This window comes from Algoriphagus sp. Y33 (assembly GCF_014838715.1).
GTDB lineage: Bacteria > Bacteroidota > Bacteroidia > Cytophagales > Cyclobacteriaceae > Algoriphagus.
In genome coordinates this window covers 57,672-115,342 of the sequence record NZ_CP061947.1, presented here as the reverse complement: position 1 = coordinate 115,342, position 57,671 = coordinate 57,672, and the positions used below count along the sequence as shown (strand labels likewise).

50 protein-coding genes (2 of these 50 cut by a window edge) are annotated in these 57,671 nt (G+C 42.3%); 17 read left to right on the top strand and 33 right to left on the bottom strand.

The window, feature by feature from the left end; translation table 11 throughout:
- The 11 genes from ID165_RS00500 to ID165_RS00450 all read right to left on the bottom strand — a co-directional run.
- On the bottom strand, positions 1 to 658 hold the 5' end (the start) of the coding sequence (locus ID165_RS00500) for a TonB-dependent receptor (RefSeq protein ID WP_192348463.1). 2,405 nt of this gene lie to the left of the window's left edge; only the first 658 of its 3,063 coding nucleotides appear in the window; its start codon is at positions 656 to 658; its stop codon lies beyond the left edge, outside the window.
- Positions 659 to 899: 241 nt separating this feature from the next.
- Positions 900 to 4,601 (bottom strand): two-component regulator propeller domain-containing protein, encoded by a 3,702-nt coding sequence (locus ID165_RS00495; RefSeq protein ID WP_192348462.1) that lies wholly within the window; start codon positions 4,599 to 4,601, stop codon positions 900 to 902.
- Positions 4,602 to 4,721: 120 nt separating this feature from the next.
- Positions 4,722 to 5,258: a hypothetical protein gene (locus tag ID165_RS00490; protein ID WP_225586917.1), complete on the bottom strand. Its 537-nt coding sequence runs from the start codon at positions 5,256 to 5,258 to the stop codon at positions 4,722 to 4,724.
- Positions 5,259 to 5,385: 127 nt separating this feature from the next.
- A complete protein-coding gene (gene ppk1, locus ID165_RS00485; protein WP_192348461.1) occupies positions 5,386 to 7,455 on the bottom strand; it encodes a polyphosphate kinase 1 in 2,070 nt (689 codons plus the stop codon).
- A gap of 186 nt (positions 7,456 to 7,641) precedes the next feature.
- On the bottom strand, positions 7,642 to 8,070 hold the full coding sequence (locus ID165_RS00480; RefSeq protein ID WP_192348460.1) for a DUF1801 domain-containing protein: 429 nt from the start codon (positions 8,068 to 8,070) through the stop codon (positions 7,642 to 7,644).
- A gap of 3 nt (positions 8,071 to 8,073) precedes the next feature.
- Positions 8,074 to 8,535 carry a GyrI-like domain-containing protein gene (locus ID165_RS00475; RefSeq protein ID WP_192348459.1) on the bottom strand — a complete coding sequence of 154 codons (462 nt, stop codon included), beginning with the start codon at positions 8,533 to 8,535 and terminating at the stop codon, positions 8,074 to 8,076.
- 11 nt (positions 8,536 to 8,546) lie between these two features.
- A complete protein-coding gene (locus ID165_RS00470; protein WP_192348458.1) occupies positions 8,547 to 9,296 on the bottom strand; it encodes a YafY family protein in 750 nt (249 codons plus the stop codon).
- A gap of 5 nt (positions 9,297 to 9,301) precedes the next feature.
- On the bottom strand, positions 9,302 to 10,141 hold the full coding sequence (locus tag ID165_RS00465) for a class I SAM-dependent methyltransferase (protein ID WP_192348457.1): 840 nt from the start codon (positions 10,139 to 10,141) through the stop codon (positions 9,302 to 9,304).
- 330 nt (positions 10,142 to 10,471) lie between these two features.
- Positions 10,472 to 11,335, bottom strand: a complete 864-nt coding sequence (locus tag ID165_RS00460; RefSeq protein WP_192348456.1) for a sugar phosphate isomerase/epimerase — start codon at positions 11,333 to 11,335, stop codon at positions 10,472 to 10,474.
- Positions 11,336 to 11,410: 75 nt separating this feature from the next.
- Positions 11,411 to 13,105, bottom strand: a complete 1,695-nt coding sequence (locus ID165_RS00455; RefSeq protein WP_192348455.1) for a GMC oxidoreductase — start codon at positions 13,103 to 13,105, stop codon at positions 11,411 to 11,413.
- Between the two features lie 6 nt (positions 13,106 to 13,111).
- Entirely contained in the window at positions 13,112 to 13,669 is a 558-nt protein-coding gene (locus tag ID165_RS00450; protein WP_192348454.1) for a gluconate 2-dehydrogenase subunit 3 family protein, read from the bottom strand.
- 199 nt (positions 13,670 to 13,868) lie between these two features.
- Here ID165_RS00450 and ID165_RS00445 point away from each other — a divergent pair, with 199 nt between their 5' ends.
- Positions 13,869 to 14,969: a glycoside hydrolase family 43 protein gene (locus ID165_RS00445; RefSeq protein WP_192348453.1), complete on the top strand. Its 1,101-nt coding sequence runs from the start codon at positions 13,869 to 13,871 to the stop codon at positions 14,967 to 14,969.
- A gap of 119 nt (positions 14,970 to 15,088) precedes the next feature.
- Here the strand turns inward: ID165_RS00445 and ID165_RS00440 are convergent, their stop codons facing one another.
- Positions 15,089 to 17,431 (bottom strand): patatin-like phospholipase family protein, encoded by a 2,343-nt coding sequence (locus ID165_RS00440; RefSeq protein WP_192348452.1) that lies wholly within the window; start codon positions 17,429 to 17,431, stop codon positions 15,089 to 15,091.
- 388 nt (positions 17,432 to 17,819) lie between these two features.
- A complete protein-coding gene (locus ID165_RS00435) occupies positions 17,820 to 19,241 on the bottom strand; it encodes an amidohydrolase (protein WP_192348451.1) in 1,422 nt (473 codons plus the stop codon).
- A gap of 341 nt (positions 19,242 to 19,582) precedes the next feature.
- On the opposite strand from ID165_RS00435, the gene ID165_RS00430 reads away from it, so the two are divergent.
- The 3 genes from ID165_RS00430 (at position 19,583) to ID165_RS00420 (ending at position 22,702) form a co-directional block, all read left to right on the top strand.
- Entirely contained in the window at positions 19,583 to 19,966 is a 384-nt protein-coding gene (locus tag ID165_RS00430) for a hypothetical protein (RefSeq protein WP_192348450.1), read from the top strand.
- A 157-nt stretch (positions 19,967 to 20,123) separates the two neighbouring features.
- Positions 20,124 to 22,337, top strand: a complete 2,214-nt coding sequence (locus tag ID165_RS00425) for a TonB-dependent siderophore receptor (RefSeq protein ID WP_192348449.1) — start codon at positions 20,124 to 20,126, stop codon at positions 22,335 to 22,337.
- An 8-nt stretch (positions 22,338 to 22,345) separates the two neighbouring features.
- Complete coding sequence (locus tag ID165_RS00420) at positions 22,346 to 22,702, top strand: heavy-metal-associated domain-containing protein (RefSeq protein WP_192348448.1); 357 nt, start codon at positions 22,346 to 22,348, stop codon at positions 22,700 to 22,702.
- A gap of 331 nt (positions 22,703 to 23,033) precedes the next feature.
- On the opposite strand, the gene ID165_RS00415 is transcribed toward ID165_RS00420, so the two are convergent.
- Positions 23,034 to 23,783, bottom strand: a complete 750-nt coding sequence (locus ID165_RS00415) for a DeoR/GlpR family DNA-binding transcription regulator (RefSeq protein ID WP_192348447.1) — start codon at positions 23,781 to 23,783, stop codon at positions 23,034 to 23,036.
- 297 nt (positions 23,784 to 24,080) lie between these two features.
- On the opposite strand from ID165_RS00415, the gene ID165_RS00410 reads away from it, so the two are divergent.
- The 6 genes from ID165_RS00410 to ID165_RS00385 all read left to right on the top strand — a co-directional run bounded on the left by ID165_RS00410 (position 24,081) and on the right by ID165_RS00385 (position 31,172).
- Positions 24,081 to 24,650, top strand: coding sequence for an N-acetylmuramoyl-L-alanine amidase (locus ID165_RS00410; protein ID WP_225586916.1), 570 nt, complete (start codon positions 24,081 to 24,083; stop codon positions 24,648 to 24,650).
- 10 nt (positions 24,651 to 24,660) lie between these two features.
- Positions 24,661 to 26,292, top strand: coding sequence for a glycoside hydrolase family 10 protein (locus ID165_RS00405; RefSeq protein WP_225586915.1), 1,632 nt, complete (start codon positions 24,661 to 24,663; stop codon positions 26,290 to 26,292).
- On the top strand, positions 26,252 to 27,685 hold the full coding sequence (locus ID165_RS00400; RefSeq protein ID WP_192348445.1) for an IS110 family transposase: 1,434 nt from the start codon (positions 26,252 to 26,254) through the stop codon (positions 27,683 to 27,685). The genes ID165_RS00405 and ID165_RS00400 overlap by 41 nt, the downstream gene beginning before the upstream one ends.
- 119 nt (positions 27,686 to 27,804) lie before the next feature.
- On the top strand, positions 27,805 to 28,281 hold the full coding sequence (locus ID165_RS00395) for a GNAT family N-acetyltransferase (protein WP_192348444.1): 477 nt from the start codon (positions 27,805 to 27,807) through the stop codon (positions 28,279 to 28,281).
- Positions 28,278 to 29,543, top strand: coding sequence for an MFS transporter (locus ID165_RS00390; protein WP_225586914.1), 1,266 nt, complete (start codon positions 28,278 to 28,280; stop codon positions 29,541 to 29,543). Before ID165_RS00395 ends, ID165_RS00390 begins: the two co-directional genes overlap by 4 nt.
- A gap of 99 nt (positions 29,544 to 29,642) precedes the next feature.
- On the top strand, positions 29,643 to 31,172 hold the full coding sequence (locus ID165_RS00385) for a glycoside hydrolase family 3 protein (protein WP_192348443.1): 1,530 nt from the start codon (positions 29,643 to 29,645) through the stop codon (positions 31,170 to 31,172).
- 210 nt (positions 31,173 to 31,382) lie between these two features.
- Here ID165_RS00385 and ID165_RS00380 read toward each other — a convergent pair whose 3' ends face one another.
- The 4 genes from ID165_RS00380 to ID165_RS00365 all read right to left on the bottom strand — a co-directional run bounded on the left by ID165_RS00380 (position 31,383) and on the right by ID165_RS00365 (position 35,604).
- Positions 31,383 to 31,970, bottom strand: coding sequence for a DUF4142 domain-containing protein (locus ID165_RS00380; RefSeq protein WP_192348442.1), 588 nt, complete (start codon positions 31,968 to 31,970; stop codon positions 31,383 to 31,385).
- 408 nt (positions 31,971 to 32,378) lie between these two features.
- Positions 32,379 to 33,437: an aldose epimerase family protein gene (locus tag ID165_RS00375; RefSeq protein WP_192348441.1), complete on the bottom strand. Its 1,059-nt coding sequence runs from the start codon at positions 33,435 to 33,437 to the stop codon at positions 32,379 to 32,381.
- A 183-nt stretch (positions 33,438 to 33,620) separates the two neighbouring features.
- A complete protein-coding gene (locus ID165_RS00370; protein WP_192348440.1) occupies positions 33,621 to 34,994 on the bottom strand; it encodes an amidohydrolase family protein in 1,374 nt (457 codons plus the stop codon).
- 121 nt (positions 34,995 to 35,115) lie between these two features.
- Complete coding sequence (locus ID165_RS00365) at positions 35,116 to 35,604, bottom strand: gluconokinase (protein ID WP_192348439.1); 489 nt, start codon at positions 35,602 to 35,604, stop codon at positions 35,116 to 35,118.
- Positions 35,605 to 35,968: 364 nt separating this feature from the next.
- Between ID165_RS00365 and ID165_RS00360 the strand changes: the two genes are divergently transcribed.
- Together ID165_RS00360 and ID165_RS00355 are read left to right on the top strand one after the other, a co-directional pair.
- The gene (locus tag ID165_RS00360) at positions 35,969 to 38,296 is read left to right on the top strand and encodes a PIG-L family deacetylase (protein ID WP_192348438.1); all 2,328 of its coding nucleotides are present in this window, start codon (positions 35,969 to 35,971) and stop codon (positions 38,294 to 38,296) included.
- Positions 38,297 to 38,384: 88 nt separating this feature from the next.
- Positions 38,385 to 39,245, top strand: coding sequence for an ROK family protein (locus ID165_RS00355; RefSeq protein ID WP_192348437.1), 861 nt, complete (start codon positions 38,385 to 38,387; stop codon positions 39,243 to 39,245).
- Positions 39,246 to 39,481: 236 nt separating this feature from the next.
- Here the strand turns inward: ID165_RS00355 and ID165_RS00350 are convergent, their stop codons facing one another.
- The 6 genes from ID165_RS00350 to lpdA all read right to left on the bottom strand — a co-directional run bounded on the left by ID165_RS00350 (position 39,482) and on the right by lpdA (position 44,850).
- Positions 39,482 to 40,495 (bottom strand): low specificity L-threonine aldolase, encoded by a 1,014-nt coding sequence (locus tag ID165_RS00350; RefSeq protein ID WP_192348436.1) that lies wholly within the window; start codon positions 40,493 to 40,495, stop codon positions 39,482 to 39,484.
- Positions 40,492 to 41,454 carry a glycerophosphodiester phosphodiesterase family protein gene (locus ID165_RS00345; protein ID WP_192348435.1) on the bottom strand — a complete coding sequence of 321 codons (963 nt, stop codon included), beginning with the start codon at positions 41,452 to 41,454 and terminating at the stop codon, positions 40,492 to 40,494. The genes ID165_RS00350 and ID165_RS00345 overlap by 4 nt, the downstream gene beginning before the upstream one ends.
- A complete protein-coding gene (locus ID165_RS00340; RefSeq protein WP_192348434.1) occupies positions 41,444 to 41,902 on the bottom strand; it encodes a DUF2721 domain-containing protein in 459 nt (152 codons plus the stop codon). The genes ID165_RS00345 and ID165_RS00340 overlap by 11 nt, the downstream gene beginning before the upstream one ends.
- Before the next feature lie 101 nt (positions 41,903 to 42,003).
- Positions 42,004 to 42,828 (bottom strand): anti-sigma factor domain-containing protein, encoded by an 825-nt coding sequence (locus ID165_RS00335; protein WP_192348433.1) that lies wholly within the window; start codon positions 42,826 to 42,828, stop codon positions 42,004 to 42,006.
- Positions 42,828 to 43,361, bottom strand: a complete 534-nt coding sequence (locus ID165_RS00330; protein ID WP_192348432.1) for an RNA polymerase sigma factor — start codon at positions 43,359 to 43,361, stop codon at positions 42,828 to 42,830. Before ID165_RS00330 ends, ID165_RS00335 begins: the two co-directional genes overlap by 1 nt.
- 91 nt (positions 43,362 to 43,452) lie before the next feature.
- Entirely contained in the window at positions 43,453 to 44,850 is a 1,398-nt protein-coding gene (lpdA, locus tag ID165_RS00325) for a dihydrolipoyl dehydrogenase (protein WP_192348431.1), read from the bottom strand.
- 297 nt (positions 44,851 to 45,147) lie between these two features.
- Here lpdA and fabG point away from each other — a divergent pair, with 297 nt between their 5' ends.
- Positions 45,148 to 45,894 (top strand): 3-oxoacyl-[acyl-carrier-protein] reductase, encoded by a 747-nt coding sequence (gene fabG / locus ID165_RS00320; protein ID WP_192348430.1) that lies wholly within the window; start codon positions 45,148 to 45,150, stop codon positions 45,892 to 45,894.
- Positions 45,895 to 46,000: 106 nt separating this feature from the next.
- Here the strand turns inward: fabG and ID165_RS00315 are convergent, their stop codons facing one another.
- The 5 genes from ID165_RS00315 to ID165_RS00295 all read right to left on the bottom strand — a co-directional run bounded on the left by ID165_RS00315 (position 46,001) and on the right by ID165_RS00295 (position 50,162).
- Positions 46,001 to 46,738, bottom strand: coding sequence for a DUF4221 family protein (locus ID165_RS00315; RefSeq protein ID WP_192348429.1), 738 nt, complete (start codon positions 46,736 to 46,738; stop codon positions 46,001 to 46,003).
- A gap of 213 nt (positions 46,739 to 46,951) precedes the next feature.
- A complete protein-coding gene (locus ID165_RS00310; protein ID WP_192348428.1) occupies positions 46,952 to 47,155 on the bottom strand; it encodes a hypothetical protein in 204 nt (67 codons plus the stop codon).
- A 201-nt stretch (positions 47,156 to 47,356) separates the two neighbouring features.
- Positions 47,357 to 48,994 (bottom strand): L-glutamate gamma-semialdehyde dehydrogenase, encoded by a 1,638-nt coding sequence (gene pruA / locus ID165_RS00305; RefSeq protein WP_192348427.1) that lies wholly within the window; start codon positions 48,992 to 48,994, stop codon positions 47,357 to 47,359.
- An 81-nt stretch (positions 48,995 to 49,075) separates the two neighbouring features.
- Positions 49,076 to 49,771 (bottom strand): YjjG family noncanonical pyrimidine nucleotidase, encoded by a 696-nt coding sequence (locus ID165_RS00300; protein WP_192348426.1) that lies wholly within the window; start codon positions 49,769 to 49,771, stop codon positions 49,076 to 49,078.
- 7 nt (positions 49,772 to 49,778) lie between these two features.
- A complete protein-coding gene (locus ID165_RS00295) occupies positions 49,779 to 50,162 on the bottom strand; it encodes a helix-turn-helix transcriptional regulator (protein WP_192348425.1) in 384 nt (127 codons plus the stop codon).
- A 108-nt stretch (positions 50,163 to 50,270) separates the two neighbouring features.
- Between ID165_RS00295 and ID165_RS00290 the strand changes: the two genes are divergently transcribed.
- A complete protein-coding gene (locus ID165_RS00290) occupies positions 50,271 to 50,921 on the top strand; it encodes a carboxypeptidase-like regulatory domain-containing protein (RefSeq protein WP_192348424.1) in 651 nt (216 codons plus the stop codon).
- Positions 50,922 to 51,080: 159 nt separating this feature from the next.
- On the opposite strand, the gene ID165_RS00285 is transcribed toward ID165_RS00290, so the two are convergent.
- Positions 51,081 to 51,467: a GxxExxY protein gene (locus ID165_RS00285; protein ID WP_192348423.1), complete on the bottom strand. Its 387-nt coding sequence runs from the start codon at positions 51,465 to 51,467 to the stop codon at positions 51,081 to 51,083.
- Between the two features lie 131 nt (positions 51,468 to 51,598).
- A complete protein-coding gene (locus tag ID165_RS00280; protein WP_192348422.1) occupies positions 51,599 to 53,197 on the bottom strand; it encodes an aminopeptidase P family protein in 1,599 nt (532 codons plus the stop codon).
- A 112-nt stretch (positions 53,198 to 53,309) separates the two neighbouring features.
- Here ID165_RS00280 and pafA point away from each other — a divergent pair, with 112 nt between their 5' ends.
- Positions 53,310 to 54,944: an alkaline phosphatase PafA gene (gene pafA / locus ID165_RS00275; protein WP_192348421.1), complete on the top strand. Its 1,635-nt coding sequence runs from the start codon at positions 53,310 to 53,312 to the stop codon at positions 54,942 to 54,944.
- An 81-nt stretch (positions 54,945 to 55,025) separates the two neighbouring features.
- Here the strand turns inward: pafA and ID165_RS00270 are convergent, their stop codons facing one another.
- Positions 55,026 to 56,189 carry a homogentisate 1,2-dioxygenase gene (locus ID165_RS00270; protein WP_192348420.1) on the bottom strand — a complete coding sequence of 388 codons (1,164 nt, stop codon included), beginning with the start codon at positions 56,187 to 56,189 and terminating at the stop codon, positions 55,026 to 55,028.
- A 139-nt stretch (positions 56,190 to 56,328) separates the two neighbouring features.
- Positions 56,329 to 56,520, bottom strand: a complete 192-nt coding sequence (locus ID165_RS00265) for a CsbD family protein (protein ID WP_192348419.1) — start codon at positions 56,518 to 56,520, stop codon at positions 56,329 to 56,331.
- Between the two features lie 71 nt (positions 56,521 to 56,591).
- Between ID165_RS00265 and ID165_RS00260 the strand changes: the two genes are divergently transcribed.
- Together ID165_RS00260 and ID165_RS00255 are read left to right on the top strand one after the other, a co-directional pair.
- Complete coding sequence (locus ID165_RS00260) at positions 56,592 to 57,386, top strand: family 16 glycosylhydrolase (protein WP_192348418.1); 795 nt, start codon at positions 56,592 to 56,594, stop codon at positions 57,384 to 57,386.
- A gap of 126 nt (positions 57,387 to 57,512) precedes the next feature.
- Positions 57,513 to 57,671, top strand: the beginning of a protein-coding gene (locus ID165_RS00255; protein ID WP_192348417.1) for an MCP four helix bundle domain-containing protein. It continues 483 nt past the right edge of the window; only the first 159 of its 642 coding nucleotides appear in the window; the start codon lies at positions 57,513 to 57,515; its stop codon lies beyond the right edge, outside the window.

Here is a 57,671-nt window from a genome sequence, read left to right as displayed (position 1 = left end):
CGGAAGCTGCTTGGGCTCCATAGATAGCTGCCGCTGCAGCGTCCTTCAGCACCACCATGCTTTCGATGTCGTTGGGATTTATTCTGGAACCGTAATAAGGCATTCCATCCACTACATATAGTGGCTCTTCATTGTTGAATGTCCCTCTGCCGCGGATTATCACACTGGGAGTGGACCCCGGGTCTCCAGAATTGGATACTACACTCACACCTGCCACCTGTCCCTGAAGCATGTCCTGAGGACTGGAAATAGGCCTGTCCACAGTTCTGGAGACATTTTCCAGCGAAGCTACAGAAGTAGTCAAATTACTTCGTTTAGCAGTACCATAACCAATAACCACTACCTCATCCAGAGAGTTAGTCTCTTCTGCCATCTCTACTCTCAAAACGACAGAGGCCTGATAAGGCACTGTTATAGTTTCCATTCCTATAAAAGATATGGTAACTACTCCGCTTTCCTGAGCAAGATTGAGCGAGAATTCACCATTGGTATCCGTGACAGTGCCTTTGTAGGTATCGCCATTGGCAATCACCGTAGCTCCGGGAAAAGGGACCTTGTCCGCCTTCCCGACTACCACCCCCTTCAAAACATGTTGCGCATAAAGCCCGCCTCCTGACAGAATGTACAAAAGGAATAAGCAGTAAAGTTTTGATTTCATAGAATGATTAAAATTTTTGGTTCAAACAAATTTGAAGAACCCTAGGGGAGTTTTGGAGTGGTTTTGTTTCAATAAAGAGGTGAAATGTTACAGAAACTAGTACTGGTAAGACCTTATTTATCTACTTTTATTTCAACAACAATGCCTTAATGAAGGCTTAAATCAAGATTAATCCTGAGGCTACCCGAGGATCTAATCAGTAGATTGAAAAAAGTATAAAAAGTAAGTTTGAATGAATTTGTTATTCTACACCTGACTGATTCACTGTCTCGTCCATTTTTTGAAACCTCTTTGGACTGTAGCCATAGTGTTTCTTAAAAACCTTACTGAAGTGTTTGGGGTCATTGAAACCGCAGGCAAAACTTACTTCGCCCACATTCATCTGGCTTTTTTGAAGAAGTGTATTCGCCTTTTCCATCCGAAGTTGCTGGATGACATCAGAGGGAGCCAGATGAAGAATATCCTTAAAAATCCTATAGAGTTTGATTTTAGAAACACCCAAATGCCCATACAGAGTTTCTACCTTGAAAGAGGGCTTATCAAAATTCAGTTTGATATGGTGGATGGCCTCCCTGACTAGTTTTTCATTTGGGCTCAGATCTACTTTTGGCTCATCCTGCGACAATATGCTTTCCAGTTTCAAGGGTTGATCCTTATCGATACTTTCCGCAAGCAAACTTTTGATTTTTCTGCTTAGCAGGGATTTTCCTGTAGGCAATTGGATGAAATCTTTGATCCCCATATCCAGTAATCTTTCCTGCTGCCCGTAGGAGAGGATTTCATACATGAACAAAATCGGAAGTGTAGGGAATAGATTCGCCGCACTGATGATCTTAGCCACATTCTCTGTGACCTTTTCATTATACAGGATCAGCAGGTCAACTCTTATGGTATTCAGCGCTGAAGACACCATATCCGGGTCATCCTCTTGTATAAAAAACAAGGAATCCTCTTCCATTACCTTGACCAAACCATCGGCCTCAAAACGCTTACCAAAGATCAGAACAACCTTTTTCCCTTCCGGAATTTCATCAGCCAGAGCCATATGCTTCCAATTCTTGACCGATGTATTTAGGTTTTTTGTCTCAATTTCCTGAATTGGAATTTGAACCCGAATCGCTACTGATACTTCATTCGGCAAAATTTGCATTTCCCCTGACAACTCTGTCAACAGGTTTTTGGCGGATTGTATATATATACTGTATTGGCTGAATGTTTCTATCGCATCCATTAAGGTAGAACTACTGGTATCCACCAGAATAAGTAAGTTGCCCTCCGATGTTTTCACCTGAACATCCAACACGGCATCTTCATCCTGAAACTTGAGGATTTCCTTAAAAAGGTTTTGAAGAAAAAGTTTGAGCCTCATCACATCCAGCGAAACCCAACCTCTTGATAGATTCTCGCTGTATTTGTATTGGATACTGTTCTCCTTCAATGCTCCCGACATTTCTTGGTTCAGATGCAGAAACAGATCCGGAAGAATGGTCAATGAAGGAGTTACCTCCCCAAGCTCCATTAATTTGCGTGACCCATTTAGCTCACTGAACAATTCCATTACGCTATCCAGTTGAAGCCTGATACCATTTTTAAGCTTTTGATCTCTGAATGTGGCGCTTTCTATACTTAATTTCAGATCGGATAACGGTTTCCTGATTTGATCCACCACATAGCCGGTAAACTTCTCCATTTCAAAACCGGCATTCTGATGCTTACTGTGAAGAATCTGCAATCGGGCTTTCTGCTCTTCTATTTCCCTGTTTTTTGCTTCAAGCACCTTATTTGCATTTTCGAGATCAGACTTCTGTCTGGAAATCACCTTGGTTCTATCCTGAATCTTAAGTTCCAGTGTTCTTTGGATTTTTTTCACTGTTCTGAATCTCCACCAGCCAGACACTCCCAAGACAAAAATGATCGCAAAAAAATAAAACAACGGCTTCTTCCACAAGGGGATCAAAACAGTGAATTCTGTGGACAAAACTTCCCCGGGTCTCCCAAGGGAATTTTTCACTTCCAATTTGTGTACCCCCTCAGATAGCCCAGACAACTGCAAGAAACCGTTCTGATCCAATTCGCTCCACTCTGTGTCTCCCGGCAAAACCCGGTAAAGTATCCGGTTATTGGGATCTATTCCAAATCCAATCACCGAAATAGAAAAAGAGGCCGAATTGACAGAACTGCTTTCAATATCCTGCTGAGAAATCAGGATTCTGGGGACAGCAATCTCCGAGCGCAAATCATTCGGATGAAAACTATTAAGTCCATTCACTCCGCCAAAATACATCAGCCCTCTTCCATTCTTAAAATAAGCTCCCTCAGAGAATTCCGAGGACTGCCATCCTTCTTCCGGATCCAATGCCCAAACTTCCAGTGTTTCCTTGTTGATTCTCGCTATTCCTTTGGCGGTGCTCACCCAAATGCTGTTGGCATGAGACAGCATTCCGTAAATAAAATTGCTCATCAAGCCTTCCTGCTCGGTGATGTAGGAGATCTTGTCCGTCTTGGGATCCCATAGTGTCAGTCCACTATGTGTGCCTATCCATAGCCTGTCGGTCTCCTCTTCCTTCAAAATCGTATAGACACTGTTATCCAATAGCCCTTTTGACCGATCAAAGAATGTGATCTCTCCATCTTTAAATAGCACTACACCATGCTTTTCTGTGCATATGTACAAGGTGCTATCCGTATAAAACAATGTCCTTATATTCAATCCTTCCAACTGATCCTGACCTCTAAAACTCTCAAAGCTTTGCTTCTCCTGATTATATAGCGACACGCCATTCCAGGAACCCAGCCATAGCTTTTTGGACTGCTTGTCTTCCGCAAATCCATATATGCGCCTGTAGAAGAATTTCGTATTATCCTCTTCCACCAATTCTGCTACCTTCTTATTCCTGATCCTAATCACTCCTGCATAGGTGCCAACCCATACCATCCCAGTCTGATCCACATAGAGACTTCTGATTCTGTTCCAGTCAGAACCGGAATGGGAAGAAGGAATTTCCAGCTTTTCAAAACTATTCTCTCCGAGTCTTCTGAAATAAATTCCAGAATTATAATAGCCAATCCATAATGTGCCATCAGACTCTTCCGCCACAGCCCTTACAGCTTCACTAGGTAAGTTGGGGTGGGTTTTGGGATGCGTGTAGACATGGCTGACCACATCGGTATGCCTCAATGCTCTGGCTACTCCTCCGTCCTTCAGGCCTAGCCAAACGTTCCCGAAATGATCTTCCAATATAGCGGTGACCTCATTGCTTCTAAGTCCATAAGGGTGGAAGGCGTCTGATATGTAATGTTCAAGGTAAGGCTCACCTGACTTCACATGATAGGGCTGGAAGAACAGCCCTTGATCCTTGCTTCCATACCAGATATTCCCCCTTTTATCTTTTTTTGAATCCCATAAGCTCAGTTGGGAGATAGCTGCCGGAATAGGGATATCGGGAAATATCTCCTTGGGAGCACAGGACAAACACACCTGGAATCTATCGCTATCATCATCATAAACGAAAAGGGAATCAACCACCTGAACCGCCAATTGGTTTTGACTAGTAAGGAAAATCCCATCAATTCTATTCTCAAATTTGTAATGGGAAAAAGTGCTGTCAGAATGGAATAAACTGAGGATTTTCGGGTCTGACCATACCCAGACCCTTTCATCTTTATCTATCTCCACTCCATAGATATAATTGCCGGGGAGGCTTTTCGGATCACTGGGGTGGTGGCGAAAAACCAGAAACGTCTTGCCGTCATATAGATTCAACCCATTCCAGGTGCCAATCCAAATTGCACCGGAAGGATCATTGGCCAGAAGGTTTACAGAATTATTTGAGAGCCCATCTTCTACTAGATACGTTCTGAATTTAAGTTTTTGGGCTTGGGAGATCGAAAAGGGTAAAGCGGATAAAAAAAGGGTGAAAAAAATAAAGCATCTTGGACTCATGGTCAAAATTAGACATGATTAACCCTACAAGTCAAATTCATTCATTAAGAAATGGTTAAATAAAGGTGCTATGGAATAAAAAAAGCAGTTCTTCTCATCCATTTAGGGTGAAAACAGAAGTTATAATGTGCTTCTTCTATGATTCTCAAAGACTTCAATTGCTGCCTTTAAAAACCCAACTAAACCAATCCCCAGCACAATTATACCAAACGACAACTCTTTTAGATTTTCACTCGGTGAAAAGAAGTAACCAAATACCCCAAAAGCAAGAACTGTAAACGTAAGACATGTGATAAGAATTATCGCAAGTCTTCCCTTTTTAGGGTTTTCCCATATTCTCTTTGAAAAATTATTCTGTGTTTTACTTGTGTCTTGAAGGGTAGAAAGACTAATCCCAAACCCCATGAAAATCAACACGTTATTATAATCCATTAACAATAAGTCAAAATGGTCTTTCAAATATTCAAAGCCATAGAAATATGGCTTACACGCATAAAACAAAGCAAGCAGCATCAAAGGATATTGCAGATAGCTGATAATTTGAAAAAAATCCCTGATTTTCATTTTTCTTATTCCGTTTAAAACTCCTATTTCCCCAACTGATGTGAAAGCATTCAAATTGAAGAGAAAACCAACCCGGGATACTTCCTTGCTCATAAGCCTTTGTTCAGCGTGTTGTTTTCAAGTAATTCCGATAGCTTATAGCCCGTTAAGTAGGGGTATATCAATACCAAAATAATCAAATCATTACATCTAAAAACATTCAACCGGCGTATGCATTAAATCACTTCACCTCCTTGCGTCTAATCCGGGTTTCAAAACGCTCGCTATTCGCTAAAACGTGAGAATTCTCTAGCAAGAAGGAACAGATTTCGGCCTGAGAGCGAAGCGGATTTAATGGAAGAACTTGATTCGTGATGGGGAATGTATGGGCTTTTCTGTTGTCATTCCATTGCAATTCGAGCATGGTGGAGATCTCAGACTTAAGACGCTCATCCCGGATGGGAAAACACACTTCTATTCTACGGTTAAGATTTCGGTCCATCCAATCAGCCGACCCGATGTATACCACATGCTTTCCTTTGGAAAAAAAAGAAAAGATTCTTCCGTGCTCTAGGTAATGATCCACAATACGCTTCACCGTGATCCCCTCGCTTTGTCCCTTTATCCCGGGAATCAACCTGCAGATCCCCCGAATTAAAAGTCTAATCTTCACGCCACTTTGGGAAGCTTGATACAACGCCCCGATGACATCCTCTTCTTCCAAGTTATTCATTTTAAGAAAAATCTCAGCTTTTCCTCCCAACAGTGCTTCTTGGGTTTCACTTTGAATCATTTTCAGAAGTTGTTCCTTGAGATTGAATTTGCCTACCCAGAGTATGGAAAAATCCATTTCCTCTTTTTTGGGCTTTTTTGGGCTTTTGGCAAGTATCTTAAATACGTCCTCCAGCTCTCTGCAGATCAGGGGATCGCCGGTAAACAAGAAATGGTCAGTATAGACTTTTGCAGTGGATTCGTTGAAGTTTCCTGTTCCCAGAAGTGCGATTTTTTGAATTTTCCCTGCCTTCTTGAGTTTAATAAGTGCTGCCTTCGCATGAACTTTGAGTTTGGGTATGCTGTATTTGATCCGAACACCTACAGCCTTCATTTTTTCGGCCCAATTCAGATTATTTTCCTCATCAAATCTAGCCTTGAGCTCTACAAAAACAGTCACTTTTTTTCCATTTTGAGCAGCGGTAATCAGGGCTTGCAGGATTTTGGAATCTTTGGCTACCCTATAGATGGTCAGATTGATTTCATACACCTCCGGATGGATGGCTGCCTCATTAAACAAGCGCAAAACCGGCGAAAAAGAATGGTAAGGAGGATGGATCAGAATATCTCTTTTAAAAATCTCATCCAAAAAGTAAACCCCACTTCCCATCTCCGGCTCAATTATCCTCCAGTGATCCGAAGGATTGGCATCAAGCGGAAACCCAAAAAGATCCTGTAACTGATGATACGCACCTCCCTCCACCATATTCACCGTCTCCAGACGAAACAACTGCTGAATTTCATCTAACAGGAACTCAGGCATGCCTTTTTGGTAAAGCAATCTAGTAGGACTGCCGAATTCTCTGCGCTTGATTTCTTTCTTCAACCGTTTGGAAAGTCCGGTAGCCACTTCTTCCTCCAAATTCATTTCAGCATTTCGGTTGACTTTAAATGTATAGGCTTGGCAACCTTCCAGCTCAGGACGATATTTTATCAATTCGTGCTTTATCAAATCCTCCAAGAAAACCACATACTTTTTTTCACCTTTCTTAAAAGTCAAAAACCTGGGAATAACAGGAGTGGGAAGCGGAATAAATAGCGTTTTCTGTTTCTTGTCAGGATGACTAAATACCATGAACACTTTGCTATTGGGAGCAAATACTTCTATAGAAGTGGAGGACAGTCCTTCAATAATATGAAGCTTCCCCATTACTTCATGTGTAAAGAAATCGGCCAGTTCCCTTTTGAGCATATCGGGGATCTTCTTATCATAGATCCATTCAATACCTTCCTTTTTAATTGCAGCCCTAATTTTTCGGAGGATTTTTCCCATCAAAGCTTGATGGTCGGCAATCTCACGGTCTACCTTCTCCTTGATCTCACAGGGGTTAAATTCCTCGTTGGATCCTGTCGGAGATTGGGCTAAAAACTGGACCACGGGGTATCGCACTCTGTAAAACTCATCTAAATTGGATGAAAAAATTGCCAAAAAATTAATTCTCTCTCTTAGCGGAATCTCTTCTGCCAACGCTTCGCAGAGTACTTGCTTGTTGAAAGACAACCAACTGAGATCACGGTTGGCGTAGGTGAAATTTGTCATAGTGTTAGTGTGTTGGTACCGGTTGGAAAATGCAGGCAGACATCTTATTTCAACGGAACTATTGGCAAAGATTTACAAAAGGGAAGATTTTTTTGGCAAAATATTTCTTCTCATTGATTCAGTGTCCTCTCTATAAAATATAGGCAAAATCAAAAGCTATAGCCAGTTAAGCCAAATGAATTTCCATTAAATCCCCAAAGTCATCAGGTGTTTTACTTTGTGATAAGTCAAAGATGCCTTTATACATTCTTTCAACTCCACGACAGGAATTTTTTGGTTTAACTGAAACACAAGTGCCCGATTTCCTTCATAGTGGAACTTGTGGTCAAAAACCAATCTAAACGTACGAACCAGTCGGCTTGTGCATTGGAAGTACATCGCATATTGGTCAGGGGATTTTTCTTTCCAATCCATTCTTAATGTACTTCCATTCTTAGTTATAAAGCTGGGTTCTCCCCATTTCAATGTTACTTCTATTTCGTCTATGCCTTCTGTTTCTTCCGCTGTCTCGATTACCAACTCTTTTAAGAATTGCATTTTATCCCGAACTGAAGCTGGATAGTTTGCAAAAGTCTCATTGACTTTTGGATGTGTTTTCAGTACTAACTTTCCCATAATCTATTCGTTTACAGCCACAAAAAAATCCACTTCTGCATCAGACGGATCTTGGGCTTTCTCTCCGTAGGCTTCAAAATCTGCTGTGTATACCCTGTTTAAATCCATCTTCCAGATTTTAGCCCAATGAGTTACGATTAGACCTTTACCCAAATCTCCTTTTGCAGAAGTTTTAATGTAGGTCCCTCCATCAAAAGATTTCCCCAACATTCCTTCGGGGATTTCATCAAGGTTTTCCACTTTACAGCCGAGAATCGCGGTATACGGTTTCGTATGGTCTCCTTCATATTCGGTGTATAGGGAATAGATCGTGTAATCTATCTTGTTAGGGATTTTTTCTAAAATGCCCTCTCCCATAAAGCGCTGCCACAATTCAGCAATTTCCCTATCCGCTTTCTGTCCTTCATTTGTAGTCCTGATGGCAATACCTACCAATTGGAATGGTTTAATCTTTACTTTTCGCATAATTCAACTATCTAATTTGTCGCAAAGCTAGACTCACCTTGTGTCATAGGTATGTCAGGGCTACCTGACTTTTTCCGGCATTCTTCCAAATATTGCTCCAAGGTCATTTTGTGAGGTTCAAAATTCGCTTGTGTCTGCGAAAGACTCTGTATACAATCCAAGCGGAAGGATCTAAAATCATTTCGCTTACGGCAAAAGGCAATCAAAACCCAATTGTTTTGGGTAGTGTACAAGGCAAAAGGCTCTATCTCTCTTTTCGTATATTGCTTGTCCAAAGAAAGATAGTCCAAATGAACTACCCGAAAATTTGCAATGCAGGATTGAAGTTTAATTAGGTAATTGCTGGTTTTCTCGTTGCTTTTATTGTTCCTTACCTGAATTCGTTGGGCAAGGATTTCCGTTTTAGCTTTTTGGGTAAACTGAAGTACAGATTTGATTTTTGTAATGGAATTTTGATATTGTTCAGCCAATGATCGGTCCTTGTTCTTCAAAATCAAGTATTCCGCTGTGATAAGGGCATTGGCTTCTTCTTCAGTAAACATTACAGGCGGAAGCCTATACCCTTCCATTATCGAATAGCCTTTTCCCTCCTGGGTTACAATGGGAATTCCTGACTGCTCCAATGTCCTAATATCACGATAAACCGTACGGATACTGACCTTGTGCTTTACCGCAATATCTCTTGCCGAGACAATTTGCTTAGACTGCAATTGAGTAATAATTGCTGTCAATCTTATAAGTCTTGGTTTATCTTCTGCCATTACTATTACACACCACCAGAAATTAAATGTACAGATGCGGGTACTTCCACTATTCCATTATTGAGGTGTCCGGAGTACTTTTCCGCTAATTTTTTTTCCACATGCTGTTTTTCCTTTTCATGGACAGTGCTCAAGAGCTCCCCCATCGAAAATGCATTAAGAGCAAAGTGAGCTGCATCTTTGGCAGATAGATTTCCACCTACCGGAAGATTTCCCTTCCAGGTATTTATTCTCAGCTGTTTGAATCCGGCATTTTCAAGAACTGGAATAAAATCATCTGTATTAGCATATCTGAAAGGACCAGGAGAATCGGGTTTGGTAGACGGAACCTCCATTACTTCAGAAATACTTTCTTTTACATAATTGACCCATTGATTTTCTTTCAGGGAACCCCAAACTGCAAAGACAAATTTCCCATCCGGCCGTAACCACTTAGAAATATTACCGAATGCTTTTTGAGGGTCGGGAAAAAACATTAAACCAAAACGGGATATCAGGCGATCGTAATTTCCCGTTTGTTTTGGAGGCTGGGAAATGTCCAAGGTAGTGAATGTGAGGTTGGAAGTATTCTCCGGAATCCGTTCTGTAGCGGTACTAATCAAACTGTCCGAAATATCATATCCATGCACAACTGATCTCTCCGGTGCCGCTTTGAGAATATTCAAAGAGGTAGTGCCTCCCCCGCAACCGAGGTCAGCAATATAGTATGGTCTATCCAAATCGAGAGCATCCAATAAAGGGACATCAACAGGGGCAATCATCGCCTCCATACCCAACAAATTATCATTCCACTTAGAGCCTCTATCCTTTGCCCATTCATTGGATGCCATTTTTTTTTCTTCCATAGTTAGTTTATAATTCCGTTATCAGGTACTGTAAGCTTTAAAACTAAGATAGCTAAAAGGCACCAACTTATGTGATGTCTTAAGATACCTGATGACAAAAAATAACAATGGGGCAATAGATCAAGCTTGTCCGAAGAGAACTATTTTTCAGGGACAAACTATTGAAATACGTTTGCCCATGGAGGAAATCTGGCCGTAGGATCTATTCCTACGGGTTTTGCAGGAGAATCCAAAGGAATTTATAGACATCCCTGAAAAGCCAAAGTACCCTTTGAATCTTCCAAATCAAAGCTAGTTAGTTTAATAGATCTAATAGCTAACAAAACGCATTCAATACTTCAAACTCTTCAGATAGGCTATACTTTTGGGTAAATTCACAAGCTCATCGTCACTTTCATCTTCGATAAACATGTGCTTGATACCTATCTTGTTTGACTCACGCAGAATACCGGGAATGTCCAGTTCACCGGTTCCCAACACTACATCGTTTTCAGGCCCTGTAAGCCCAGTCATGTCTTTCGGAGCACCTTTTCGAAAATCTTTCAAATGCAGTGAAACCCATCTCTTCCCATATTTTTTTAACAGCCCTACAGGATCCGCTCCACCAAAATGTGTCCACATCACATCCATCTGGAAGGAAACATACGTGGGATCTGTATTCTTTACGATATAGTCAAATAGAGTTCCTTTTTCATAAGGCTGGAATTCATAGCCATGCACATGATACATAAATGTGATCCCATTTTCCGCCAGCACTTTACCTCCTTCATTAAACGCTTTGATGGCCCGATCTGCATTCTCCCTGGTAAAATCACCATCATGAGGAAGCCAAGCCACCATCAGGTACTTTGCCCCCAATGCTTTCACCTGATCTGCTACCTTTTGAGGGTCAGCTTCCAATTGCTCAAAACCGGTTCCTGTAGAAGGAACGCTAATTCCCCTATCAGAACAGAGTTTAATGAATTCTTCTGCACTCATACCTCTGGGAGCCCCACCTTCCAGCTCGGTAAATCCCATTTCTTGGATGATATCCAAGGTTGATTCTACACCGTTTGCCCAGTGATTCCTAAATGAATAAGACTGGACTCCTAGAGGTACCTGCATCAAAGGATCTCCTTTTTTCTGCGCATAGGTCAAAGTAGGAAGTATGCCGATCACAAAAAAGGCAAGGATAAGAATGTTTATTTTTTTCATTTTCGTAAGGATTAGAAAATTCTAAGATTGGAAAATTACATATTCACTATGGATTGTCAACTGTCCGATGTGAGATTATAGGTTCTGGCGGTTAAGCTCATCCACCGCATAATTTGCCGCCCTGGCTGTCAAGGCCATAAAGGTGAGCGTAGGATTCTGTGTACTTGTACTAGTCATGCACGCACCATCCGTGACGAATACGTTTTTGCATCCATGTAATTGGTTGTATTTATTCAAAAGCGAAGTTTTGGGATCACGTCCCATCCTCACGCCACCCATTTCATGGATATCCGATCCGGGATCAGAATGGGAATCTTCCACTTTTATATTGGTAAAACCTGCTTTCTCATACATTATCGTCTGCTGCTCCACAAAATCAGCCGTCATCTTGTCATCATTTTCCTTCCACTCTACAGAAAGAATAATTTGGGGAATTCCATATTTGTCTACCTGATCGGTACTGAGGCGAATATGATTGTCCTCCACAGGAACCGTCTCTCCCTGCATCCAGGCAGCCATGTGCCAGACCCCATATTTTTGATTGAGCAGATTGTCACGAAGCTGATTACCGATCATACTGGTATCTGATCCCAAGGTTCTTCCTCCGGACATCCCAATGGAATATCCCCGAAGAAAATCCGTGTCTTGCTTAAATACATTTCGAAATCTCGGCACATAAGCATGACCGGGATTTCTTCCGTCATTGAACTTATCCGCAAAGCCTTCAAAACTTGCGCTGCCCTTGCCGCGATAATTATGGCACGCCAGGAATTTGCCCATCAAGCCGTTCTCGTTCCCTATTCCTGCGGAAAAAGTGGAAGATTTGGAATTGAGCAAAATGGCATTTGAAGCAATCGTAGAAGCATTTACAAAAATGATTTTTGCATAAAATTCTATGGATTCTTTCGTGTTTCTATCGATAATTCTCACTCCCACAGCTTTGCCCTTGGCATCATCATAGATTATAGACTCCACCACAGCGTCAGGTCGCACAGTAAGATTCCCTGTCTTCTCAGCCCAAGGCAACGTGGAAGCATTAGAAGAGAAATATCCTCCATAGACACAGCCTCGATTGCACATGGCCTGATGCTGACACTTATTTCTTCCCTGTTGCCTATGAATTTCCTGAGGATCTGTGAGATGAGCACAGCGCCCCTGGATCAAATAACGGTTGTCGAAATTAAATGCCAGTTGTTCTTTATAATAATTTTCAATACAACTCAATTCAAATCCGGGCATCACATCCGAATCAGGGAGCTCCGCCAGCCCGTCCCTGTTACCGGCTATTCCGGCGAATTTTTCGACATAGGCATACCAAGGTTCTATATCTTTGTAGCGAATAGGCCAATCCACCGCAAAACCATCCCGAACCGGGCCTTCGTAATCAAAATCACTCCATCGCTGGGTGGCCCGTGCCCAAAGCAGAGACTTACCCCCCACATGATAGCCACGAAACCAGCGAAACGGTTTTTCCTGAATAATCGGCTGCTCGTCATCAGCCAGTGCCCAATGAGCAGTTTCCTCCCTCAGCCAGCGCCCTCCGCCAATTCCCGATCTTTTCTCCAAGGGAATTGCACCGCGAAACTCAAATTCCCAAGGAGCCTTGGAAGCAGTAGGGTAGTCTTCAATATGCTTGACCATCCGTCCGCGCTCAAGCACCAGCGTTTTCAGCCCTTTCTCTGTGAGTTCTTTGGCAGCCCAGCCACCGCTGGCTCCTGATCCGATGACGATGGCGTCATAGGTTCTTTTCTCTTTTGAATCTTGCAACATCGTAAATTAGGTTTGGGTGGGAATATCAGCGCAACCATGGTAGTATCCCGGAGCTACTTTGTAGTTTCTATAATCAACCATGACTTCTTTCACTGTGGTGAAACCTGCAATTGTTTCCGACTTCATCACCTCAAAAAATTCTCGTTCATCCTTATTTTCTGAAGTTTCCAATCCAAGGAGAACCTGCTCCCTTTCTTCATTGAGGAGTTTATAAAAGCTTTTCCCTAACTCATTTCCTGTATGAGCATTCAAAGCAGCCAGTTGGGATTTGATTTTATCTTGATCCTCTTTAGCATAGCAATGCTCAAAAAGTTTGATCAGATATACATCTGTGCCTGTGCTGAGTGCACCTATCGGCCTCGCATCAGGGGTGGGTGTTTTGGGTGGTAGACCGGCAGGAATGATCGTATCCGCAATGGCAGAGATAAGTTTTTCCTCTTTGGAAGTGAAAAAGCCCTGATGGCCAATACCATCAAGAAGTTGCCACTTCCAATCTGCCAGTGCCAGACCTCCAATCCCCACGGATACACCGCCCAGGATTTTCAGGGAATTTCTTCTGTTCATAGATTAGATTGGGTTATTGAAGGTTTAATATAGAACTTTAGACCGCATCCCACCAATCAAATCCACCAAAGGCAAATCATTGGCATAAGCGGGTATTTATAAAATAAAAACCACACTATCAGCAACAAAACCATACTTTATTACCAAAAACCCAGTTATTCAAACTATATTTATTTCAATTAACCTACCTAACCTATTTATGAGAAACCTATTGACATACTTGCCGCCGTTCTGCGCCTTTTTTGTGTTTGTCTCTTGTGGCAATCCTACAGAAACAAAAGAGAGCACTGCTACAGTCCAATCCACTGACAGCACCTCAAAGTATCTCTCTGAACCATTAATTACAGATCACTATACTGCTGACCCTTCTGCTCATGTCTTTGGTGGAAAAATCTACATCTATCCTTCTCACGATGTAGAATCGGATGTTCCCGAGGACGACTTGGGAGCACATTTCAATATGATGGATTACCATGTCTACTCTATGGACTCTCCAGACGGAGCGATTACCGATCATGGCAAGGTATTGGGTGCTGAGGATATACCTTGGGCAAAAAGACAACTTTGGGCTCCTGATGCTGCTGAAAAAAATGGCACATATTACCTCTATTTTCCGGCAAAAGATGAAAATGACATTTTCAAAATCGGGGTAGCCGTAGGTGATTCCCCTATTGGTCCCTTTACTGCACAGCCCAAACCCATCAAAGGAAGTTACAGCATAGACCCATCTGTTTTTGAAGACAGTGACGGAACATATTACATGTACTTTGGCGGAATTTGGGGAGGTCAACTGCAGAAATACAGAAACAATAAATTCGAAGATAAAGGAAGCGCACCTACCGATGGACTTCCTGCTGACGACCAACCGGCTTTGGGACCCATCATCGCCAAAATGAATGATGATATGCTGGAGTTTGCAGAAACTCCCAAGGAGATTAAAATTTTGGATGAAAACGGCAAGGAACTCCTAAACGGGGATAATGACCGAAGATTTTTTGAGGCTGCCTGGGTTCACAAGTATGGGGGTACCTATTATTTATCTTATTCTACAGGCGACACACACTTCATTGCTTACGCCACTTCTGACAATCCATACGGGCCATTTACTTACAAAGGCGTGGTGCTTAACCCGGTGGAGGGGTGGACAAATCATCATTCCATCGTGGAAGTGGATGGTAACTGGTTTATCTATTATCACGACACTCAGCTTTCCGGAAAGACTCACCTTAGAAACATCAAAGTTGCACCAATGAAGCATTTCGAAGACGGCAGTATTCAAACAATAACACCTGTGAAGTAAGAAAAAGTCAAAATTCATCATTCCATGAAAAAGGAGTCATCAAAAATGGCTCCTTTTATATTTTAGCACTGCCTGGTGCTTTACCTTTCCAAGATACTCCAATGCAAGATCAGTAGGCTCTATCTATCTGAATAATTAAAGGAGAATCCAATCGAAATATACCCCCTAAGCTCGCCATCCCTGTCATTCCCTCCAAATCCCGCAGTAATGGGACCTACGATCGACTGATAGGATATATCCATCCCGTATCCTAAGTAACTTTCCTGTTGATTGATCTCCGTGAAAAAATCAGGGTCAGTAAATGGTATCTGTTCACTATAGCCCAAGAAATTTGCTCCTGCCCTTAAATTTATTTTCTTGAAGGGGAGGTATTGGAATTCAGCGCCAAACTTTATGAAATTAGGCGTTTGAATTTCCGCATAGTTCAATCCCCAAAACCTTGTGTCATTGAACCTTACATTCTGGTAGCCTCCAACAAAAAACTCATTGAAAACCTTGGAATTATCTTCTGAAGAAAGCGTTAAACCTGCGGCCATATCCGGATGAAACTGCAGCTTAGAGTTAAACCTTAAAAATTTGGAATACTTTGCGTAGACTGAGAAGTAAGAATTCGGAACTAGATCTTTCACATATGAATTAAACAGATTTACCGGCAAAGCCATACTCTCTTCCCCTACGTTGAAAGAGACAGTATCCACGCCTGACTGAAGATTAATTGACAGCCAATTTTTAACATGCAGTGTCCCCTCCAACAGAGCCTCAGCGCCTGCTGTGGGGTAATTTCTATCATTTTGGGAATTTCGGTAATATTTAAACCTGCCTCCGAAATACGCTTGACGGCCATTCTTGATATCCTCAAATGAACTGGAAAAAGACTTGAATTTTGAGGTAGACGCATCAAATATACCTCCTATAGAAAAGGACTGCTTCAATGAATTGGTAGAAATCATCTGAGCTTCGATTCGGGAATTTCGACCAATCTGAACATCGACCTCTTTTCCCTCTATATAATTTGGAAGTTCCTGCTTCAGGAAATTCATCCGGAAATTGAATGCAAATTTCTTTTTTGTACCTGTGTACTTGTAATAGTCCACCCTGAACTTCGGGTTATCAGAAATATCTGCAATAAGAATGGTTCGTGAGTTTCGTCCGATCACCTCCCTCGCCGTTAAATTCAACAAGATCCCTGCTGAAAACTGATCATCGTAATGAATAGAAGTGCTTAATAAAGTACTGGGCTTCTCCTTGATCCTAATAAGTAGTGCATACCTATTGGTGGCTATATCCGTAAGCCGGTAATCTACTTTGTAAAAACCGTTCATACCATATATACTATGCACAGCAGTCTCCAACTCATCGCGGTTTACATAATCTCCCTCATCAATATTCAGTTTTGACCGGACTAAGTCAGTAGAAAAAAGACGATTACCCAAAATCTCGATTTTATCGATCTGGATAGAATCTGTATGAAATGTTATTCCTGACACAACATCATTTCTGCCCAGACTATCGGCCAGGTGCTTGAACTGATCCAAGTATTTTTCTCCCGCTTTAGTCCCGAGTTCTAAAATATCATTAAAAGAGCTAAAACTGCCTGTAGAATATCCTCCCAGATCAGGCTTGATATAGATGTCCGTTGCTTCAATATTCTCCTTGGTAATGCTCAGCGAAGGTGCCATGGCAAGCTGCATCAGAATCCCTCCAAATCCCCCCAATTCATCAATATCCTTAAAATCTTCTCTACTCACATTGACACCTATGACTACATCAGCACCCATTTGTCTCACGATGTCGACCGGGAAATTATTAACCACTCCACCATCTACTACAGAGGTACTGTCCAAGTCAAACGCAGAAAAAACCGTTGGGATGGCAATACTGGATCTCAGAGCATCCTGCAGATATCCCCTATCAAAAATTACCGGTTGTCCTGTCCGTATATCCGTTGCCACGCAACGGAAAGGAATCGGAAAATCATCGAATGTCTTGTAAGAATTAGCCGGCCAGGTGAAATAATGCAAAACATCTGAAAGCACCTGTCCCTGAATCAAACCGGATGGAAAAGCGATTTTTCCTTCCACTATAGGAAATTCAAGTAGATAACGATTGTAATATTCCTTTTCTTCAAAGGCAATTTCCTTAAAATTCACCCTGTTGGAAATCAACAACCCCCAATCAATCCTTCCTATGATTTCCTCAAGTTCTGCTGCGCTATATCCCAACGAATAAAGCCCTCCCACTACAGCCCCCATACTTGTACCCACAATGTAATCAGGCTTGAGACCCGCCTTTTCCATTGCCTTAAGTATGCCTACATGTGCTATTCCCTTGGCTCCTCCTCCACTGAGTACCAATCCTATTTTTGCCTGCTCAGCCTGAGGCTTGGACGTGTAACCAGTCTGAGAAAAGGCATGCTGACAAACCCAGAAAACAAAACATAGGAAAGTGAGGTTTCTAAGCATTTTAATAGAAATAACTACTGCTTAAAACTGGCTATATTTTTTCAATTGATTCCACTTTTTACGAAAAACCGAAGAAAAGAGGCTGTCCCAAAACTTATGAATGTCACATTGAGGAGCTTGCCTCGCTGTAGCGGAAAGTCGAAATGGGCATGATTAGCCTCTAAAAGGCTTCGACTTCCCTACCAATGACGGAATTCAAATAAGTATTCAAATGTTGCGTAAGTCCGAGATCGGAGTCGATGACCCTTCGATTTCGAGACTCTCGCCTCTAAATGCTCAGGATGACCCAACTTTGTTCCTAAAATCACTTACTGTCATTATTCTTTTGTAAATCTTAAATTTTTCTTACTCAGCCTGACAAGAAAAACTGATTATGAAACAGCCTCTGTTAATTCTTCCTATAATCCAATGGCGGTTCCCGGTCACCTGTCAATGCTTCGTAGCTAAAGTCCTCTCCTCTTCGTTCATTCAATTCAGACAATGCCTTTTTAGTAACCTCCGGATCATTAAATATATCAATCGCAGTCAAAGTCAGGGTTTTTGCAGCTACCATCATTCCTTTCGGGCCTATGCTAGTCCCTCCGGCAGCCACTGCCTGCCAAGTATGTGCAGATGTACCCGGTACCCAAGTGGCCGAACCCATGCCGGCTGTAGGCACAAGCCAGCTTACATCCCCCACGTCTGTAGAACCTCCTGTTCCTTTTTCCACCACTTTAAAGGGATTGATTTTGGCAGCATCTTCTACTGAAGCTTTCATAGAATAGGTTTTCATGATCTCCTCCGCAAACTTTCTTTCCTCAGTATCATACACTACGCCGCCGACTTTCACCAGATTGTTATACATGATTTTTCCCAAGGTTTCATTTGGCAATAAATTATAAAGCCCGTGTATCACTTCATATTTCATTTCAGTATTGGTGCCGATGGCTGCACCTTCAGCAGCTTTGACCACGCGTTCAAAAATTGATTTCACGTTGGCTACATCAGGGTTTCTTACATAATAAAATACTTCAGCAAAAGCCGGAACTACGTTTGGGGCTTCTCCTCCACTGGTAATCACATAATGAATTCTCGTTTCCTGCGGCACATGTTCTCTCATCATGTTCACCATATAATTCATAGATTCCACTCCGTCCAGGGCAGATCTTCCCCGCTCCGGAGACATGGCCGCATGCGATGCTTCACCATAAAATCTAAACTTTGCTGACTTGTTTGCCAACGAGGAAGTTGCACTTGCATCGTTTTGGCTGGACGGATGCCAGTGCAATACAGCGTCTACATCGTCAAGCAATCCCGCTTTGGCCATGTAAACTTTGCCCGCTCCACCTTCTTCGGCAGGCGTCCCATACACCCGGATGGTTCCCTGTACACCCGAAGACTCCAGCCAATCCTTTGTCGTGATTCCTGCAGCCACTGAGGCAGCACCGAACAAGTGATGTCCACATGCATGTCCGGGGCCTCCTTCGACGACAGGATCTTTGAACGGTACTGCTTTTTGGGAAACTCCCGGTAATGCATCAAATTCAGCAAGGATCGCAATAATGGGTTTGCCGGATCCATACTCTGCCACAAATGCCGTTGGAATATCAGCTACACCTGCTTTGACTGTAAAACCGGCATCTTTCAGTGTCTTTTGAAGCAGCGCAGAACTTTCATTTTCAAGATAGCCCAGCTCAGGGTTTGACCAGATTTTCAGGGCGATGCCTCCGTAAAAATCCGCTTTGCTGTCAAGTGCTGAGAGAATCTCCTGCTCTTGAGCATGGACTTCCACTGTGATAAATAGACAAATCAATAAATAAAAGTTCTTCATAAATCAAGAATAGGTTGATGGTGACTTTTAAATTACATAATGTGAAACAACTTCCAATTAAATTTTAAGAAAATGAAACAAGAATCCCGTTATTTTAAGGAAACTACAATTACCGGAAGCACTCCAAGAAATTATTGAAGTAAAAAAATTGACATTCCCCCCCTGTCTGGGCAAAACACGTAACCTTTTTTGATCCTAATTGAAATCAAATGATAGAACCTTCACATCCTAAGCCCTCCGAATAATCATATATTCTGAAATTCAGCAAACCTACCCTCTCACTTCCCGTAAAGAACGTAGGTTTTTCTATTTCAAATGAAATCCCGATCTTTGCCTAACGTATGAAATCAATCATCTCTTCTATAATGCTCCTATTTTTCCTGACAGGTCAGGTTAATTTGACCTTAGCAGCGCATTATTGTGGGGATGAATTAAAAAGTACCGACGTCACTATAGCTCCCGAGAAAACCGATTGTTGCGGCGTGGATTTAGAGAAAATCCCTGATCCTGATTGTTGCTCAGATGAATATACTTCATCTGATTCAGATGACTATTTTGGAAAAGCACAGTTCCAGACTCAGCTTTCTGCGGAATTTGTGTTGGTATACGTGCTTACCTTTCCCGGCATTCAACTTAAAGTTGATCAAATTCCAAACCCCGACTTTGTATTCCCCGATCGGCCAATTCCAGATCTGAACATCCTACATCAAACCTTCCTTATTTAAAAATTGCTTGATTTTTTATCCGTCTTAGGCGGACTGTAATCTATTTTACACACAAGCAATTATTTATGAAATCGAGCATGACTCAGAACATCTCACACTGGGATGATTATTTGCCTTGCGAGATTCCATGTGGCTCTAAAAAAGAAATCACAAACACATGAAATCAATAATCCTATTAATAGGATGCCTGGTAGCACCGTCGATTCTATTTGCCCAAAACTCCATAAAAGGGCAGGTAAAATCAGCATCCAATGAGCCTCTGATCGGCGCCAGCATTAAACTTCTGGACAAGCAGCAAGGAACTGTCACCGATACGGAAGGTCGCTTCATACTGGAACACATACTGCAAACCGACCGTTTAATCATTTCCTATCTTGGCTATGAACAGGATACATTAACTCCTGTTTTTGACCAAGCGATGGTAATCACACTTCAGGAAAGCGGTGAATCACTGGAGCAAGTCACTATACAGGCTAGATCAGAGTCCGTGGTAGACGAAGCTCCTTTTCTAAGTATTCTTATTACCGAAAGCGAACTTCAAAAAGCCGCCTGTTGCAATCTTTCTGAGAGTTTTGAAACAAATGCGTCTGTAGATGTCTCCTATGCAGACGCTGTCACCGGCACCAAAATGATCCAAATGATGGGGCTGGACGGTCGATACGTACTGATCAGCAGAGAAGGAATCCCCAATATCAGGGGGTTGAATTCCAGACTCGGTCTTACCTATGTACCGGGAACCTGGATTCAATCCATCGATGTGGGAAAAGGCGCCGGGACTGTCATCAATGGCTACGAATCCATGACCGGTCAGATCAACGTGGATCTTTTCAAACCGGAAACCATGGACAAATGGTATCTCAATGCTTACCTCAACTCCTTTGGAAGGCTGGAAATCAACGCAAATCACCAGATTCCCATCAATGAAAAATGGAGCTCAGGCGTGTTGTTTCACGCCAGTCAAATCGGTACGGAAATCGACGGAAATGACGATGGTTTTATGGATTTGCCGAAAGCAAGACAGCTGAACTTCCTGAATCGCTACAAGTATGGGGGAGATCGGCTGATGGCCCAAATAGGCGTGAATCTATTTATGTCTGACAATGCAGGAGGGCAAAAAGGATTTGGCTTCAACAGCGATCTGTCCACAAGTAGCATGTATGGCTATCAAATGGATACCCGAAAAGCAGAAGTATTTGGCAAACTGGGGATGATCTATCCCGATAAGCCTACCCAAAGTTGGGGCTTCCAGTATTCTCTCTCCTATCAAGATTTCAATGGAGGAGCAGGAAGAAGAATCTATAGCGGTATTGAAAAAACAGCGTATGGGAATTTCATTTACCAGAATATCTTAGGTTCAAGCTTTCACCAATACAAAACCGGAGCTAGCTTTCTTTATGATGATTTTGAGGAAACTTTCAATTCCAACAGTACTACCGGTCTGGATACAGCTATGAATAGGACGGAAAAAGTGCCCGGTGTTTTCTTCGAGTATAATTTCATCCCAAACGACCAACTTACAGTAGTAGCGGGAGCAAGAACGGATTTTCACAATCTTTTCGGCACCTATTTCACTCCCAGAGTCCATGCACGGTGGGAATTTGTCCCTAAATGGACAGTAAGGGGTTCTGTAGGGAAAGGCTACCGCACACCAAATGCCCTAATGGAAAACAGCATGATCTGGGTTTCATCCAGGGATATTATTTTCAATGCTGTACTTCAACCGGAAGTGAGCTGGAACACAGGAATCAGTCTCGCTGCAAATTTGTCGATTAAGGATAAACCACTTAGTCTGGTGACGGATTATTTCTATACCACTTTCGAAAATCAGCTGGTGTATGATCAAGATGTAAGTTCATCATTACTGGTGATCAATAATCTGCAAAACGGCTCATTTGCCCGTAGCTTTCAAGTAGAAGCCAGTTATCCATTGACTGAAAAACTGGATGTTAAAGCAGCCTATAAGCATTATGAAAATCTCATGACGACCAACGGTATCTTACAGCAAGTTCCCTATCAAAGTCAAGACCGCTTCTTCATGAATTTGGCCTATGCTACCAATTACGATAAGTGGAAGGCAGACATGACTGTAAACTGGAATGGCCCAATGCGCCTACCTGACACCGGTGACAGTCCTATGGAATATCGGGTAGCGGAAAAATCACCTGATTTCTTTCTGGTGAATGCGCAAGTGAGCCGTGGGTTTCGCTGGGGCAGCATCTACTTGGGTGGAGAAAATATCCTGGACTTCAAACAATCAAATCCAATTATTGATCCCGAAAATCCTTTTGGACAAAATTTCGACGCCTCGATGGCCTGGGGACCAATCGCCGGAAGGGTTATCTACACAGGGATCAGATATAAAATCAACTAATAACTACGATGAAAAAGCTAATCTTAACCCTATTTATTGCGGCTTCCGCATTTGCAGCACAGGCACAGGTAAAAACTATCGGCATCAAAACATCAGCAATCTGCGAGATGTGCAAGGCTACCTTGGAAAAGGATCTCACCTTCGAAAAAGGTGTGAAATCTGTAAATCTGGACTTGGAAACCAAAGTATTAAACATTGCCTATCTGGACTCCAAGACCAACCCGGACAAACTCCGAAAACGTGTGACTATGGTGGGCTATCATGCAGATTCACTGAAGCGCGATCCGAAAGCCTATGAGAAACTTGATGAATGTTGTAAAGACGGTGCGCACGATAACGCACCTCACAAAAAAAAGGATAATTAATCGCAGGAAGCTTCTCAGAAATGGGAAGCTTTTTTACTCTTGGAATCGATTGCTTTGTCCGTCATTGCGAGAAAAAAACAATGACCGAAGGGAAGTGTTTTTGACGAAGCAATCTCTTATTGAGTGCTAATTACTACTGGATCGCTTCTCCGCCTCAGGCAGATCGCGATGACGGATAACCGATGATGTGTGGTTTACTCTCGGAATCCATTGCTTTGCCCGTCATTGCGAAAAAAAACAATGACCGAAGGGAATTGCTTTCGACTAAGCAATCTCTTATTGAGTGCTCATTACTACGGGATCGCAATGACGGATAACCCAAATTTTAGAATCAGACCAGCACCAACTCAAAAGGTCTAAACGCATCCAAAAGCGGATCCGACGGATCCAGCTCGGTAACCAAGGTATGAACGGCCGTCATATCACAGGTCTTATACTTTTGGACGGAATGAAGCTTGTCCGAAACAGTCAGAATTATAGTTTTCTTGGCAGCTCGGATCATTGCCTGCTTCACCTGAATCACTTCCCAGTCAAACTCCGTCAATCCAAATTCCGCATCCAAATATCCAGTACCGAGTATGCACAAGTCCACGCGAAGCTGTGAAAGTGCGTTTACTACAGTTCCTCCCACAGCGAATTTGGCCTCATGCAGGAGTTTACCTCCCAAAAAAATCACCTCAACATTTTCATGCTCAAGCAAGGCCATCGCCACATGCAAACTTGGTGTGAAGACAGTCAAAACCAATTTCTTTGGGATGAGATTGGCAACTTCCATATTCGTAGTACCTCCACTCATTAAGATCACCTGTCCATCAGAAAGTAGAGAAACAGTCTTTTCGGCAATGGAAATTTTCTTTGACTTCAGGTAGATATTCCCATCGTCTTTGGTGAAAGTCATAAATCCAAAGGACGTCGCTCCACCATGCACCTTCTTCAGCTTTTTTTCTTTGTCCAACTCCTTTACATCCCGTCTCACGGTATCGATCGACACATTTAATGAATCTGATAAGTCATTGAGCAAAACCCGGTGATGCAGGTGTACCTGATCCAAAATATACTTCTGTCTTTCTTCTTTCAGCATAGGATAAAATTGTTGGATTTGGGAAGCTAACAATAACAGCAAAAACTTGCAAAAACAACCTGCAAATGGAACTACCTGCAAAGAATTGCCCGGTCACCTTGCCTATCCTGCATTTTTCTGGCTAGTTTAGCTGTGGAAAGCAATTCTTACCCCATTGAATTTGACGTTAAAGTAGACTGAAAAACCATGAAGTCCAATTCCCTGTATCCTATATTTCTATTAGGAATCTGTTGCATTTCACTTATTCAAAGCTCCTGTAGCCCAAAATCTACTTTCAGGATAATAGACAAGCCCATCATGTGGAATCAAGAAAGAGAGGAACTCTCTCTTAGGTACCTCAAAGAGCGTCATGGTCTGGAACAGAAAACTGCATCTATTGACCCTAAAATGGTAGTAGTCCACTGGACTGCAATTGACAATATAGAAGTGACATTTGATGTTTTCAATCCGGCTACATTGGATGGAAGGGCAGATTTGACCGGTGCAAGTAATTTAAATGTTTCAAGTCAATTTTTAATTGACAGGGACGGCACGATTTTTAGACTATTACCGGACACTACTTTTGCCCGGCATACGATAGGATTGAATTATTTGGCGATTGGCATCGAAAATATCGGCAGTGATAAGATGCCTTTGACAAAAGAACAATTAAAGGCAAACGAAAAGCTGATCAGATATCTGGAAAGGAAATATGCAATAGACTATGTCATCGGCCATCATGAATACCAAAACTTCCAGTCAACAGACTGGTGGAAGGAAGTTGATCCTGATTATCGCACTGTAAAAACCGATCCGGGAGACACCTTTATGAAGAAACTCCGAAAAAACTTGGCAGATTTAGATTTGAAACCCATACCAACGCTTTGATTACCCATTTATGAAATCCCTTTCTAGGCATCTATTTATTATTTTGACCATCAGCCTACTGTTGTCTGCCTGTAAATCCCAAAAAACCACAACATCAGGAAAACATCCTTCCGGCACTATCAATACGACCACCAATCCAAACCCGGGAGCCAATCTTCCTGTAAAGAAACTGCCGAAAGCTCCGGTAGCTTTACAACCCTTAACATTCCAAATGCCTGAAATGCCACGGGAATTCCGTGGGGTCTGGATAGCCACGGTAGCAAACATCGATTGGCCTATTTCTCCGGATGACACGTACGAAAAGCAAAAGCGTGATTTCCTTAATCTTTTGGATTATTACAAAAACCTTAATTTCAATGCAGTTATCGTTCAGGTAAGAACTGCAGGGGATGCTTTTTATCCCAGTAACCACGCACCCTGGTCCAAATACCTGACCGGAAAACAGGGTAGAGGACCAAATACTTCCGAGAATCCCCTTACGTGGATGATTCAAGAGGCGCATGCCAGAGGATTAGAATTTCATGCTTGGCTAAATCCATATCGTGCCACCATGAATCTAAACACAGCCGATCTCAGCCCCGATCACGATTATAACTTACATCGAGACTGGATGCTGAAATACGATACCAAATATTACTACAATCCCGGATTACCCGAAGTAAAAGCTCATTTACTGGCTGTAATCAAGGAAATTGTGGACAATTACGATATTGATGCTGTTCACTTTGACGATTATTTTTATCCCTACAAAGTCGCAAAATTAGATTTTCCGGATAAGGCAACTTACAGCAAGTACAAGAAACCCGGGCAATCACAAGATGATTGGAGAAGAGATAATGTAAATCAATTGATTCTTGCTCTCAATGAGACGATCAAGCAAAGTAAACCGTGGGTACAATTTGGTATCTCGCCCTTTGGTGTATGGAGAAATCAGGACAAAGACCCAAAAGGATCCCCTACCAGAGCGGGGCAAACAAACTATGACGATCTCTATGCGGATGTCTTGCTTTGGATGAAAAATGGCTGGGTAGACTACATGATTCCCCAACTCTACTGGAGTATGGATCACAGGCTCGCATCGCATCGAATGCTAAATGACTGGTGGGCAAAAAACCACTATAATACCAACATATACATCGGAAATGGACCCTATAAAATCCGCGAAGATTCCGACGCTGCATGGAACAATCCCCGCGAAATCAACATGCAAATTTCATATACACGTACGCTGCCTACCATACAGGGGAATGCCTTTTTCTCTGCAAAATCCTTGAAAATCAAAAATCAGGATGTGGCTCAGTTGCTCAAAAGCGAACTATACAATGAACCAACATTACCTCCCTCATTTCAACCCAAAAGCCCATCTGTCATAGACACACCTGTAGTATTCAGCGTGGAAGCCAATTCGGAATTTACCTCTATACGAATGGCGAGTCCTCTTGACCCAGCTATCCGTTATGCGCTTATTCAAGGTGCGAATGAGCTAAATCAACTGGCCGGAGCCGAAATACACCCAGTCTGGGTAGGTGGAATGAGAGCAAGAACCTTGGAGGTTAAAAGTCTGAATACTAAATTTCTTGCCGTACGCTGGATTGACCATTATGGACGAATCGTACAAACCCAAGTTTACCAAATACCTTAAAATCTCTTTATATGAAATCGAACATGATCCCGTACCTACGGAAACACACAGGGGGATGATTATAAACCGACAGACACCGCATCAGCAGGATCGCTCTTTTTTAGGGCGGGGAGGGGTGACGCAGCAGCAGTCTTGTCCGCCGCAGGAGGAAGCCAGGCGGCTGGACTGCGGGGTGAAGCTTTGCTGGCATCTTGACTTTTTGCTTCTTTTGCGTCAAGTGAAGGGCATTTTAAAAATGACACAACTAGAGGAAACATACGTATTATCATTACACGCCAAAGCAGTTAAGATCGTGTTTTGGATTAGTGCTAGATCCTGTGGTCAAGTGAACGCCCAGCATGTTAAAAATGTATCAGGAAGGAAAACGGATGTGCTTGACTGCCAATGGATCCAGCAGTTGCATTCCTATGGGTTACTATCGGCAAGTTTTCAGCCGGAAGATATGATAAGAACACTCCGTGGCTACATGCGGCACAGGAAGAATCTGACCCAAGCGTATTCTACCCAGATACTTCATATGCAAAAAGCCTTCGAGCAGCTCAACATTAAACTTCACAATGTGATTACGGATATCACGGGGAAATCCGGCCAGCTTATCATCAACGCGATACTTGACGGAGAACGGGATCCCGAGAGACTTGCTTCATTGGCCGTAGGCCGGGTTAAGGCTTCGAAAGAGGAGATCGTATTATCCCTGGAGGGAACCCGGAAAGTGGAGCCTCTCTTTGAACTACGGCAATCCTATGAACTATATCTGATATACAAGCAAAAGATAACCGACTGCGATACCCAGATCCAAAAACACATGGAGGAGCTGGCGGGCGAAAATGGAACCGGCAAATGCCAAGAAATTCCAAGGAGAGTATATAGTAAGAACAGGTTCAGCTTTAATGCCACCCCATACCTTGCCGATATTGTTGGCGTGGATCTTACCAGGATATTCGGTATCAGTGAAGTCTGTGCAATGGAGATTGTTTCAGAAGTTGGGGTGGATATGAGCAAATGGCCTTCTGAACGACAGTTCACCTCATGGTTAAATCTTTGTCCCCACAATCGGATATCCGGGGGGAAGCTGTTGAAAAACAAAAAGAAAAAGAGCAAAAACAAGGCGGGACAGGCATTTAGAATGGCGGCCTTTGCCCTCCAGAGAAGCGACCATTATCTGGGAGCTTTTTATCGGAGGATGAAGTCAAAAGGAGGGGCGTTGTTTGCCACAAAGGCCACTGCGAGAAAACTAGCTGTTATATTCTATCACATGGTAGGTAGCCAGTTGGAGTTTAATCCCATATCTCTGGAAGAATACGAGAAAAGCCATGCGGATCGGAAGCTAACATATCTCAAAAGACAGGCATCCAAATTAGGCTTGGAATTGATGCCTGCTGGGGATAGCTAGTTTTGTTTCTTAAGAGCCAAAAGAACTAAGAAATCGAACATGACTCAAAAGTCACACACTGGGATGATTATTGGCCTTGCGAAGATTCCATATGGTCTTAAAAAATCAATTATAAACAGATGAAAGACATGCTTGTGCGATTGATCGGTTTGCCGGATGTTTCTCAAGAAGAAGCACGCCTGTTGAAAAAGGAAAAAATCGCATTCCGAAGAGCAATTGCGCCGGAAAAGCACCTTATAAGCAAGTGGGTTTTGGAGCATTTTGGTGAGTATTGGCAGTCAGAATTGGAAGTAGCTTTCAGCAGACAGCCGGTAGCTTGCTGGCTCGCACAACGGGGAAACGACATTCTGGGGTTTGCATGCTACGAAAGTACCGCCAGAAATTTCTTTGGTCCGACAGGCACACTGGAATCTGAGAGGGGAAAAGGAATAGGCAAAATACTTCTGGTCAAATCTCTGGAATCGATGCGGGAAATGGGCTATGCATACGCCATTATCGGCGGAGTCGGCCCTGCTGAATTCTACGAAAAGACGGTAAACGCAAAAACCATTGACGGATCTGAAGTGAGTATCTACGAAAATCTGATCCGCAAGTGATAGAAAAATCCTCCAATAGAAATCCTTGGGTATGGATTCCTTCGCTATACCTGACCGAAGGAATTCCTTACATAGTCATCATAGCTGTGTCAGTGATTATGTACAAAAAACTAGGGATCTCCAATGCTGACATTGGCTTATACACCAGTTTATTGTATTTGCCTTGGGTAATCAAACCTATCTGGAGCCCGATTGTAGATCTTTTTGGAACAAAGAGAAAATGGTTCCTGGCTATGCAGCTAATACTCTCTCTGGTTTTTCTGGGAGTCGGACTGACCACAACCGGCAGCAGCTTTTTCTTTATGACCCTTGCCTTTTTCTGGATGGGAGCTTTTGCCTCTGCCACCAATGATATCGCATCAGATGGCATGTATCTTATTGCTTTGAAACCCGAGCAGCAATCCTTTTTTGTGGGATTGCGAGGCACCTTCTTCAGAATAGGAATGATCACCGGCCAGGGTTTGATCGTGATGATCGCAGGTTATCTGGAAACAAACCTCTGTGACAATAGCAAAGCCTGGTCATATACCATGATTACCGTGGCACTGTTGATGCTGATTCTTACTGCCTTCAATTATTTGTCTACACCAAATGTAGAAGAATCAACTGATCGTGCTGCTCGGGAAGCGAGCTTCGGGAAGGTTTTCACCACCTTCTTCACCAAGAAAAACATTGGGATTTCTCTGGCTTTTGTATTGCTCTATCGGTTGGGAGAATCCCAGTTGGTGAAGATGGCTTCTCCTTTTTTACTCGAAGGAAGACAGACTGGCGGGCTGGGGCTGAGCACCTCTGAGGTAGGATTTCTTTACGGGACTATTGGGGTAATTGCATTGCTCTTGGGTGGGATTTTGGGAGGAATAGCCATCTCCCGTGATGGACTGGGCAAGTGGATGATCCCGATGGCTCTTTCGCTGAACCTTCCGAATTTGCTTTACATAGGCCTAGCTCACTTCCAACCTGAGAATATCTTTTTTGCCGGCACAGTAGTAGTCGTCGAGCAATTCGGCTATGGATTCGGCTTTGCTGCTTACATGGTCTTCTTGATTTACTTGGCAGAAGGTCTGTTCAAAACTTCCCATTATGCCTTGGCAACAGGTTTTATGGCCATGGGGATGATGCTTCCGGGAATGCTATCCGGCTATGTCCAAGAGTGGCTGGGTTACACCGGATTCTTTATCTGGGTAGGAATAGCAATGATCCCCGCACTGGCAATTGCCGCAAGCGTGAAGTATCCTAGGGAATTTGGGAAGAAAACGGATTGATTTACGACTTGGGATTTACGATTTACGGCCTTTTTAGAACCTCTACCTTTCGGTTTACTTCATACCTTTCAAGTAATTCTAAAATATTTCAATTTTCCAATGAATTCAAAACTCTCCAAAGATCAAAAAATTGCGCAGAGCTTCTCCCCCGCTGCATTTATCCATGATTCGGAGGAAAATTACCTTGCAGTCGAACAGTTAATTTGTGAGCAGGAAATCGGCGGATTGACATTTTTCCATAGCCGGCATTCTGCTGCTGCCAACTTCGAAAAGCGTGCTGAAGTGTTGGATGTAAGCGGAACCTTGGAGAAAATGACCCGATTGATCAATCGCTATCAGGCTCTTTCGAAAATCCCACTGCTGATTAGCATTGACGGAGAATATGGCTTGGCAATGCGGATTGAAAAAACACCCCAATACCCTTTTGCAATAACGCTTGGAGCGATAAGGGAAAATGGACCGGAATTGATCGCAGAGGTAGGCTATAGAATGGGCATGGATATGAAAAAAGCAGGAATCCACCTTAACCTAGCCCCATGCTCGGATATAAACACCAACCCAAACAATCCCGTGATCGGCTACAGATCCTTTGGAACAGATCCACAAAAAGTAGCCGAGAATTCCATGGCAATGTATCATGGCATGACAAAAGCAGGAGTTGGAGCATGTCTCAAGCATTTCCCCGGTCATGGTGACACCCAAACGGATTCTCACTTGGGACTCCCGGTTATCCAAAAGACCAAAGAAGAACTGAAAAATGAGGAACTTTTCCCATTTCAATATGGAATAGATCACGGCGTGGAAATGATTATGGTAGGTCATTTGGCTGCTCCTGCATTATCGGGAGGAAAGGAAATAGCTGCCAGCATCAGTCGGGAGATCAGTACAGATTTGCTGAAAAAGGAAATGGGATTTAGGGGAATCGTGATTTCAGATGCGCTTAATATGAAAGCCGTAGCCGACATGTTTCCAGAACCGGGACAACTCGAATGGGAGGCTTTTCATGCAGGAAATGATATTTTATGCTTCTCTGATCATGTGGAACAAGGCATGGATAAAATTGCCGAAAATGCTTCAAAAGAAGAAATTGAAGCTGCGTTTGAGAAAGTTTGGGCATTAAAACAAAAGCTGGGGGTATTTGATTTTAAAGAACTGGATGTTCCTGAGTTTGGTTGGAAAAGTCACTCTGAACTTCAATCTCAACTTGCCGAAGAATACGTTTCGGTGGTCTCCGGGAACATCCATGGTGGAGAATTGCGAAAATTGGTAGCTGAAGGAAGGCTGGCTCATCGCACGTTCTTCCATCGTGGACCAAACTCATTTGCCCATAAATTGGAAGTGCTTTTCTCTCAAAACTTGGAAGAAGTAGAAATCAATAAAGCCGAGAAAGTAGTCATTTCAGTCTTTGTCCCATCTCATAAACCGCTGAACTGGTTTGGAATGGATGTAGAGGTATTGGAAGAAATCAGAAGTCTGGTTCGGACCAAATCATGCATTCTGGTTCATTTCGGCAATCCTTTGGCAATGAGTCATCTTGGAAAATTGGAAGATTTTGAAGCAGTGATCTGTGGCTATCAGAGATTTGAGGAAAGTCAAATGGCTGCTGCAAAGTTTTTTCAGGAAAAATAGAAATTTCAGGCTCTGAAGAAACAGGTTAACATGACTAAGCTGAGTAAAGCCAATAAGTCTACAGAAGTGCTACGCTCTCTTCGAAAACCTCTGATAATTGGCGGTTAAATAAAAAAAGCCGGTATCCTTTCGGAAAACCGGCTCTAAAAGAAATCATTACGCATTTGTAGCTGGGTTAATCAGCTGCAACTACATTCTGACTTCTTATACTTATATGCCTTCCAACTCCAGTTCAGCCTTTACCAACAAAGCATCCTCTTTGTGATCCTTTACTTTGCCTAGTGTCTTGTCAGAAAATGCCTTTAGCGTATTGTTCTCTCCGTTGTCATTTTGATTTTCATATACTGACATTGAATTATCCAATGCTTCCAGTTGAAAATCAATAAAGGCCATATCAAAATCCTCTCCGGTCAAAGCTGCCAATTCATCGTATTTGGCTTGCATAGCATCTGATACTTCCTCAGATATTTCTACGTCTGTTCCGTTTACAATCCCCTCTAGCTCCGTTTTACTTTCTACGCTTTCAGACACGAGCATAGTACCGTATTCAATCACAGAATCATCTTCGCCCTTATCTAGTGCCAGTTGTCCAAAATTAATTTGTGCATTAAGATTTTCAGAGGAAGCTATTGCGAAATTCCTGTCTTGCTGACTATAAGTAGTCAGAATCGGGTCATCATCATCTTCGCATGAAGTCATTCCTACTAGGAGAAATGACGAAAGCAGCACAGCTCCGGCAATCCTTGCATTTTTTCCGAAAATGTCTGCTTTGGGGTGATTTACATTACTTGTTTTCATAAGAAAATTAGTTGGTTTAGTGTTCTTCCTTTATGATTACAAGTACCATTCCCATGGCCTTTTGAAGCGTTTAAGGACTATCCACACAAATCCGCCTGCGTAATGCTTACTCAGTCTGTTGAAAATTTTGCGCCTTTAAGCGGAAATCTCTTCTCCTTTTTCCTGATAAGAAAAACAACGTTCAACCCTGATTATGCATTAAGGTTCATTATAGCCTGTCCCTATTTTAATCAGGAAAGCAATTAATGGCTGCAATAACTTGTGCGCAGTGGTGCAGAATTGCTAAGGCATACTTCGGTTCAACACTAATCAGGTGAGAGTTAAGAGAGATTTCAAGGGCTAATGAAGCCAGCTGAAGGCCCCATATCAATCTATTTATCTCTATTCTATAACATCTAAAAATTAAGTTTATCTCTCTACACTAAACTTATAGACAATCTCGTGCACATACTGCTCTCCCGGAGCTAAATCAGCTGAAGGAAAGCCCGGCTTATTTGGGCTATCAGGCCAGGCCTCAGGTTCCAGACAAAGTGCCCAATGAGGTTGGTAAATTTTACCATCAGCTCCGACAAAGTCTCTTACGTGGTTCGCGGTGTAAAGCTGAACACCGGGTGCCGTGGAGTAAACTGTCATCGTACGGCCACTTTTAGGATGCTTGACCATAGCTATTTTCTTTAGTTCCGTCGAATTTTCTCTTTTCGTGACATAATTATGATCAAAGCCCTCACCCAAGGCGTCCATCTGGGCTCCTAATTTCGTTAGTGTCGTGAAATCAAAAGGAGTTCCATGTACCTCTAGCAGTTCACCGGTGGGGATCTGTCCAGATCCGGTAGGTGTAATCGCTTCCGCAAAAATCTGCAACTCATGACCACGCACATCCTCAGTGATTCCGCTCAGATTGAAATAAGAATGATTGGTAAGGTTTACTACTGTTTTCTTATCGGTAGTAGATTCAAAGCGGAGTTTGAGTTCATTGGCACTTGTCAATTCCATCCAAAGTGTCGTCTTAAGGTTCCCTGGAAAACCTTCTTCACCATCTACACTTAAATAGGTCATTTTTACTCCGACAGCATTATCATTTTTATATACTTCGGGATCCCATACTTTCACTCCAAAGCCTTTTGATCCACCATGGAGGGAATTCTCGCCGTTATTTTTGGTAAGATGAAATGTTTCACCATCCAGCTTAAACGATGCCGTCCCAATCCGATTGGCATATCTGCCGACAGCAGCTCCTAAGTAAGGTCCATTCTTGGTAAAGTAATCAGGGATATTCTCCAATGCCAATACTACGTTTGAAAGTTTCCCTTCTCTGTCGGAGGTTAGTATTCTTGAAATTATCCCGCCATAATTTGTCATTTCCACCTGCATCTCACCATTGTCGAGGATGTAGCGGAAGACATCTTTCTCTTCCCATGAAGCTACTCTCTCAGTTTTGACAGTCAGATTTAGATCTTCTTCGATCATATTGGATTTGGTTTGAGAGAGACATGCAGAGCCCCATGTAAAAAAGGTCAATAGTACTAGTTTGGCAGGTAGGTTCATGGGGTTGGAATTAAAAATGAGAATGAAAATTAAGCTTAAAATATCGTATGGAAAAGTCTGTAGATTTGTTGGAAGAACTATAATTCGGCACAGAGATCCGCGGATTTAATCTCTAGGATAATTTGCCGCTATCCTATCCAACTGCTCATTAAGTTCATCACTATCATAGATTTTCCCTTTCATCACGACCATAAGTGGTTTTTTTAGCGTTTTCAGATCCTCTAAGGGATTTTTGGAAACCAATACAAAATCAGCTGAAGCTCCCTCTTTTACCACTCCCCATTCTCCTTCTTGGCCAAAATAGGCAGCTGGATTTATGGAACCGGATTTTAAAATCTCATAGTTGGACATCCCTGCATTCGACATCAATTCAATCTCATGATGGATGGAAAATCCGGGCACGTTAAATACTTGTGGTGAATCAGAAGCCATCAATATAGGAACACCTGCTTTGTGCAGAGTCATTAGCAGCATATTTCGAAATTCTAGGTAAGGCTGCACATTTTCTTTAGTCAATACACCTGATTTCTCATAAGGAGTTTTGGCATTTATCCAGTGCTGCACTTGATCGACAGACATGTATTTCATCTCAGGGACATCTCTATACTCTTCTGCCGGCTTGCTCCCAAAATAACGGTCAAAAAGTGTCAAAGTCGGGGCAATCCAAGCTTTTGTCTCAAGCGTCAAATCCACTAACTCCGGGAGTTTGCCCAGCTCTGCTTCATGTACTAACAACATACTGAATGGCCCGGCGATTTTGGGATCCATGACCTTGGAGTAATCCGGTATCAATGCCTCAATATATCCATCGATGTGCTCTATGGATTTGTAACCGTTCTTCAAACTTGCTTCCAACCCCACATCCAAAGAAATGTGCCCCCCGAAAGGAATCTTCAATTCTTTGGCGGTTTTGGAGATTGCCAAAAACTCATCCATCGACAATCCCGGATGCAACTTTAGATGATCATAACCGGCTGCCTTTTGAGCTTTAACTACCTGCACTGCCTGATCTGGCGAAGTGACTGCCGAACCGCTAAATGAAGGTCCCGAAAGAAAAAGTCTAGGCCCTGCAACTTCTCCCGAGTCTACCTTATCTCTAAGCACTAAATGTGACCGGTGCCCAATCATCCCCCTTACGCGCAAAACTCCATTTGCCAGATATAACCACATAGCCTCTTCCTGCAGCTGGGTATCATCCCCGTGTTCCGCTACAGGAATATGGGAATGAAACTCAGCCAGACCCGGGAACACAAAAGCCCCGTTACCATCGATTTCTTGGAAGGTATCCCCATCGAATGGCTCATGCACAGGAAGAATTTTGATAATTTCTCCGTCTTGCACGAATATAGCGTGATTCTCAAGCACCTCTTCATTCTCCATGGTTATGACATTCACATTGGAAACAACATAAGTCTGCGAAAATCCAAAGGCTGTACAAAGTGGGATAAGAAGGAAAAAAGCAAATAGTGATTTAGTCATGATACTAAACATAAGGATGTTTCTATTTCGTGTATTTAAGTGATTGAAAACAACCTATTGAAAAAAATAGCGATATACAAAGTCTAAAGGGAATTTTAATAGCAATGCAACTTTTCAATACTCACCCATTGCCCTTGTTCAAATATTTTAATGCCTCAACAAGCATATCTTCAGGAGACTGAAAAATACTTAGTTTCAATCCATACTGAGGTTCTTCCCAAGTTGCAAATTGCGAATCCAGCATTTCTGCTTTCATGTAATGATTCTTGCGGGCAAGCATCCTGCTCCAAATCAAATCACGGTCTCCTTTCAAGTGAATCCACTGTACCTTTCCCTCCACGTTCAATAGCTGCCGATAACTCTCCTTCAATGCTGAACATGCCAATACCGCTCCCTTCGATTTACCTGATTTGACTAAAAGATCGGCCAAAGACCGGAGCCATGGCATTCTGTCAGTATCATTTAACGGTAGCCCCCGACTCATCTTAGCGATGTTTTCTTCGGGATGAAAATTATCCGCATCAAAAAATGGCAATCCCAACTTGGCAGCCAAACCAGACCCAATCGTTGTTTTTCCGGTTCCTGAAACTCCCGTTACTATTATTAGCATAATCAAAGTTAAGAAAAAAACCATTTTCGGCTCTCACTACTTGCTGTAAAGAGACACTTCCCAAACTGCATTTCCACATTCGATAAGACTCACCGCAAATTAAATCCCAGTCAAAGCTCGTGTTGAAGGATTTTTGAAATTAAACTTTTATAAAATTTTTATCAAAGTTCGTTTTATTAAAAAACATTTTTTAGATTTGTTTAAGTAAATTACCGGAGCAAAAAAAGTTAATGATAAGAAGTTCTATCCGTGGAGCCAATTAGGCTAGGCCGAATAGGAATAATCACATTATATTGATTATTAATTACTTAAAAAAAAATAGCTTGTTTAAAATATTCCCTAAAAACAAACCTTTCCAAACAGTATGCTAAGTAAGTATCCGCTTTCAGAAGTTGAAAAAAGTTTTCTTCAGGAATCTGGTGTAGATAAGATCAGCACCCTCATTCCTTACCTTCAAGTTGACAATTTTCCCAAACTTGGCCTGCTCACTGCCTGCCGTTTTTTGGAATGGGCCTCAGCTAATCCTGAAGGTGTCATCAGTTTGCCAACAGGTAAAACACCTGAATTTTTCATCAAATGGACGCAATTCCTACTTGAAAACTGGGACAATAAAAAAGGAAAAGACGTAAGGGAAAAATATGGCTTGGGAAATACCAAAAAGCCTATTCTGAAAGACCTCACATTTGTGCAGATAGATGAATTCTATCCGATTTCTTCCAAGCAGAACAACAGCTTCTACGACTACGTCAACAAATTCTACATTCAGGGTTTTGGACTATCAAAAGAAAAAGCTATTCTGATCAACTCAGATGAGATTCCTTTGGCTAGCGGGCTTCATTTCAGTGCTGTTTTCCCTGACCTCAAAGTAGATCTATCGCTCAGATTCCGTGACCCTCAGAATGAAATGGAAAAACTGCAGCAGCAGTCGATCTACATGATTGACCAATGGTGTGGAGAATATGAGCAAAAAATCAGAGATGCAGGAGGAATCGGTTTCTTTCTGGGGGGGATTGGACCTGATGGGCACATTGCATTTAACACCCGTGGCTCACACTTATTCTCCGTCACCCGACTGACCGAAACCAATTTTGAAACTCAAGCAGTGGCAGCGGGAGATCTTGGCGGAATTGAAATTTCATCCAATCGACTGGTGATTACCATTGGTCTGGACACAATTGTGTACAACCCGGACGCAGTGGCAATTATCATAGCAGCAGGTGAAGCCAAAGCAGGAATCGTAAAAGATTCTCTTGAAACACCACTCAACAATGTCTATCCTGCCACCGTACTTCAGAAGTTGAAAAACGGCAGATTCTATGTCACTAAAGGTGCAGGAGTAAAGCTTACAGACTCTGTAGATGCCTATTACCAGAAAGGTGAGTGGACTTGGGAAAAGACAGAAAGATCCGTCATAGACCTTTGTAAAAAACTCGGCAAGTACGGTCATAGAATCAAACTTTCTGACTTAAAAGCTGACAAATACACCAAGTTGATTCCAGACCTTTCGGAAGAGACTGTGAGTCAAGTGATGAAAAGTATAGAAGATAAGCTGACCAAAGGTTTGGAACAAGAACGTAATGAAGTTCTTCTTCATACGGGGCCGCACCATGATGATATTTCTTTGGGTATTCTACCCCATATCACCAATCAGCTTCATGAGCCTACCAACAAGGCGCACTTCTCTGTTTTAACCTCCGGTTTTACGGCAGTTACAAACACCTTTGTGATCGACACTTTACAGCAAACCAAGAAGCTATTGGATAGTGGAGAGATTCAAATGGTTCATTTCGAAGATTTCTTTGAGATAGGTTATAGTCTGAAAACTGACAAGGACGTATATCACTACCTTACCAATGTAGCTTCTGAAGATGCAGATCAACGTTTAAGGGGGCTTTGCCACCGTGTAGTGAGAGCCTTGGTGATCGTATATGAAATCAAGGATAAAACCCAGCTCAGAGAAACAATCAATGATGTCATCAGCATCCTGAAAAACAGCTATGATGGAGAGAAAAACTCTTCTAAAGTGCAAAAACTTAAGGGGATGATTCGTGAGTTCGAGGAAGAGCTGGTTTGGGCACACTTCGGAGTACAAGTAAAGAACGTTCATCACCTGAGACTTGGGTTTTATACAGGGGATATTTTCACGGAGCAACCGGACAAAGACCGTGACGTAGAACCGATCGTGGAAATGTTTAGAAAAGTAAACCCTACAAAGATTAGTTTAACGCTCGATCCCGAAGGATCTGGACCGGATACTCATTATAAAGTTCTCCAAGCTACTGCTGCCGCAGTTAAAAAATGGGGTGAAGAAAAAGATATCAGTGAGTTGAGAATCATTGGGTACAGAAATGTCTGGTTCAAATTTGAGCCGCATGAGGCCAATGTAATAGTTCCTGTTTCTCTTGGAGATATGTCGGTTATGGAAGATTCCTTTGCCAATTGCTATATGAGCCAGGTAAATGCTTCATTTCCAAGCTATTCCCACAACGGAAAATTCAGTACCGTTGCCAAAAGAATCTGGGTGGATCAATTGGATGCTATTCAGCTTCTGCTGGGTAAGAATTACTTTTACCAGCACGATCGTGCTAAAGTAAGATCGAGCCATGGCCTGATTTTCTTCCGGGATATGAATGTGGAAGAATTCTTGGCAACTGCACGAGAACTGGAAAAGTCCATTGAAGGAATGCTTTAAAAAAGAATAAGCCCGGCTGTGACTGATGGGTAGTTCCTATCAGTCACAGCTTTCGTATTAAACCTAACAACCTTATTATTTGTAGCGAATGGAAAAAGCCATTTTGGGATTAGACATAGGAGGCACCGGGATTAAAGGTGGCGTGCTAATTAATGGACATCTAGAGGATATCCGATCCATTGCTACACCTGCAAAAGAAAGTAAAGCATTTATTTTAGAGACTATCGCAGAGTTCATTGAAACCTATTCTATCTATGATTTAGCGGGAATCGGTGTAGGAATTCCTGGGTTGGTGGATGTGCGGGAAGGCATAGTTTTAGGACTATCAAATATCCCTGCTTTCCAGCATGTAGAACTAAAAAAGTTTCTTTTTGAGAGATTTTCAAAACCAGTCTTCATAAATAATGACGCCAATTGCTTTGCATCGGGTGTACATAAATTCGGCGTCGGTCAAAAATTCAACCATCTGGTTGGACTTACCCTAGGTACGGGAATTGGAGGAGGCATCGTTATCAACGGCCACCTATATAGTGGGGTTAATTCTGCAGCAGGAGAATGGTGTAGTGCCAATTATTTAGACCATGATTTTGAGCATTATTGTAGTGGTAAATTTTTCGAAAAATATTATCACAGCAAGCCTAAAACATTAGCAAAGTTAGCATTGACGGGAGATCCTGTGGCATTGAGGGCTTTTGAAGAATTTGGTCATCATCTAGGCGAGCTTATCAAGCACATACTATATGCACTGGCACCTGAAGCAGTAGTCTTGGGTGGCTCAATCAGAAAAACATACCCTCTTTTCAAAAAATCACTCTACCAATCGCTTTCCACATTCAAATACCCTACAGTCATTGAGAAATTTGAAATTTTGCTTTCTGAGATGGATGAAACAGCAATACACGGTGCTGTGGCCTTAGTAGAACTGGAAAATGAAGTAGTAAACAATTAAGTATAAATTGGTTTGTAATTTAATTAAGGTGGCTTTTTAAAAAAGCCACTTTTTTTTATCGAGTAAACAGGGGTGGTGGATGAGCAAGTTTCTTAGTTTATCCCTTTCATCTGATCATATACAGTCGATATTGTTCGTGGTTATCAGCACTTCCCCGAAAAGCTATATAATTATCCGGACATTTGTAACAATAAACTCCTGCCCTATTAGGCATACTATGGAGAAAAAATTGCTAACTACAACCCGTAAATCCTCCGTTCCAGCTCCGTCAATTGATCGTCCCCAAAATCTAGATGTGTCACAAATCTTATCAAATCAGTTCCGAATTTGACAGCTTTGATACCTTTATCCGATAGCATTTTTAAAAAAACCTCGGGTGAAACACCATCAAGTCTAGCAATCACAATATTGGTGGTCACAGGATAAACCTCAGGCACAAACTGCAATTTCAAGAGCATTTTCCCCAATGTTCTAGCCCGCACATGATCTTCCTTGAGACGCTGTACATGATTATCTAAGGCATAAATTCCTGCCGCTGCCAAAAACCCAGCCTGTCTCATTCCCCCACCCCATACTTTCCTGATTTTCCTAGCTCTTCTGATATCCGGTTTTGAGCCCAAAAGAAGAGATCCTACAGGACAGCCTAACCCCTTGCTCAAACATATAGAAATCGTATCAAACTGAGCGCCCCAATCCGCCGGACTTTCACCGGTTTCTACCAATGCGTTAAAGAGCCTTGCACCATCTAAGTGAAATTTCAAGCCATGTGCCTCACAAACCTCCTGAATTGGCTTTACCTCATTAAGCGTATAAATACTGCCTCCGCCCTTATTCATCGTATTTTCGAGAGAAACCATGCTTGTCTCAGGAGCATGGATATCATCTGGATTGATTGCCAATCTTATATCCCCGGCGGTGATTTTGCCCAAATCCCCGTCAAGTAACTTCACAGATGCCAAGGAATTGGACATAATCCCCCCACCTTCATAGAGATAGATATGGGAATGCTTATGGCAAATTACTTCTGCCTGAATACGCGTATGAAGACGGATAGCGATCTGGTTGGTCATGGTACCGGAGGGGCAATACATCGCTGCCTCCATGCCAAAAAGTTGGGCAGCTTTGATCTCCAGGGCATTCACGGTAGGATCTTCACCAAAGACATCATCCCCTACTTGTGCAGCAAACATGGCATCCTTCATCCCAGTCGTAGGCCGGGTGACAGTATCACTTCTCAGATCAATAATCATTTCTTGAAATATTTCGATTTATTGCTTTTTGATGGCTCCAAAGTCTTGATGGCAGCTGCAGCCTCAATTGGCCGATCAGTTGCCAAAATATCTGCTCCTTTTTGCACAAAACTTGCATACAGTTGATCTCCATGCGCAATGGCACTTTTGTCCAAATTACCCAGTACACCCAAAATAGTAAACACCCCCTTTTCGTGTAGGGCTTTGTTGAATTCCTGCGGACGTTCCGTTACTCCCGTAAAAGCAATCACTCTAGTCCAGGGAATCCCCGTTTCCTCAAATCTCTCAATCTCTTCCTCGTTTCGAATGGTAACTGATAGCATCAGTTCTGGAGCCATACGATGCAGTTTTTTAGCTGCCGCAAAAGAATAGGCGATCAGTGCCACATGCGCTTCTGACACCGTTTTCCGAACTGCCTCAATGATTTTTTCATAAGGAACCGATTGCTTAATATCTACAGTCAAAAGTGCTTTGCCCCTTGACCAGATTAGCGCCTCTTCCAAGGTCGGGACTTTGAAATCTGTAATCGTTCCATCTTCATCTTTGAGAAAAAGAGCCTGAATCTCCTCGTAAGTTGCGTCAGAAATCAGACCACTTCCTGTCGTGGTTCTATCCAGTTTATCATCATGCATCAGCACCAAAACACTGTCTTTGGTCATTGCCACATCTAACTCAATAATCGTTGGGGTGTATTTTACCACATTGGCAAAGGTCTCGATAGCATTCTCGGGGAACCCCGGATAAGGCCCTCCCCGATGTGCCGACACCATAGGAATTCGATCCGAAGTCCAGGTATAAAAATCCCGAGCTTCCTCTATTCCGTTTACTTGGATGTGGTTGTTTACCGCTAATTCTACAGTAGATTCAACGGTTTGAACCGCTTGCTGTTCTACCTGCTTTTGGCTACATGAACCGCATGCAAGAAGTAGAAATGCAATCCACAGAATTTTATTCTTCATCCTTTTTCGAATCTTTTCTAAATATAAAATCAAGTCCACCGCTTCGTTTTCTGAATATTTCCTCCATGTCTGCCAATTCCAGATTCAAAGCTTTGGTAGATATCTGGATTTCTATAAGCGAAAGCCCCAGTGAAATCAACAAAGACAACATACTGCCTACAAACACCCAATTGGCTGCCTGAGTGATCCCCAGAAATAGCAAATACATACAAATCACACACAATAAGAAACTAAAAACTCCAAATAGCTGCATGTTTTTGATGAGTGTGAGCCTTTTTCTGAGATTATGAATTTGATCTACGATAATACCCTCATCAGGAGCTTCAATAAACTTCTTATGTAGACCACGAATGAGATTGGCTATAGCCAAAAAACGGTTGGTATAAGCCAGCATCAACAATGTGATGGCTGAAAAAAGCAATGCCGGCGTAGAGAGTTGAAGTTCCATATGCTAAAGTTAACCGGTTAAATTTGCTCTAAATTCTTTAAAATGAAAAAAGCCTGTTCCTTTCAGAACAGGCAATATAAACTTATTCAAAGTTCAAATGATTATGCCACTTCACCCAACACCACCAGCTTTTCGAGTGTAGGTGCTTCGGATCCGCCTTTTGGTTCTATAGTGATTGCAAACGCACCTGCTTGAACCACTGATTCCATTTGCTGCAAAGTCAGCTTTTCGCCTGAATTCACAAGACCAATACCTACGGGACCGTCATCTCCGATTGCCCAAAGCTGGTAATCGTACTCAGCGCTAAGGTCATTCAAGTTATTCACTGCCACAAAGACTTCTTGCGCATTTGGATCCCAGAAGACATCTACTTTAGCATCTTTCTGCATTTCAAAACCTTCTCCTCTCATCTCTACACGCTTCAAGTAGCCAGCAACTATCTTATCAAGTTGTGAATCCTTTTGTTCATATTCCTGCTTCACCTGATTCAGATTGTCCGCCATTACGCTTTGATCCTGCAGTAAAGCGGTAAACTGCTCATTTCTTTCCTTATACTTGTCAGCATAGTAGAATGCAGCTCCTGAAGCTACGATGGCGGCGATAGACGCTGCGATGGCAAATGGTTTCCAAGGACTACTGATCGGCACCACTTTAGCCCCTTCCGGTATAGCAGCTGGTTCCGGTGCCGCCTTTAGAATAAAGTCACTTTCTAAGGTATTGAAAATCTTATTTTTTACTTCTTGGGATGGTGATGCTCCTGTCATGTCATCGAACGAGAACATAGTCTCTTCCAATTCATCCAGTTCTTTTTGAATCTCGGGATACGTCTTAGCCAGGCTCAATACCTCCTCACGCTCCCGCTCCGTCAACTCTCCCAAAAGGAAAAGTTCCAGTTTACCTGACGATATGTAAGATTGAATATCCACTAGATTCTTGCTACATTTTTTTTCAACACTTGTATTGCCGCTCTCACCCTAGACTTGACGGTACCTAGAGGTATTTCGAATTCCTCCGAAACCTCCGAATGCGTATATCCCTTGAAGTAAATATACTCTACTATAAACTTTTGGTCATCATTGAGATCGATCATCAACTCCCTCACTCCTATCCCGTCTATTTGCTCCTGTGTGCCTGATTGGCTTTCCATTCCATATACGAAATCATCTATCGTGTTGGTCTTACCAGACTGTGAAATTTCTTTGGAGCGGAGTTTATCTATGGCTGAATTCCGACAAATATTGGCCATCCAGGTGTATAAACGCCCTTTTGACTCGTCATAATGATCTATCTTTCTGGTGATTTTCACAAAGGAATCATGAAAAACCTCCTCTGCTATGTCTTTATCAAAAATAATTCTTGAGATCACCGCATAAAGAGCCCTAGAATATTTGTCATACAAATACTCTGTGGTCTTTCTGTCCTTTGCCCGTAGACCGGCGATGAGTTGTTCTTCTTGCAAAAATCGGTGTATTGAAAAATTTCTTTCCTAAATGTAAAACACAAGACCAATTGTTTTAGGTCTTGTGTCATTTATTTTCAATTTTTTTATATCAAAGGTGGATCACCTCATCATATGCAGCAGCGGCAGCCTCCATAATCGCTTCTGACATGGTAGGGTGAGGATGCACGGTTTTGATCAATTCATGACCTGTGGTTTCCAGTTTACGGATAGCCACGATCTCAGCGATCATTTCTGTGACATTGTATCCTATCATATGCGCTCCGAGTAATTCTCCGTATTTTTTGTCAAATACCAGTTTTACAAATCCGTCTTTTGCTCCTGCTGCCGAAGCTTTGCCGGATGCAGAGAATGGAAATTTGCCGATTCTCAACTCGTATCCTGCTTCCTTGGCTTTAGCTTCCGTCATACCTACAGAGGCAATCTCAGGAGAGCAGTAGGTACAACCTGGAATGTTTCCATAATCCAATGGTTCGGGATTCTGACCTGCGATTTTTTCTACACAAATGATTCCCTCAGCCGAAGCAACGTGGGCCAAAGCTGGCCCGGGGATCACATCACCTATGGCATAGTAGCCGGGCATATTTGTTTTGTAATACTCGTCAACTTTGATTTTGCCTTTATCCACCAAAATTCCCACGTCTTCCAGTCCAATGCTCTCAAGATTGGAAACAACACCCGCGGCAGAAAGAACAATATCACATTCCAAGGTTTCTTCGCCTTTAGCAGTTTTTACAGTCACTTTGCAGCCCGTTCCTTTGGTATCTACAGCCGTAACTTCCGAAGAAGTCATGATGGTCATGCCTGCTTTTTTATATAGTTTTTCCAAGGTTTTGGAAACTTCCACATCTTCTACCGGTACGATTCTATCCAAAAATTCCACGATAGTCACTTCAGTGCCCATGGCCGCATAGAAATAGGCAAATTCAATTCCGATAGCTCCAGAACCTACTACCACCATTTTCTTAGGCATCTTATCCAAGGTCATCGCTTCACGGTATCCGATAATCTTTTTCTTATCGATCTTCATGGAAGGAAGTTCACGTGACCTGGCTCCCGTCGCGATGATGACATTATCCGCGGAATAGACGGTTTTCTTTCCGTCCTTATCCTCCACTTCGACCTTCTTACCAGGCTGGATTTTACCCCACCCCTTGATCACTTCGATCTTATTTTTTTTCATAAGGAAGGTAACTCCCTTACTCATTCCGTCTGCAACACCTCGGCTTCTTTTGACGATACCGGTAAAATCAGCGCTGGCTTCTTTTACATTAATACCGTAGTCCGCAGCATGATTGATGTACTCAAATACCTGAGCACTTTTCAACAAGGCTTTGGTGGGAATACAACCCCAGTTAAGGCAAATACCACCCAATTCCGCAGCTTCCACTACGGCAGTTTTTAGACCGAGTTGGGAAGCACGAATAGCGGCCACATAGCCGCCAGGTCCACTACCCACCACGATCACATCAAATTTTGTCGAAGACATATCTATTTTGAGTTATTTTAAACGAGTTGAAACTATGCAAAAATAGGCCTTTTGGCTTCAGAAAAAAATTTGGTTTCCTTCTCCATTTCAGCTTGAAAGATCGATTTGGCCATACAAAGCAACTCAATTCAAACCAATATTCTGCATATAATACGATATGTCAAATTATATTTCTAATATTTTGATTTTCGCAGACGAATGAATAATCACAGGATCTAAAAGTCAAGTGAAATCGATTTTACAATCAAAAGTTTTAGCTTTTTTTCTAATTTTGGCCAAACAAAATTTTAGAACTCCATGGGATTACTTTCAGGAAAAACGGCATTGATCACCGGCGCATCTAAAGGCATCGGAAGAGCAATAGCTATCAGATATGCACAAGAGGGCGCAAATGTCGCCTTTACTTTTTTGTCAAGTGTAGAAAAAGGCCAAGCACTGCAAGCAGAACTGGCAGAATTTGGCATCAAAGCCAAAGGTTACAGGTCTGATGCTTCGGACTTCAAAGCTGCTGAAGAGCTGGTGAATAATGTAGTAGCTGAATTCGGTACGTTGGATATTTTGATCAATAATGCCGGTATCACCCGTGACAATCTAATCATGCGAATGACCGAAGAAGCATGGGATGAAGTGATCGGAATCAACCTAAAGTCATGCTTCAACACCGTAAAAGCAGCGAATAGAACGATGATGAAAGCTAAATCCGGTTCTATCATCAATATCACTTCTGTAGTTGGCGTAAAAGGAAATGCCGGACAGGCAAATTATGCTGCTTCAAAGGCAGGAATTATAGGTTTCACTAAGTCTGTGGCTCTGGAATTAGGCTCTAGAAATATCAGATGCAATGCTGTTGCCCCCGGATTTATCGAAACTGAAATGACCGCAGTGCTGGATGAAAAAACTGTACAGGGCTGGAGAGATGGCATTCCTATGAAGCGGGGTGGCAAACCGGAAGAAGTGGCTGACGCTTGTGTATTCTTGGGATCTGACATGAGCAGCTACATCTCAGGGCAAGTGCTACAGGTAAACGGCGCGATGCATACTTGAGAATTAAGAGTTTTGATTTACGGGCGGCTGGAGAGATTCAGCCGTTTTTTGTTTTTAGCCACGAAGAGCGCAAAGTGACACAAATTAACTTACTCTTTCTATTTAACTATTTATCAGCAAATCGACTCAGGTCAATCTTATAAAACTCGTATTCATCTTCTGATTTTTGTTCGGGTTTGGTTATGAAGAGTCCTTCTTTGGCTGCAATTATTTCCCCAAAGGATTGCCCTACATCGTAAAACAATTCCACTTCAGCTTTTAAATTCCATTCTTGATCATAAATCAACATCAAATAGGTATTTCTATTGAGCCCCTGCCTCAATAGAATATCAGTCTCTTCCGGCTGGGTTTCTTCCACATCTACCAATACAACTCTTAAATATAATTTGTTGACCGGATCATAGGTTAAAGAAATATTCGACGCCGATTTTGGGTTATTTCTCCAACTCCTATTCCTACCGTTTTTTTCATAAAACCCGGGTAAATAAGTAAAGGGTTTAACCGATGATAGTTTAAACCGCCTTTCCACCACACAGTTTTTGATTTGATACAAGGAATCAGAAGGTGCAAACATCAAGTAAAAGCTATCTTCATCAGGATTATAAACTGATGTTAAATCTACTGAAGAGGTACTATTAGCAAATTCATGACCCAGAGGAGTGCCAAAATCTGTTGAGCATATCCACCCATGATCTAAATCAAACTGTACAACCCAGCTTCTATAATCCATATTCAAACTCTTCTCCTCGTCAAAAATATCGAACGGCTTATTAACAACCTGATAATGATCGTTCCCAACTGTTTTGAAATTATCCTGATCATCATGCATCTGGATTAACAACATATTCTCTTATTCTGACCAATCTAAATCTATGGTTTTAGTCTCGTTACCATTCACATATTTTTTCACTCTTCCCTGTGCGCTTATTGCGACAAATTCATTTTCATCAAACGCTTGAAATGCTATCGCATGGCTACCAAGTGATAATGGCCCTTCCTTCGGGATTTTAAATGAAAACTCCTTCACCCCGGAAGAAACACCAAAGAGGCTATACCCTTAATCATCTTTAGAAACAAAATACCTTTCGCCCTTATAATCAATTACCTTCTGAAAATCCAGTCTTGCGGTGGTCGAATCCTTGAAAATGATCAAGCTGTCTACTACCAAATCATCAATGTTCCCTTGATAGACTTCCTCACCTTTTTGGGATTCACACGAAAAAAGCCCTATCATCAGGCTGTACAAAAATATCTTCCTCATGCCCTACGTTATTTCTATAGATAAACTATTTTTTTATATATAAAAGCAATTCAAATAAAAAAAAACCCGAATCTAATTCGAGGCTCTTGTAACCTTTGAGGTGTTATTGTGAGCTACAACGTAGCGAACAATCTCCTCGAAGGTTTAATTCTGAAGGTAATTCAAAGCTCTGTTCTCAAGACCTTCGAGGTTTTCTAAACCTCAAAGGTCATTTTCCAAAAAAGGATATCGGTAATCCTCCGGAGAAACAAATGTTTCTTTAATCGTACGAGGAGAAACCCAACGCAGCAAGTTGATCATAGAACCGGCTTTGTCGTTGGTTCCCGAAGCTCTGGCTCCGCCAAACGGCTGCTGTCCTACCACTGCACCTGTTGGCTTGTCGTTGATGTAGAAGTTACCCGCTGCATTTCTCAATCTTGTAGTTGCCAATTCGACTGCATAGCGATCCTGTGAGAAAATTGCACCTGTCAATGCATAAGGTGAAGTCTGATCTACTAATTCCAATGCCTCTTCAAATCGCTCCGAATCATACACATAGATGGTCAACACAGGGCCAAAGATCTCTTCGCACATCGTAGTGTACATTGGATCCTGAGTCACAATCACTGTTGGCTCTATGAAATAGCCTTTTGACTTGTCATACTTACCCCCGGCGATGATTTCTACCGCAGGATTCGCTTTCGCATTGTCAATGTATTTGGCGATTTTATCAAAAGACTTCTCGTCAATCACCGCATTGATAAAGTTGGTAAAGTCTTCCGTGCCGCCCATTTTCATATCCGCAAGATCTGTCAACAAAGCTTCTTTCACTTCTCCCCAAATATTAGAAGGGATGTAGGCACGGGAAGCAGCAGAGCACTTTTGTCCTTGATATTCAAAAGCACCGCGGGCAAGTCCTACAGCCACAGCTTTTGGAATTGCAGATTTGTGAGCGATCACAAAGTCTTTTCCGCCAGTCTCACCGACAATCCTCGGATAAGATTTGTACTGCTGTATGTTTGTTCCGATAGTCTTCCAAATATGCTGAAACACACCAGTGGAGCCTGTAAAGTGAATTCCGGCAAAATCAGGGTGCTTAAAAATAACATCCCCCGCAACCGGCCCATCCACGTAAATCAAGTTGATCACACCGGCAGGAACTCCGGCTTCTTTGAATACTTGCATCAACACATTTGCAGAATAGATCTGGGTATAAGCAGGTTTCCATACGATGGTATTTCCCATCATCGCGGCAGACGCAGGAAGATTACCCGCGATGGCGGTAAAGTTGAACGGAGTCAACGCAAACACAAACCCTTCCAATGGCCGCTGTTCCAGCCTATTCCACACGCCATTTCCTGAAACAGGAGGCTGTTGCGCATAGATTTCAGTCATGTACTGCACATTGAAGCGTAAGAAGTCTATAAACTCACATGCTGCATCGATCTCTGCCTGCATGGCGTTCTTGGACTGACCAAGCATGGTTGCCGCATTGATTTTGGCACGATAGGGCCCTGCCAAAAGATCTGCAGCTTTCAAGAAAATAGCTGCTCTCTGTTCCCAAGCTAAGTTTTCCCAAGCTTCTTTGGCACCAAGCGCAGCATCTATTGCCTGCTCCACATGGGAAGCATCCCCTTCGTGAAAGAAACCCAACACATGTTGGTGATCGTGCGGAGGAGATAGTTTATGGGTATTGCCTGTCCGGATCTCATCCGAACCGATGTACATCGGTACATCAACTTGTTGTGATCTAGCACTTTCAAGTGCCGCTTGCAATTCCTTTCTCTCGGGGCTTCCCGGAGCATAAGCTTTTACCGGTTCATTTACCGGAGTAGGTACATTAAAAAAACCTTTGAGCATGATATCTGGGGTTATGATTTTCTGTTTAGCCAAAGATAACCAGAAGGTTTTATTGGCCGGTGAATTTGAAGTAAAAGAACCCTAAAGAATGGCTTCCAGTTCTTTCAAATGTGAAATAGTATAAGTGGGCTTCAAATGGATAGTCTTTCCGAGTGGGTTGAAAAACACCTGATCTATACCTGCTCCATGTGCGCCTTGAATATCAGAAACAGGGCTATCTCCTATCATAAGGCTATTTTCCTTACTAGCACCGGCTTGCTCCATTGCATACTGAAAGATCTTCGGATCCGGCTTTTTGTGTCCTGTGGTCTCGGATGTCACGACCAACTCAAAATAATCACTCAAGCCCGAGGAATTCATTTTTTTAGACTGGCTTTCATCAAATCCGTTCGTGATCACATAAAGCTTATATTTAGGCTTGAGGTAATCGAGAATTTCTATCGTGTGGGGAAATAAGTGAGGCTTAGAGGAAGTTCTGTGCATAAAATCTCCCTCGAAATCTTCCGGAATTACCGCATCCATAACCCCCGCATGCTCAAAAATTCTTGGAAAACGGGTTGTCCTAAGCTCTTCCTTGTGCATTTCTCCTTTATCATAGGCATTCCAAAGTTTGAAATTCACCGCATAAAAGGAATCTATAAAAGATTGAGAAGATAAAATCCCCAGTTTTTCAAGTTTGTAATGAAGAAAAAGCTCGGAAAGGGATTCTTGGACATTTCGATCATAGTCCCAAAGTGTGTGATCAAGATCGAAGAATAGATGTTGGTAAGTTTTCAAGAGAAATTTAACGTCGGTATTGGTTGTTCTGTATTTTGTTGATTGCAAGCTCCCGGTTGGATTTTAAGATTTCGAAAGTTTCTTGATCCTTCAGGAGGCTCGGGTCTTTTTGTATAAACTTAAAAATCTGCTGAATGATTTCCATGTACTCCTCCAGTATGTAATAAAAAACCCATTGGTCTACCCGCTTGCTTCCCAGAAGCCCTGCGTTTTTCAGATAAATGAGATGCCTACTCGTCTTAGTCTGAGTAAAATCCAAAATCAATTCAAAATCTGAAATTGAAAGTTCCTTGTTGAGCATAAGCAAATGAAAAATCCTGACGCGAGGCTCTTCTGATAGTGCTTTGAATATTCTAAGCCCGTAGTTTAAACTGATATTTTTTAGCCGCATTTGTAAGATTTAACGGAGTTTATGAGGGGAAAATAAAATAATCACCCGAAATTAGGGTAATATCGCATTAGAAATAACAATCTGTCGTTCTATAAAGTCCTCTAATTTGTGAAGAATTCATTACTCCTTAGCGCCACCTTTGTTTTCCTAATCGGAATATTTTTCTCATCACTTGAAGTGAAAGCTCAAGGTGAACAAGAAAAAAAAGTAATCCAACTTTCCGGTATTATCCTTAATGCCGACAGCACGGATGCTGTGGCAGGAGTGAATATTTATGTCCCTAAGAAAGGAAGAGGTACCAGTTCAGGACGCTTTGGCTATTTTTCTATGCCTGTACTGGCTGGGGATTCCGTAGTTTTTAGCTTTATCGGCTTGAAAAAGCAAACCTTCAAAGTACCTGATACGGTGGAAAGCGATAGAATCAGTTTGATTCTTACCATGCAAGTCGATGAAATTGCATTGGCAGAAATCGAAGTAATGCCTTATCCTACTGAGGAGGAGTTCAAGCAAGCAATAATCGCACTGAATGTAGTGGATCCTATGTCTATCTCCCGTGCCAATATGAGTCCCGAGATGCTACTTCGCTGGGCTGAATCCATGCCTGCATCAGCGAACGAAAACTTCAGATACTTCCAGCAGGGACAAGCTATCCAAAATCAGGATCTCTATGGCCCGAGAACACTCAGACTTCTTGATCCATTTGCCTGGGGGCAGTTTATCCGGTCTATCAAGCGGGGCGATCTGAAGAAAAAGGATTAGGGTAAGCTCCCGCTAAGGCGCAATAGTTTTTCTCGCGGCGGCGCGGCGAACGCAGCTGATTGCTGTAAATGAATGATTCCCGCAAAGGCGCAAGGGCGCAATTCTATTTTGGATTGTCACTCTTTATATAATCTTCGAACCTCTTCGAGCTATTAAACTTTACTTATCGGTTAAGCCGTTCACAACCCTTTTTATTCCATCTGTAAGTTTATCCTCATTGAAGTTAATTAGCATTCCAAGCCTTAGTCCTGTTAATCTAAGATAGGTCCTGAGTTGTTTTGGATGAACAGGAAGAAGCATTTCTACAGATTTCAACTCGATTATAACCTTGTTATTGACAATGATGTCCGCTCGAAATCCTTGATCCAATTTCATATCATTCCATAGTACAGGGATTACAATCTCAGTCTTCACATCAAGACCTTTGGATTTTAATTCATATACGAACACAGCTTGATAAACAGATTCTAGTAATCCTGGACCTAGCCTTTTATAAATTAAAAAAGCTGTATCTACAATTATCTTAGAAATTTCATTTTCATGCATTTGAAAATAATTTTCACATCACACCAAATTACAAAAATCTGCGCCTTTGCGCCATAGCGGGAGGTATAATCTTTACTGCGCCGTTACGAGAGACTTATGTTCCACGTCTCTGCGAGAACATTCGTTTAAACCTAATCAATCTCCGGCAGCACCCATTCCTCGAGCACACTCGGGATCTTCATCATCTCTTCTATCGCGGCTACTGAGCGGGGGGCATCTTCTGATAGGTTTATATTTCCATCTGATGTGATCAAAATGTCATCCTCGATCCGCACTGCTATTCCCCACCATTTCGGATCACAATCAGACCCCTCCGGAATATAGATTCCCGGTTCTATAGTGAAAACAACACCTTCTTTCAACACATCCCGGGTACCCCTATCATGCACATCAAGGCCAATATGGTGACTGGTACCATGTGGGAAATACATATGATCCGTGCCTTTTTTGATGATTCCAAGTTTTGCCAACCCTTCGTCTATGATTTTACGACCTGCGGCATCAATTTCCCGAAAAGTAACACCTGGTCCGGAAAGTGCTATACCAGCTTCCTGCGCTTGGTAAACCAGCTCATAAATGGCTCTTTCTTCCTCATTGAATTTGCCACTGACAGGAATCGTACGTGTCACATCAGCAGTATAGCCTCTCCATTCGGCACCGAGATCCATCAGTAAAAGTCGATCAGTCAGATCACGTTTGTCATTTTCGATATAATGCAGAATACAGCCGTTATTACCTCCGCCCACGATGGATGGATAGCCTAATTCTTCCGCTCCGTAGCGTTTGTAGATAAACTCATGCACTCCCTGGATCTCGCGTTCAGTCATCCCTGCTTTCGCTGCCTTCATTACTTCTATCTGACCTATCGCCGAGATTTTCACAGCTTTCTTGAGCAGGATGATTTCCTCAGGTGTCTTTACTTCCCGAAGTACATCCATCATGCTTCCAAGTGAAGCAATATCCAGTTTTTGATCAGGGATTTGCCCCTTCACCACCATCCTTTTCTCAGGTGATTCTGCATTCATATAAGAGTTAATCAATGGATCTTCCATCATGTCCGGATATTGATTACCGTATCTATTCAGCATTTGAACTACTCGATCAGAAGTCTCCAAATCTGAGTTTTTGATCATATTATATATCTGCGCACTCACTTCATTGAGTTTCTCAGGATAGGCGATAGCAGTCTTAAATTCCTCCACCATCTCAATCAACGGCTGGTTAGCCCTACTTTCTTCTATATTTTCCGAAAGACTAAAAGTCAAAATCTTATCAAAGTCCTCAAGATTGATACCTGATCTAGCTCCAAATTCAGAATTGAGTAAAGCTTCATCAAAGCCCAACTCACTAATCATCCCCTGAACTCCCAATCGCTTACCGTTCCACATTTCCGCCCGTGGATCCCTATTCTGTACAAAAATCTGCTCATTGAGCATTTCACCATTTACTTCCCGCTCTTCACTGAAAACCAGCAAAACAGAATTTGGCTCACGTAATCCCGTCAGATAGAAAAAGTCCGTATTGGGATGATAGACGTAATCTACATCATTGGTTCTGTTCTTTACCGGATTATTAAAAAACACGGCAACGGAATTGGCAGGCATAAGTTTTCTCAATTCATCCCGTCTTTGGCTGTGCCACTCCGGGGAGAGTCCATCTTTAAAATAGGATTGAGCAAAAGTGCAGGAAGCGATTATTGCCAATATCAGAGTCCAGATTGTCTTTTTCATATATTCAACATAGGTCAAGAAATCTAATGTCTATTCTTTTGACCATTTAACAAAGTCTTAATCCTCGGATAGCAGCATATCCTTATCTTTGGTCGTTAAAAAAAAACAACACATGAGAAAAATCAGGATTGTATTTTTGCTTTTTATTTTGGCCTCAGGCTCTGTGCATGCCCAGTCGCAAGCAGATAAGCCTAAGCTTATCGTCGGCATTATCGTCGATCAGATGCGACAAGACTATTTGTACAGATTCTCAGACAGGTTTTCAGACGGAGGATTCAAGCGAATGATGAAGGATGGCTTTATGATGAAAAATGGCCATTATAACTACATTCCTACCTATACAGGGCCAGGACATGCGTCAGTCTACACAGGCACCACTCCGGCTACTCACGGAATCATCGGCAATGACTGGTATGAGAAGAGCTTGGATAAAATGATCTATTGTGCGGAAGATACCACTGTGACAAACATCGGCGGCTCTGCAGAAAATGGCTTCATCAGCCCTAGAAACATGCTCACCACCACTGTCACCGACGAACTTCGAATTGCAACACAGAAACGATCAAAGGTAGTGGGAGTGGCAATCAAAGACAGGGGAGCAAGCCTTCCGGCAGGCCACTTAGGAGACGCATATTGGTTTGACAGCAAGACAGGTGATTTCATGACTTCGTCTTATTACTATGATAAATTGCCTGAGTGGGTTGTTGATTTCAACAAGAAGAAGTCTGTAGACAAATTCCTCTCCCAAACTTGGAATACACTTTATCCAATTGATAGCTATAAAGAAAGTATGCCTGATGACAATAAGTTTGAGGAGATTTTCAAAGGTAAAGACTCTCCTACTTTTCCGTATGATTTGAAAGAACTCAGAAAGTCCAATGGAGAGTTCGGATTGGTATCCTCAACTCCTTTTGGCAATACCTTAACGTTGGATTTTGCTTTGGCGGCTCTTGAAGGAGAGCAGTTGGGCATGGGAGAGGACATTGATTTCTTAGCATTGAGTTTTTCTTCTCCTGATTACATAGGACATAGATTTGGCCCCCAGTCCAAAGAAATTGAAGACACCTACCTTCGGTTGGATCAGGAAATAGAGCGACTACTTAACTATCTGGACAAAACCTATGGCAAAGACCAATATTTGGTATTCCTGACAGCAGACCATGCTGTCGCTGAGGTAGCAACACACATGATCAGTGAAAATGTACCTGCGGGAAATCTTCGCACAAGTGTGGTAGGAACCGAACTTTTGAACTACATCTCCTCAAAATATGGTGAAGGCGATTGGATCAAAAACAGTTCGAATGGACAGTTTTTCCTAAACCATGAATTGATTTTGGAGAAGGCATTAAATCTGGAAGATTTCGAAAATGAAATAGCTGGATTCTTGCTGAAATTCGAAGGCATCAAAGAAGTGTATACAGGCACAGCTATGAGAACGAGAGAATTTACTACCGGTAATGCAATGCGTCTTCAAATGGGGTATAACCATAAGGCGTCAGGTGATATTCTGATGATCTTGGAACCGGCATGGCTCGCCGGTGGCGATAGAGGCACTTCACATGGCACGGGGTATACTTATGACACGAATATTCCAATGTTATTCTATGGATGGAATGTGCCCGCAGGAGAAAGCTCCCGACACACTTCTATCACAGACATTACCCCAACACTGTCTATGATGCTTGACATCAAACTTCCAAACGGGACCAATGGACAGCCCATTCTTGAAATCACTGACAAGAAGTAACCATACATTTACTGAACCAAAAAGCCTCGATTTTTGCAAAAATCGAGGCTTTTTGGTTTTATACCCCTCCATACTATCTATCTATTCCGTCCAACTCATAGGGTATGCTTCGTCTACGAACTCCAGCGCATCGGTGGTAATCTGAAGTGATTTGAATGTATCCAACATCACGGCATACTCATCTGTCGCTTTTGCACCTATGGATTTCTCCACAGTACCCGGATGTGGACCGTGCGGCAAACCTCCCATATGGAGTGTAAAAGAACCTCTGTCTATTCCTTTTCTACTCATAAATTCACCCTCGGCATAATACAATACTTCATCAGAATCAATATTGGAATGATTGTAGGGAGCAGGGATAGACAAGGGATGATAGTCAAAAAGTCTAGGTACAAACGAGCAAATCACAAATCCCCAGGCTTGAAAAGTCTGATGGACAGGCGGGGGCTGATGAATCCTACCTGTAATTGGCTCGAAATCATAGATCGACAGCGCATATGGATACAAATACCCATCCCACCCCACGATGTCCAACGGGCTATGTCCATAGGAATACCTGTGAAGCATACCTTGCTTCTTGATATGTACGAGATAATCCCCTTTTTCCTTTTCTATATGAAGCTCATGGGGTGGACGTATATCCCGTTCACAATACGGGGAGTGCTCGAGCAACTGACCTACTTCGTTTCTATAGCGCTTCACCGTCTCTATAGCTCCGGCCGATTCTATAATAAGCAATCTCAGCGGTCCCTGTTCTTCAAATTCAAAGCGATAGATTGTTGTGCGGGGGATTACGATGTAATCACCTTTGTGAACTTCAATCGTTCCAAACTGAGAATACAAAACTCCTTCTCCATCATGCACATAAATCAATTCATCCCCATCGGCATTTTTGAAGTAATAGTCCATTTTCCTATTTAGAGGGGAGCAAATTCCCATCATGACATCAGAATTCATCATGAGATTTCTACGCGCAGACAAGTAATCGTCTCCAGTCGTATCCACATCGGAAGTTTTCAAGTGTGTTTGATTCAATCCATACTCAGTAGCCGGCTTCCAGAAATAAGGTTCCGGTTTGCCAATAGCTTTTACCTCATTGGGATTATGAGTGTGATATAGTGTAGAGTATATGCCTGAAAAGCCTTTGGAACTCACTACTTCTTCTTTATAAAGAGAGCCGTCTGGCTGACGAAATTGAGTATGTCGCTTCGGTGGGATAGTTCCAAGTCTGTGATAGTATGTCATTTCTTTTGGGTTTATTTCTTTGCTTAAATTTAAACAAACTATCAAAAAGACCCCGGCTACCCGTGAAAAAATGATTTCAAGATTAACTGGAAAAAAAGTGCATAAAAAAACGGCTTGCGCCGTTTTCAGATATTGTGGATTAATATTCCTCGAAGAATTCTCTTTTGATCGTATCTTCGGCTTCACCTGTCCGCTTTTGGATTCTTCCTAACAACTGGTCCTCTTTACCTTCTACATAAGCTAAATCATCGTCGGTCAATTCCCCATACTTTTCTTTGAGTTTACCTTTCATGATGTTCCAGTTTCCTTTTAATTTTAAGTTGGTTGACATAATACTAGTGGTTTAAGTTTAAGTTTTGAATATCTAGTAATTTGCAAAGCATATACCAAAACCAGCCCAAAATGAAGACAATATTATCTCTAGCATTGCTGACACTTTGCTTAAACCTTTACTCAAAAGCCCAAGAAGCTAGATTAATCTGGTCAGACGAGTTCTCTGAAACTGGACTTCCCAATCCAAAAAAATGGACTTACGATGTGGGAGATCATGGCTGGGGTAATGAAGAATTGGAATATTATTCACAAAATGACCTTAAAAATGCCCGAATTGAAAACGGCCTTCTAATCATCGAAGCACACGCTGACAGTTCATACCCCAAGGGGTACACTTCTGCACGGCTGCTTACAAAAGGGAATGCCGCTTGGCAATATGGTTACATAGAAGCCAAAGCCAAGCTACCCCAAGGACGGGGAACATGGCCGGCAATCTGGATGCTCCCTGAAGTAAATACACATGGAGGCTGGCCAAAAAGCGGTGAAATTGACATTATGGAGCATGTAGGATATGATCCGGGGAAAGTACATGGCACTGTCCATACCGAAACCTTCAATCACACTGACGGGACACAAAAAGGAGATTATCAATTACTCCCTGATTTCAGCACCGAATTCCATACTTACGCCGTAGATTGGACCAAGGAAAAAATCGATTTTCTGATTGATGGGAATATCTATTTTACTTTTGAAAATACAGAGAAAGACTATAGAGATTGGCCATTTGACAAGCCTTTTCATTTGATATTAAATATTGCAGTCGGCGGTGGATGGGGCGGTGTACAGGGCGTTGCTCCCGATATATGGCCTCAGCGAATGGAAGTAGATTATGTACGGGTTTATGACAAAAAACCTCACCATTAATATTCCAGTTAGTAATTTCAAGGCAGGATTATATTCAATAATTCTGATACATAGTTCTAAAAAAAATTGGGAAGTCAACTAGATATCCCTAAACTGGTAAAAGAGACAGACCCTAATTATATAATCATGCGAAACGCTCCCTTTAGAAAAAGAAAAATCACAGCCCTGATAGTCATCGGTTTATTGATGCTTTTGATTTACGGAAAAAATCTAACTGAGCGCCAAGCCTTCAAAAACATAAGCAGTACCTTCAAAGAAGTGTACAATGACCGTCTGGTGGTGGAG

Bases quoted from the DNA above. Each gene is read 5' to 3' on its own strand.
- ID165_RS00495 (WP_192348462.1), bottom strand. From the start codon at position 4,601: ATGAGTCCAAGATGCTTTATTTTTTTCACCCTTTTTTTATCCGCTTTA.
- ID165_RS00490 (WP_225586917.1), bottom strand. From the start codon at position 5,258: ATGAGCAAGGAAGTATCCCGGGTTGGTTTTCTCTTCAATTTGAATGCT.
- ppk1 (WP_192348461.1), bottom strand. From the start codon at position 7,455: ATGACAAATTTCACCTACGCCAACCGTGATCTCAGTTGGTTGTCTTTC.
- ID165_RS00480 (WP_192348460.1), bottom strand. From the start codon at position 8,070: ATGGGAAAGTTAGTACTGAAAACACATCCAAAAGTCAATGAGACTTTT.
- ID165_RS00475 (WP_192348459.1), bottom strand. From the start codon at position 8,535: ATGCGAAAAGTAAAGATTAAACCATTCCAATTGGTAGGTATTGCCATC.
- ID165_RS00470 (WP_192348458.1), bottom strand. From the start codon at position 9,296: ATGGCAGAAGATAAACCAAGACTTATAAGATTGACAGCAATTATTACT.
- ID165_RS00465 (WP_192348457.1), bottom strand. From the start codon at position 10,141: ATGGAAGAAAAAAAAATGGCATCCAATGAATGGGCAAAGGATAGAGGC.
- ID165_RS00460 (WP_192348456.1), bottom strand. From the start codon at position 11,335: ATGAAAAAAATAAACATTCTTATCCTTGCCTTTTTTGTGATCGGCATA.
- ID165_RS00455 (WP_192348455.1), bottom strand. From the start codon at position 13,105: ATGTTGCAAGATTCAAAAGAGAAAAGAACCTATGACGCCATCGTCATC.
- ID165_RS00450 (WP_192348454.1), bottom strand. From the start codon at position 13,669: ATGAACAGAAGAAATTCCCTGAAAATCCTGGGCGGTGTATCCGTGGGG.
- ID165_RS00445 (WP_192348453.1), top strand. From the start codon at position 13,869: ATGAGAAACCTATTGACATACTTGCCGCCGTTCTGCGCCTTTTTTGTG.
- ID165_RS00440 (WP_192348452.1), bottom strand. From the start codon at position 17,431: ATGCTTAGAAACCTCACTTTCCTATGTTTTGTTTTCTGGGTTTGTCAG.
- ID165_RS00435 (WP_192348451.1), bottom strand. From the start codon at position 19,241: ATGAAGAACTTTTATTTATTGATTTGTCTATTTATCACAGTGGAAGTC.
- ID165_RS00430 (WP_192348450.1), top strand. From the start codon at position 19,583: ATGAAATCAATCATCTCTTCTATAATGCTCCTATTTTTCCTGACAGGT.
- ID165_RS00425 (WP_192348449.1), top strand. From the start codon at position 20,124: ATGAAATCAATAATCCTATTAATAGGATGCCTGGTAGCACCGTCGATT.
- ID165_RS00420 (WP_192348448.1), top strand. From the start codon at position 22,346: ATGAAAAAGCTAATCTTAACCCTATTTATTGCGGCTTCCGCATTTGCA.
- ID165_RS00415 (WP_192348447.1), bottom strand. From the start codon at position 23,783: ATGCTGAAAGAAGAAAGACAGAAGTATATTTTGGATCAGGTACACCTG.
- ID165_RS00410 (WP_225586916.1), top strand. From the start codon at position 24,081: ATGTGGAATCAAGAAAGAGAGGAACTCTCTCTTAGGTACCTCAAAGAG.
- ID165_RS00405 (WP_225586915.1), top strand. From the start codon at position 24,661: ATGAAATCCCTTTCTAGGCATCTATTTATTATTTTGACCATCAGCCTA.
- ID165_RS00400 (WP_192348445.1), top strand. From the start codon at position 26,252: ATGGACGAATCGTACAAACCCAAGTTTACCAAATACCTTAAAATCTCT.
- ID165_RS00395 (WP_192348444.1), top strand. From the start codon at position 27,805: ATGAAAGACATGCTTGTGCGATTGATCGGTTTGCCGGATGTTTCTCAA.
- ID165_RS00385 (WP_192348443.1), top strand. From the start codon at position 29,643: ATGAATTCAAAACTCTCCAAAGATCAAAAAATTGCGCAGAGCTTCTCC.
- ID165_RS00380 (WP_192348442.1), bottom strand. From the start codon at position 31,970: ATGAAAACAAGTAATGTAAATCACCCCAAAGCAGACATTTTCGGAAAA.
- ID165_RS00375 (WP_192348441.1), bottom strand. From the start codon at position 33,437: ATGATCGAAGAAGATCTAAATCTGACTGTCAAAACTGAGAGAGTAGCT.
- ID165_RS00370 (WP_192348440.1), bottom strand. From the start codon at position 34,994: ATGACTAAATCACTATTTGCTTTTTTCCTTCTTATCCCACTTTGTACA.
- ID165_RS00365 (WP_192348439.1), bottom strand. From the start codon at position 35,604: ATGCTAATAATAGTAACGGGAGTTTCAGGAACCGGAAAAACAACGATT.
- ID165_RS00360 (WP_192348438.1), top strand. From the start codon at position 35,969: ATGCTAAGTAAGTATCCGCTTTCAGAAGTTGAAAAAAGTTTTCTTCAG.
- ID165_RS00355 (WP_192348437.1), top strand. From the start codon at position 38,385: ATGGAAAAAGCCATTTTGGGATTAGACATAGGAGGCACCGGGATTAAA.
- ID165_RS00350 (WP_192348436.1), bottom strand. From the start codon at position 40,495: ATGATTATTGATCTGAGAAGTGATACTGTCACCCGGCCTACGACTGGG.
- ID165_RS00345 (WP_192348435.1), bottom strand. From the start codon at position 41,454: ATGAAGAATAAAATTCTGTGGATTGCATTTCTACTTCTTGCATGCGGT.
- ID165_RS00340 (WP_192348434.1), bottom strand. From the start codon at position 41,902: ATGGAACTTCAACTCTCTACGCCGGCATTGCTTTTTTCAGCCATCACA.
- lpdA (WP_192348431.1), bottom strand. From the start codon at position 44,850: ATGTCTTCGACAAAATTTGATGTGATCGTGGTGGGTAGTGGACCTGGC.
- fabG (WP_192348430.1), top strand. From the start codon at position 45,148: ATGGGATTACTTTCAGGAAAAACGGCATTGATCACCGGCGCATCTAAA.
- ID165_RS00315 (WP_192348429.1), bottom strand. From the start codon at position 46,738: ATGTTGTTAATCCAGATGCATGATGATCAGGATAATTTCAAAACAGTT.
- ID165_RS00310 (WP_192348428.1), bottom strand. From the start codon at position 47,155: ATGAGGAAGATATTTTTGTACAGCCTGATGATAGGGCTTTTTTCGTGT.
- pruA (WP_192348427.1), bottom strand. From the start codon at position 48,994: ATGCTCAAAGGTTTTTTTAATGTACCTACTCCGGTAAATGAACCGGTA.
- ID165_RS00295 (WP_192348425.1), bottom strand. From the start codon at position 50,162: ATGCGGCTAAAAAATATCAGTTTAAACTACGGGCTTAGAATATTCAAA.
- ID165_RS00285 (WP_192348423.1), bottom strand. From the start codon at position 51,467: ATGCATGAAAATGAAATTTCTAAGATAATTGTAGATACAGCTTTTTTA.
- ID165_RS00280 (WP_192348422.1), bottom strand. From the start codon at position 53,197: ATGAAAAAGACAATCTGGACTCTGATATTGGCAATAATCGCTTCCTGC.
- pafA (WP_192348421.1), top strand. From the start codon at position 53,310: ATGAGAAAAATCAGGATTGTATTTTTGCTTTTTATTTTGGCCTCAGGC.
- ID165_RS00270 (WP_192348420.1), bottom strand. From the start codon at position 56,189: ATGACATACTATCACAGACTTGGAACTATCCCACCGAAGCGACATACT.
- ID165_RS00265 (WP_192348419.1), bottom strand. From the start codon at position 56,520: ATGTCAACCAACTTAAAATTAAAAGGAAACTGGAACATCATGAAAGGT.
- ID165_RS00260 (WP_192348418.1), top strand. From the start codon at position 56,592: ATGAAGACAATATTATCTCTAGCATTGCTGACACTTTGCTTAAACCTT.